Source organism: Pseudoalteromonas sp. PAST1, assembly GCF_021532515.1.
Taxonomy (GTDB): domain Bacteria; phylum Pseudomonadota; class Gammaproteobacteria; order Enterobacterales; family Alteromonadaceae; genus Pseudoalteromonas; species Pseudoalteromonas simplex.
In genome coordinates, this window is record NZ_JAKGBH010000032.1 from 1 (window position 1) to 47,585 (window position 47,585).

General features: G+C 41.5%; 44 protein-coding genes, 1 tRNA gene and 2 pseudogenes. 12 read left to right on the forward strand and 35 right to left on the reverse strand.

Annotated features, from left to right (window positions below; all coding sequences use genetic code 11):
- Positions 1 to 188 (reverse strand): EamA family transporter (locus L1272_RS15405; protein ID WP_235373799.1); only part of this gene is annotated, 188 nt, incomplete at its 3' end.
- 137 nt (positions 189 to 325) lie between these two features.
- Positions 326 to 1,705, reverse strand: coding sequence for a cysteine--tRNA ligase (gene cysS / locus L1272_RS15410; protein ID WP_054553153.1), 1,380 nt, complete (start codon positions 1,703 to 1,705; stop codon positions 326 to 328).
- 177 nt (positions 1,706 to 1,882) lie between these two features.
- Here cysS and L1272_RS15415 point away from each other — a divergent pair, with 177 nt between their 5' ends.
- The 3 genes from L1272_RS15415 to L1272_RS15425 are packed head-to-tail and all read left to right on the forward strand — an operon-like array spanning position 1,883 to position 4,007.
- Entirely contained in the window at positions 1,883 to 2,374 is a 492-nt protein-coding gene (locus L1272_RS15415; RefSeq protein WP_054553154.1) for a peptidylprolyl isomerase, read from the forward strand.
- 55 nt (positions 2,375 to 2,429) lie between these two features.
- Positions 2,430 to 3,164: a UDP-2,3-diacylglucosamine diphosphatase gene (locus tag L1272_RS15420; RefSeq protein WP_235373800.1), complete on the forward strand. Its 735-nt coding sequence runs from the start codon at positions 2,430 to 2,432 to the stop codon at positions 3,162 to 3,164.
- 51 nt (positions 3,165 to 3,215) lie between these two features.
- A complete protein-coding gene (locus L1272_RS15425) occupies positions 3,216 to 4,007 on the forward strand; it encodes a transporter substrate-binding domain-containing protein (protein WP_235373801.1) in 792 nt (263 codons plus the stop codon).
- 72 nt (positions 4,008 to 4,079) lie between these two features.
- Here L1272_RS15425 and miaE read toward each other — a convergent pair whose 3' ends face one another.
- A complete protein-coding gene (gene miaE, locus L1272_RS15430; RefSeq protein ID WP_055021736.1) occupies positions 4,080 to 4,838 on the reverse strand; it encodes a tRNA isopentenyl-2-thiomethyl-A-37 hydroxylase MiaE in 759 nt (252 codons plus the stop codon).
- A gap of 230 nt (positions 4,839 to 5,068) precedes the next feature.
- Between miaE and L1272_RS15435 the strand changes: the two genes are divergently transcribed.
- Positions 5,069 to 5,668, forward strand: a complete 600-nt coding sequence (locus L1272_RS15435; RefSeq protein WP_054553157.1) for a Yip1 family protein — start codon at positions 5,069 to 5,071, stop codon at positions 5,666 to 5,668.
- 82 nt (positions 5,669 to 5,750) lie between these two features.
- On the opposite strand, the gene purF is transcribed toward L1272_RS15435, so the two are convergent.
- From purF to L1272_RS15545, 22 genes are all read right to left on the reverse strand, one after another.
- Positions 5,751 to 7,277 (reverse strand): amidophosphoribosyltransferase, encoded by a 1,527-nt coding sequence (purF, locus tag L1272_RS15440; protein ID WP_054553158.1) that lies wholly within the window; start codon positions 7,275 to 7,277, stop codon positions 5,751 to 5,753.
- An 18-nt stretch (positions 7,278 to 7,295) separates the two neighbouring features.
- Positions 7,296 to 7,790 carry a CvpA family protein gene (locus tag L1272_RS15445; RefSeq protein WP_036969851.1) on the reverse strand — a complete coding sequence of 165 codons (495 nt, stop codon included), beginning with the start codon at positions 7,788 to 7,790 and terminating at the stop codon, positions 7,296 to 7,298.
- A 61-nt stretch (positions 7,791 to 7,851) separates the two neighbouring features.
- Positions 7,852 to 8,505, reverse strand: a complete 654-nt coding sequence (locus L1272_RS15450; protein ID WP_187490795.1) for an SPOR domain-containing protein — start codon at positions 8,503 to 8,505, stop codon at positions 7,852 to 7,854.
- A gap of 11 nt (positions 8,506 to 8,516) precedes the next feature.
- The gene (gene folC, locus L1272_RS15455; protein WP_235373802.1) at positions 8,517 to 9,782 is read right to left on the reverse strand and encodes a bifunctional tetrahydrofolate synthase/dihydrofolate synthase; all 1,266 of its coding nucleotides are present in this window, start codon (positions 9,780 to 9,782) and stop codon (positions 8,517 to 8,519) included.
- A 25-nt stretch (positions 9,783 to 9,807) separates the two neighbouring features.
- Positions 9,808 to 10,683: an acetyl-CoA carboxylase, carboxyltransferase subunit beta gene (accD, locus tag L1272_RS15460; protein WP_058586313.1), complete on the reverse strand. Its 876-nt coding sequence runs from the start codon at positions 10,681 to 10,683 to the stop codon at positions 9,808 to 9,810.
- A gap of 158 nt (positions 10,684 to 10,841) precedes the next feature.
- On the reverse strand, positions 10,842 to 11,636 hold the full coding sequence (gene truA / locus L1272_RS15465; RefSeq protein WP_235373803.1) for a tRNA pseudouridine(38-40) synthase TruA: 795 nt from the start codon (positions 11,634 to 11,636) through the stop codon (positions 10,842 to 10,844).
- Positions 11,637 to 11,777: 141 nt separating this feature from the next.
- Positions 11,778 to 12,110 (reverse strand): Na+/H+ antiporter subunit G, encoded by a 333-nt coding sequence (locus L1272_RS15470; protein WP_054553163.1) that lies wholly within the window; start codon positions 12,108 to 12,110, stop codon positions 11,778 to 11,780.
- Between the two features lie 8 nt (positions 12,111 to 12,118).
- Positions 12,119 to 12,388: a K+/H+ antiporter subunit F gene (locus L1272_RS15475; RefSeq protein WP_054553164.1), complete on the reverse strand. Its 270-nt coding sequence runs from the start codon at positions 12,386 to 12,388 to the stop codon at positions 12,119 to 12,121.
- Entirely contained in the window at positions 12,382 to 12,918 is a 537-nt protein-coding gene (locus L1272_RS15480) for a Na+/H+ antiporter subunit E (RefSeq protein WP_054553165.1), read from the reverse strand. The genes L1272_RS15475 and L1272_RS15480 overlap by 7 nt, the downstream gene beginning before the upstream one ends.
- A complete protein-coding gene (locus L1272_RS15485) occupies positions 12,918 to 14,435 on the reverse strand; it encodes a monovalent cation/H+ antiporter subunit D (protein ID WP_199529208.1) in 1,518 nt (505 codons plus the stop codon). The genes L1272_RS15480 and L1272_RS15485 overlap by 1 nt, the downstream gene beginning before the upstream one ends.
- Positions 14,432 to 14,776, reverse strand: a complete 345-nt coding sequence (locus L1272_RS15490; RefSeq protein WP_054553167.1) for a Na+/H+ antiporter subunit C — start codon at positions 14,774 to 14,776, stop codon at positions 14,432 to 14,434. Before L1272_RS15490 ends, L1272_RS15485 begins: the two co-directional genes overlap by 4 nt.
- A complete protein-coding gene (locus L1272_RS15495) occupies positions 14,776 to 17,568 on the reverse strand; it encodes a monovalent cation/H+ antiporter subunit A (protein ID WP_054553168.1) in 2,793 nt (930 codons plus the stop codon). Before L1272_RS15495 ends, L1272_RS15490 begins: the two co-directional genes overlap by 1 nt.
- A gap of 210 nt (positions 17,569 to 17,778) precedes the next feature.
- Positions 17,779 to 18,981, reverse strand: a complete 1,203-nt coding sequence (locus tag L1272_RS15500; protein ID WP_235373804.1) for a hypothetical protein — start codon at positions 18,979 to 18,981, stop codon at positions 17,779 to 17,781.
- Positions 18,965 to 19,843 (reverse strand): lipoprotein NlpI, encoded by an 879-nt coding sequence (gene nlpI / locus L1272_RS15505; protein ID WP_235373805.1) that lies wholly within the window; start codon positions 19,841 to 19,843, stop codon positions 18,965 to 18,967. The genes L1272_RS15500 and nlpI overlap by 17 nt, the downstream gene beginning before the upstream one ends.
- Before the next feature lie 128 nt (positions 19,844 to 19,971).
- Complete coding sequence (gene pnp, locus L1272_RS15510; protein ID WP_054562096.1) at positions 19,972 to 22,101, reverse strand: polyribonucleotide nucleotidyltransferase; 2,130 nt, start codon at positions 22,099 to 22,101, stop codon at positions 19,972 to 19,974.
- Between the two features lie 242 nt (positions 22,102 to 22,343).
- Positions 22,344 to 22,613 (reverse strand): 30S ribosomal protein S15, encoded by a 270-nt coding sequence (gene rpsO / locus L1272_RS15515; RefSeq protein WP_054553172.1) that lies wholly within the window; start codon positions 22,611 to 22,613, stop codon positions 22,344 to 22,346.
- A 110-nt stretch (positions 22,614 to 22,723) separates the two neighbouring features.
- Positions 22,724 to 23,668, reverse strand: a complete 945-nt coding sequence (gene truB, locus L1272_RS15520) for a tRNA pseudouridine(55) synthase TruB (RefSeq protein WP_054553173.1) — start codon at positions 23,666 to 23,668, stop codon at positions 22,724 to 22,726.
- Complete coding sequence (gene rbfA, locus L1272_RS15525; protein ID WP_054553174.1) at positions 23,668 to 24,072, reverse strand: 30S ribosome-binding factor RbfA; 405 nt, start codon at positions 24,070 to 24,072, stop codon at positions 23,668 to 23,670. The genes truB and rbfA overlap by 1 nt, the downstream gene beginning before the upstream one ends.
- A gap of 110 nt (positions 24,073 to 24,182) precedes the next feature.
- Positions 24,183 to 26,840, reverse strand: a complete 2,658-nt coding sequence (infB, locus tag L1272_RS15530) for a translation initiation factor IF-2 (RefSeq protein WP_054553175.1) — start codon at positions 26,838 to 26,840, stop codon at positions 24,183 to 24,185.
- Positions 26,841 to 26,865: 25 nt separating this feature from the next.
- Positions 26,866 to 28,365, reverse strand: a complete 1,500-nt coding sequence (gene nusA / locus L1272_RS15535; protein ID WP_054553176.1) for a transcription termination factor NusA — start codon at positions 28,363 to 28,365, stop codon at positions 26,866 to 26,868.
- Positions 28,366 to 28,403: 38 nt separating this feature from the next.
- Positions 28,404 to 28,859: a ribosome maturation factor RimP gene (rimP, locus tag L1272_RS15540; RefSeq protein WP_054553177.1), complete on the reverse strand. Its 456-nt coding sequence runs from the start codon at positions 28,857 to 28,859 to the stop codon at positions 28,404 to 28,406.
- 289 nt (positions 28,860 to 29,148) lie between these two features.
- Positions 29,149 to 29,225, reverse strand: a tRNA-Met gene (locus L1272_RS15545).
- A gap of 243 nt (positions 29,226 to 29,468) precedes the next feature.
- Here L1272_RS15545 and L1272_RS15550 point away from each other — a divergent pair.
- Positions 29,469 to 29,933: a globin gene (locus tag L1272_RS15550; RefSeq protein WP_166341606.1), complete on the forward strand. Its 465-nt coding sequence runs from the start codon at positions 29,469 to 29,471 to the stop codon at positions 29,931 to 29,933.
- Here L1272_RS15550 and L1272_RS15555 read toward each other — a convergent pair.
- On the reverse strand, positions 29,924 to 30,715 hold the full coding sequence (locus tag L1272_RS15555; protein ID WP_199529210.1) for a DUF4124 domain-containing protein: 792 nt from the start codon (positions 30,713 to 30,715) through the stop codon (positions 29,924 to 29,926). The two genes, L1272_RS15550 and L1272_RS15555, sit on opposite strands and share 10 nt — an antisense overlap.
- A 105-nt stretch (positions 30,716 to 30,820) precedes the next feature.
- On the opposite strand from L1272_RS15555, the gene L1272_RS15560 reads away from it, so the two are divergent.
- The 4 genes from L1272_RS15560 to L1272_RS15575 all read left to right on the forward strand — a co-directional run bounded on the left by L1272_RS15560 (position 30,821) and on the right by L1272_RS15575 (position 35,207).
- A complete protein-coding gene (locus L1272_RS15560; RefSeq protein ID WP_138598990.1) occupies positions 30,821 to 32,371 on the forward strand; it encodes a cryptochrome/photolyase family protein in 1,551 nt (516 codons plus the stop codon).
- Between the two features lie 117 nt (positions 32,372 to 32,488).
- A complete protein-coding gene (locus L1272_RS15565; RefSeq protein WP_235373806.1) occupies positions 32,489 to 33,502 on the forward strand; it encodes a phospholipase in 1,014 nt (337 codons plus the stop codon).
- Positions 33,502 to 34,686 (forward strand): peptidyl-prolyl cis-trans isomerase, encoded by a 1,185-nt coding sequence (locus L1272_RS15570; protein ID WP_235373807.1) that lies wholly within the window; start codon positions 33,502 to 33,504, stop codon positions 34,684 to 34,686. The genes L1272_RS15565 and L1272_RS15570 overlap by 1 nt, the downstream gene beginning before the upstream one ends.
- Positions 34,683 to 35,207, forward strand: coding sequence for a hypothetical protein (locus L1272_RS15575; RefSeq protein ID WP_138598991.1), 525 nt, complete (start codon positions 34,683 to 34,685; stop codon positions 35,205 to 35,207). Before L1272_RS15570 ends, L1272_RS15575 begins: the two co-directional genes overlap by 4 nt.
- 39 nt (positions 35,208 to 35,246) lie before the next feature.
- Here L1272_RS15575 and L1272_RS15580 read toward each other — a convergent pair whose 3' ends face one another.
- The gene (locus tag L1272_RS15580) at positions 35,247 to 35,693 is read right to left on the reverse strand and encodes an Hsp20 family protein (RefSeq protein WP_054562102.1); all 447 of its coding nucleotides are present in this window, start codon (positions 35,691 to 35,693) and stop codon (positions 35,247 to 35,249) included.
- A gap of 330 nt (positions 35,694 to 36,023) precedes the next feature.
- On the opposite strand from L1272_RS15580, the gene L1272_RS15585 reads away from it, so the two are divergent.
- From L1272_RS15585 to L1272_RS15595, 3 genes are all read left to right on the forward strand, one after another.
- Positions 36,024 to 36,482, forward strand: a complete 459-nt coding sequence (locus L1272_RS15585) for a TlpA family protein disulfide reductase (RefSeq protein ID WP_235373808.1) — start codon at positions 36,024 to 36,026, stop codon at positions 36,480 to 36,482.
- Positions 36,483 to 36,593: 111 nt separating this feature from the next.
- Positions 36,594 to 36,857, forward strand: coding sequence for a GrxA family glutaredoxin (locus tag L1272_RS15590; RefSeq protein ID WP_235373809.1), 264 nt, complete (start codon positions 36,594 to 36,596; stop codon positions 36,855 to 36,857).
- A gap of 147 nt (positions 36,858 to 37,004) precedes the next feature.
- Positions 37,005 to 38,810, forward strand: a complete 1,806-nt coding sequence (locus tag L1272_RS15595; protein ID WP_138619858.1) for a DEAD/DEAH box helicase — start codon at positions 37,005 to 37,007, stop codon at positions 38,808 to 38,810.
- 129 nt (positions 38,811 to 38,939) lie between these two features.
- On the opposite strand, the gene L1272_RS15600 is transcribed toward L1272_RS15595, so the two are convergent.
- From L1272_RS15600 to L1272_RS15635, 8 genes and pseudogenes are all read right to left on the reverse strand, one after another.
- Positions 38,940 to 39,497 carry a hypothetical protein gene (locus tag L1272_RS15600; protein ID WP_235373810.1) on the reverse strand — a complete coding sequence of 186 codons (558 nt, stop codon included), beginning with the start codon at positions 39,495 to 39,497 and terminating at the stop codon, positions 38,940 to 38,942.
- An 82-nt stretch (positions 39,498 to 39,579) separates the two neighbouring features.
- A complete protein-coding gene (locus L1272_RS15605) occupies positions 39,580 to 41,139 on the reverse strand; it encodes an AbgT family transporter (RefSeq protein WP_054553187.1) in 1,560 nt (519 codons plus the stop codon).
- 148 nt (positions 41,140 to 41,287) lie between these two features.
- Complete coding sequence (locus L1272_RS15610) at positions 41,288 to 41,566, reverse strand: YfcL family protein (RefSeq protein WP_054553188.1); 279 nt, start codon at positions 41,564 to 41,566, stop codon at positions 41,288 to 41,290.
- Positions 41,567 to 41,568: 2 nt separating this feature from the next.
- The gene (locus tag L1272_RS15615) at positions 41,569 to 42,711 is read right to left on the reverse strand and encodes an ATP-NAD kinase family protein (RefSeq protein ID WP_138598994.1); all 1,143 of its coding nucleotides are present in this window, start codon (positions 42,709 to 42,711) and stop codon (positions 41,569 to 41,571) included.
- Complete coding sequence (locus L1272_RS15620; RefSeq protein ID WP_138598995.1) at positions 42,701 to 43,270, reverse strand: elongation factor P hydroxylase; 570 nt, start codon at positions 43,268 to 43,270, stop codon at positions 42,701 to 42,703. The genes L1272_RS15615 and L1272_RS15620 overlap by 11 nt, the downstream gene beginning before the upstream one ends.
- Before the next feature lie 90 nt (positions 43,271 to 43,360).
- Positions 43,361 to 44,968 (reverse strand): annotated as a pseudogene (locus L1272_RS15625) (HD-GYP domain-containing protein); the annotation flags it as partial.
- Positions 44,969 to 45,895: 927 nt separating this feature from the next.
- Positions 45,896 to 47,059, reverse strand: coding sequence for a GGDEF domain-containing protein (locus L1272_RS15630; RefSeq protein ID WP_054553192.1), 1,164 nt, complete (start codon positions 47,057 to 47,059; stop codon positions 45,896 to 45,898).
- Positions 47,060 to 47,233: 174 nt separating this feature from the next.
- A pseudogene (locus tag L1272_RS15635) lies at positions 47,234 to 47,452 on the reverse strand (glutathione S-transferase); the annotation flags it as partial.
- Positions 47,453 to 47,585: the final 133 nt, after the last annotated feature.

Genomic DNA, 47,585 nt, shown 5'->3' on the forward strand with positions numbered 1-47,585 from the left:
AGCGTTAACAAACTTGGCCACTGCGAACGGGTTGGCAAACTAGGTTTAAGTAATAAAAGTAACAACCCTGCAGGTAGTGCACGCAATGCGCCTAATAAAAGTGGCGGCCAATCAGGTGTGGCATATTTGGTCAAGGCATAGGTGGTGCCCCATAAAAAGGCGGGGATCATGGCAAATAAAATATTCAATGTCTGTCCTTGTTAATACGAAGAGATGACAAGGTAAAACCTCAAGTAAAGTTGAGGTCAATAGCTGTATCGAGTTAAAAACAAAAAAGGTTGCCTCGTTGGCAACCTTTTTTAATGAGTTATCTTTCGATGGATACTTAGGCTTTACGCCACGTTGTTTTACCAGCAGAATCTTCGAGTACCACACCAAGTGCATTCAATGCATCGCGGGCTTCATCAGCTGCCGCCCAATCTTTGTTTGCGCGGGCTTCATTACGTTTTGCTATTAACGCTTCGATGTGTGCTACTTCATCATCAGCTTGGCCACCTTGTAAAAAGGCTTCTGGATCTTGTTGTGCTACCCCTAATACCTCTGCAACACTGCGTAGTACATAAGCGAGCTTACCAGCTTGCTCTGCATCACTGTCTTTAACACGGTTTAGCTCTTTTGCTAGTTCAAATAACACGGGTAGTGCTTCTGGTGTGTTGAAGTCATCATCCATCGCTTTTCTGAATTTAGCCACATATTCATTGCTAGCTAAATCGCATTCGATTGGCGTTACCCCGCGCAGTGCAGTGTAAATACGTTCAAGTGACGAACGTGCTTGCTCAAGGTTTTCTTGCGAATAGTTAAGCTGGCTACGGTAATGACCTGATATTAAGAAATAACGAACTGATTCAGCATCGTACTCTTTTAATACGTCACGTACGGTAAAGAAGTTGTTTAATGACTTAGACATCTTCTCTTTATTAACCTGTACCATCCCTGTGTGGATCCACGTATTCACGTACTTGCCGTTATTTGCACAGCATGACTGAGCAATTTCGTTTTCATGGTGCGGGAACTGTAAATCTGAACCACCACCGTGAATATCAAAATGTTCGCCTAAGTGCTTAGAGCTCATTGCTGAACATTCGATATGCCAACCAGGACGACCCTCACCCCATGGTGAAGACCATGACGGCTCTTCTGGCTTGGCTTTTTTCCAAAGCACGAAATCAAGTGGATCTTGCTTATCTTGTGCAACTTCAACACGTGAACCAGCCTGTAGCATGGTTAAGTCTTGTTGTGATAAAGCACCATATTGCTCAAAAGTTGATACGTCAAACAATACATCACCATCTGCAGCAACATACGCATGGCCTTTGGCAATTAGACGCTCAACCATCGCGATGATTTCATCCATATGGTTTGTTACTGTAGGCTCAACATCTGGACGCAGCATATTTAAGCTGTCGAAATCTTCATGCATGGCTTTAGTCATACGAGTCGTTAAGTCATTAATTGACTCACCATTTTCGTTAGCACGCTTAATGATTTTGTCATCAACATCTGTGATGTTACGAACATATTTTAAATCGTAACCGATGTGGCGTAGGTAACGCACAATCACGTCAAAACCAACGAAAGTACGAGCATGACCGATGTGACAGTAATCATAAATGGTGATACCACACACGTACATGTCGATTTTGCCATCAACAAGGGGTTTAAACTGCTCTTTTTGTCGCGTAAGTGTGTTGTAAATTTGTACCATTTATAAAATGTCCTTAACGGTGTTTTGAGATTCTCTATGGTAACACTTGCAAAGCCGCTGCTCTAGCGCTTTATCAATTGAATAAGCAGTTTGTTAATCGTTTTAAACAAGCTCTTTGTTAATCAAACACAACTACTATAAAATAGCCCCATTATTAAACCTGATATAGGAAACCTCATGGTTGTACTACACACAAACTTTGGTGACATCACTATCAAGATGCACGAAAGCGATGCACCAAACACAGTTAAAAACTTCTTAGAGTATGCCAGCGCTGGCTTTTACAACGGTACTATCTTCCACCGTGTAATCGATGGTTTTATGGTACAAGGCGGTGGTTTTGAGCCGGGTATGGTTCAAAAAGAAGTAAACAACCCTATCGAAAATGAAGCAAACAACGGCCTTGCAAATAAAGTGGGCACATTAGCAATGGCACGTACGCCGGATCCACATTCAGCGACTGCGCAGTTCTTCATTAACGTTAACGACAATGACTTCTTAAACTTCAGCAGTGAAACATCACAAGGCTGGGGCTACTGCGTGTTCGCAGAAGTTGTTGAAGGTATGGACGTGGTAAACAAAATCAAAGGTGTTGCTACTGGCAGCGCTGGTTTCCACCAAGACGTACCTCTTGAAGATGTCATCATCGAAAAAGTAACGGTTAGCTAATTTAATCGTTTAGTCTTTTTAAGCGGGCCTGTTGCCCGCTTTTTTGCGAGTAACCATGAAACAAAGTTATTTTATTGCCGACCTCCATTTAACAGAAAACCGCCCAGACATCACCGCGGCATTTTTTGGTTTTCTTGATAACAAGATTATTAATGATGACGTTGATGCGCTGTATATTTTGGGTGATTTTTTTGAAGTATGGGTCGGTGATGACTATCAAACTGACCTTTCAAAGAGTGTTGCCGCACGTTTAAGCCAAGTCAGTGAAAGTGGTACTGAGGTGTTTTTTATCCATGGTAATCGCGATTTCATTATGCGAGAAGACTATGCTAAAAGCGCAAGTATGACTTTACTACCTGAACAAGTTGTTATTGATTTATACGGAACTCCTACAGTTATCTTGCACGGTGATGAAATGTGCACTCAAGATATTGAATACCAAAAGTTTCGTAAAAAAAGCCGTGGTTGGTGGTGGCCAAAACTAATGCTTGCTATGCCGCTTTGGTATCGTAAGAAAATTGCCCGCAACGCCCGCGAAAAATCAAAACAAAGCCAAGCTGGCAAAGCATTAGAGATTTTAGATGTAACTGAAGATGCGGTTTTAGCCATGTTTGAAAAGCATCAGGTTGCTAATATGATCCACGGTCATACCCACCGCCCCAATGTGCATCACTATAATATAAATGGTAAAACGCTAACCCGCACTGTACTGGGTGACTGGTATGAACAAGGTTCATACTTAAGAGCTACTCCTGAAAAACAAAAACTAGTCCATACGCCCTTTAAATAAGCGTATTTTTAACTATGCTGTAAACAGTAATGTTAAATACCTTCTCTGTTTATGAACCGATTAAGCCTTTTCTGTTGCTGTTTACTGTTCAGCTTTTCAGTCCACTGCCAAACTTGGCAATTGGTCACTGAACCATTCCCACCCTATTTTATTGGTGAACAACACAAGCCTGGCTGGCTTCATGAAGTGATCATCGCAGCACTGAAAACACAAAATCAAAAAGCCTCTATCGAATATACTCAATGGGCTCGAGCATTAAAACTGGCAAAACGACATAGACGTGTGGCAGTACTCGGAGCTTATTATACTGAGTTAAGAACGCGAAGCTTTATTTATTCACAACCTCTTGCGACAGCTCACACAGTACTTTTTAAACGCGCAGGCAGCGAGATAACTTTTACTGGCTCACTATATTCACTAAAACCCTATACGATTAGTAAAGGAGAAGACTATGCAGTTAGCCCAGAGTTTGAACAACACCCAGAGCTTACTGTAACAACCACTGATAGCTTAATTGATAGCTTATTACTACTAAAACATGGCCGCGTTGATTTAGTTGCAGGCACAAAAGAAGTCGCTTTGTATTGGCTCAGCAACAGCGAGCGGTTACAACAAGCAAAGCAAGTAGAAGTTGAATATATTACCCCGACTTTAGCTACGCAAAATTTACACGTGATCAGCGACAAACATCATCCCCAAGCAAAGCAATTTCAACGTAGCTTACATTTAGGTCTAAAAGCGATTGTGGCTTCAGGTGAACTAGAAGAAATTCTTCAAAGCTATGAGTTTACTGACGAGCAAACTCGTCAATTAACTCAATTATTAAGCAGAAACCCGCGCTAGTTGCGGTAATAAGAATTCAAATTTTAAGGAACTGAGCTTACTTGTAATACATAGGTACTCAAAAAAGCTTACCTAAGCTGGCACACCACTATGAAATTTAAAGTCTTCGTCAGGAGTTGATATAAGCTCAGCTTCAAGCTGACCAAAAAATTCCACACGCTCCGTGATATCAAACTCACTGATTTCTTGTGCAAGAGTTAAATAGTCTTGGTAATGACGCGCTTCAGAGCGCAGTAGTGAAATATAAAAGTCACCTAAGCGCTTATCAACATGCGGGGCTAATTTAGCAAAACGCTCGCATGAGCGGGCTTCGATGTAAGCACCGATAATTAATTTATCTACCAAAGCATCAGGCTCGTAAGTTTTTACATGGCGCAGCATTCCTTTGGCATAACGACATGGGGTAATGCTTTTATATTCAATGCCGTATTCATCCATGATCTCAAGCACTTGATAAAAGTGATGGAGCTCTTCTTTTATAAGCATCACCATTTTATCGATAAGGTCTTGCCCATAAGGTGAATTCGATTTTGGGATCATTGATTTAGTCAGCTTGTTTTTATCTGCAAGCTCTCGCCAATCCCCTTCACGCTTATAAACAAGCGTTTCAAAGGGTTTTAACCACTCAAGCAACGCATCACTACTTTCTTTATCAACTGCATACTTACGAATTAAAAACATCGCAGACTGAGCTGCTTTTAATTCACAAATTAGGTGATCAATTAAAACCACATCTAAGTTTTCTTTTTTGGTTGCCGCAGCAATCCACTCATCAGGCGTTTCGCACTTTAAAAAAGAATGAATGGGCGCTAATAAATCAGAATAAGGCACTGAATAACTTCTCATCAAAAATCTTAATTCGATTTTATCACATAAATTAGCCCGCATTCCATGACCCACATCAGTGCAAAGTAATTTTCTATATGCACTAAAGAGTTACATTTAATCGGCTATATCGATTATTTCAGCTTCTTGACAAGATTTAATTACTGAACCATAACTTAATCAAAGCTGTACAAAAATAAAACAGCTCATATTCCTTTTTTACAGGGGCAATGATTATGATTCTAAACCACTTATGGGGCTTATACGCTCACCCACTCGAAGAATGGCAGACAATTGATAACCGTCACGAAAGCTTGCGCTATAGCTTATCGCACATTTTATTAATTGCTTGTATCCCTTCACTCATGGGCTACTATTCATCAGTTTATTTGGGCTGGAGTATTGGCGCAGGTGAAGCAGTATATCTAACCCATGATAGTGCATTACTTATCGCGGTTGCGATGTACTTTGCACTAATTGCGGGCGTGTTTGCACTTGCATACTTAGCTCATTGGATGGCAGTGACCTTTGGTGCAAAACCCACCTTTACACAAACCCTAGAACTTGCTGCGTATACAGCCACGCCAGTATTTATGTCTTCATTTGCGGCATTCTTACCTGAGCTATGGTTTGTGGTGTGTGTAGGTCTTGTAGCACTGGCCTACTCAGTTTACTTGCTCTATACAGGAGTGCCAATTTTAATGCATATTCCTGAAGAGCGAGGTTTTATCTATGCCAGTTCAGTAGTCACCTGTGGGCTGATCTTACTGGTAATTATTTTGGCTGCCACAGCTATTTTATGGACTAACGGAATTGTCCACCCTATGTTTACTTAAGTTCATTGTTATTTTCCTTTCTTTCCATAAACAAAAAAGGAGCTGTAAAGCTCCTTTTTTATACCAATCAAATCAAGGCTGATTAATCAGCACTGTTCTCTTCTTGATTGTGCAACTCTAAACTCGCTGACATGGCGTTTTCACGGGTTGATTTCGCTGAATCATTACGTAAACGGTCAATGTGGTTTAGGTAATCTTGGTCGATATCACCGGTGATGTATTGACCATCGAATACTGATGTTTCAAAACGGGTGATTTCTGGGTTTTCTTGGCTTACTGCTGAGATTAAGTCATCTAGCGATTGATAGATAAGACCATCTGCACCAATGCTGGCGTTGATATCTTCAACTTCACGGCCATGAGCAATTAGCTCAGCTGCCGATGGCATGTCGATACCATATACGTTCGGGAAGCGAATCTCTGGCGCTGCTGATGCGAAGTAAACGTTCTTCGCACCTGACTCTCGGGCCATTTCAACGATTTGCGCTGACGTTGTACCACGAACAATTGAGTCATCAACAAGTAATACGTTTTTACCTTTGAACTCACGGTCAATGGCATTCAGTTTTTGACGAACTGACTTCTTACGCATTTCTTGACCTGGCATGATAAACGTACGGCCAATGTAGCGGTTTTTAACAAAACCTTGGCGGTATGGCAGGTTAAGAGCTGATGCAATCTCTAGTGCTACGTCACATGATGTTTCTGGGATTGGAATAACCACGTCGATGTCTTTGTCAGCCCATTCACGTGCGATTTTCTCACCTAACTTAGTACCCATGTTTACACGTGTTGCATAAACAGACATACGGTCAATTGTTGAATCTGGGCGCGCAAAGTAAACAAACTCAAAGATACACGGCGAGTAAGTTGCTTTTTCAGCACACGCTTGCGAGAAAAGTTGACCATCTTCAGTTACGTAAATTGCTTCACCTGGTGCAACGTCACGAACAAACTCAAAACCATCTGTTTTTAAAGCAACGCTTTCTGATGCAAACATGTACTCAGTACCATTTGCAGTTTCACGCTTACCAAATACTAATGGGCGAATACCGTTCGGATCACGAAACGCAACAATACCGTGACCGATGATCATTGCAATCGTTGCATAACCACCGGTTACTTTATTATTCACTTCAGTAATCGCAGTGAAGATATCTTCAGCATCAAGTTTTAGCTTATTAGATTTGCTTAACTCATGCGCCACGATGTTAAGTAAAATTTCAGAGTCAGATGTTGTATTAACATGACGGCGAGCTTCTGAAAATAATTGCTGCTTTAATGCTTCTGCGTTTGTTAAGTTACCATTGTGCGCAAGTGCGATACCAAATGGCGAGTTAACATAGAAAGGTTGCGCTTCAGACGAGCTAGAAGAACCAGCTGTCGGGTAGCGAACATGGCCAATACCAATTGTACCTTGCAGACGTTTCATATGACGTGTATGAAATACATCTTTTACAAGGCCATTGGCTTTACGTAAGCTAAACGTGTTGTTTTCAATGGTAATGATGCCAGCTGCATCTTGACCGCGGTGTTGCAAAACAGTTAAGCCGTCATATAACGCCTGATTAACAGGAGAAGTTCCGACTATGCCAACGATACCACACATTAAATTTATCCTCGCCGATTAACGGTTTACAGAATTTAAAAAGCTCGAGTTGTTTTCGAGGTACGAGAAGAACCACTCAACAACAAAGCCAAATTCTGGAATCAAAATAGAGTTGCCCCACCAATGCGTATTAGGTGCACCGGTAAAAGCATCAAGAAAGAAGAGTAACGCGCTTACGACCAACACGCCACGAAGAGCACCAAACACTATGCCGAAAACACGGTCTGTGCCAGATAAACCAGTACGTTGTACAAGTTCACCTAAAATATAGTTTAGTAACCCACCCAACAGGAGTGTCGCAAAGAATAATATGGCTATTGCGGCTGCATTTCTTAAAAGGGGTTCTGAAATACTTGTTAGGAAGGATGCTAAATATTGGTAAAACAAACTAGAGATGATAAATGCGCCAGCCCATACAGCTAATGACATTGCTTCTTTTACAAAGCCACGTATTAAGCCGATGATAGTGGATAGTGCAATAATGCCAAGTATGGCGTAATCAACCCAGATCATAAGAACCAACTAGTCGTTAATTTGGGGCGCATTCTATAAGAGGTATACTCAAAATGCCAGATCATTTTGTAATTTCAAACTGAGTAACTTTGCCGTTTAACTTGGTTAACTGCTTTAACTCAGGAAGCTTACTTTCTAACTCTTTCTTGCTAAGTGAAGGACCTACAAAGACTTTTGTCAGTGTGCCGTTCGGGGTTTTGATTGGACGCGTAAAGGTTTTGAAACCATTCGCTTTTAATTTTTCTTGCAGTGATTTCACATTAGGTGCGTGAGAAAAACTACCCAGTTGAATAACATAAGCCATTTGTGTGAGGTTTTCTTCTGGCTTACGGGTTGGTTCAGGGGCTTTAGCGACTGGCTTGGCAGGCTCTTGCACTGCAACTTTTGGCTCAGCTTTGTTAATTACCGGCTCATCGATAGAAGCTTCAACCATTTGCGGCGCAGTATCAATTTGCTGGGTTTCATTTGCGACAAGATCAGCGTCGTTTGCTTGCGTATCTTCAACCGGAATTTGCGAAGGTTGCTCGGCAGAGGCGACTTTATTATCAATCACCTCTTGCAAGTCTATCGTAGTGAACTCAGGGCGTTCAGGAATAGCTTTAAAGCCTTCTTTATAATGAACCTTCTCACCATCCAAAATGTTTGGAATGAAGACAATAGCCGCCACAACCACAATCGTGGTGCCTACTAAGCGATTAATAAACCCTGCGTTCACCGATTTCCTCTCTATTTTTTAAAGTAATTGATGGCTGCAGCCACAGTTATAAACGAACCGAACACTATCACTAACGTGTTTTCATCAACATTTGGTAATAATGTATCTAGCGCAGTTTCAACACTCTCATAGTGCGTACTAGGCGCTGTTGATGTGGTTTCGGCTAGTGCTTTAGCAAGATTCTCAACTTTGTCGCCGCGAAAACAATCTAAGCTTGCTAACGACCACTGGTCAACAACATTTGCCACGGCCGACATTGCAGCCACTTTATCTTTATCTGCAAGCATAGCGACTAATGCATGAATTTTAAACCCTTGATCTTTATACACGCTTAATTTGCGTGCCAAATATCGAGCTGACTCAGGATTATGTGCAACATCGGTAAAAACAAACGGCTGCTGACTTAACTGCTGAAAGCGCCCTTCTACAGTTAGATTCGCCAAGCAATCACGCACTTGTTGCTCACTTGGCAATAGCTCAAGTTTTGCAAGTAGGGTCAACGCAGTTGCTGCATTTTGACAAGGGATAGCAGGCTTAGCTAAGCGCCAATCGTTACCTTGGTACTGCCAGTTAAAGCCTTCATTATCTTCTGTGAATATGAAGTCTTGGCCTGATAGCACCATATCAGCGTTAATTTCATTACCATAATCAGTCACTGTATGCGGAATAGCTAAATCGCCAACAATAGCCGGTGTATTGGTACGGAAAATACCGGCTTTATCGTAACCAACAAGTTCTCGAGTATCGCCTAGGTATTCTTTATGGTCTAAATCTATGGTGGTGATCACACAAGCATGTGGGTTCACTATATTAGTCGCATCAAAACGGCCACCCAGCCCCACTTCTAGCAGCACATAATCAACGGCGTGACGTTTGAAAATAGCCAGTGCGCCTAAAGTACCGTACTCAAAATAAGTAAGCTGCGTGTCACCACGGCCTTTTTCAAGCATATCGAAAGCATCAACGTGGAATTGATCGTCAAGCTCTTGGCCATTAATACGTACGCGCTCGTTATAACGAATAAGATGCGGCGAAGCATAAGTACCCACACTGTAACCCTGTGCAAGTAATAAACTTTCTAGGCAACGGGCTGTAGTCCCTTTACCGTTGGTGCCTGCAATTAAGATTATTTTGCTTGATGTATCGAGTAAGCCGACTTGGTTTGCCACACGTTCTACGCGCTCTAAACCCATTTCGATATTAGCAGGGTGGACACTTTCTAAATAACAAAGCCAATCATCAAGGCTTGATGATTGGCTAGGAAGGATTTCTTTCATAGCGTTTAATCAGTTAAGCTGAAATTTACGCTACTCTATGCTCTTGTTCAGTAGAAGGCAAGTTCATAAATTTCGCTAAGATACGTGCAAGGGTGTCACGCATTTCACGACGGTCAACAATCATGTCGATTGCACCATGCTCTAGCAAGAATTCACTGCGTTGGAAACCTTCAGGAAGCGTTTCACGTACTGTTTGCTCAATTACGCGAGGACCCGCAAAACCGATAAGCGCTTTAGGTTCAGCAACGTTTACATCACCAAGCATTGCCAGTGATGCAGATACACCACCCATTGTTGGATCAGTTAATACTGAAATAAACGGTAAGCCTTTTTCGCTCATTTTTGCAAGTGCAGCACTTGTTTTAGCCATTTGCATTAATGACATAAGAGCTTCTTGCATACGTGCGCCGCCTGATGCAGAGAAACAAATAAGTGGCATGTCGTGCTCTAAACATTGATCTACAGCTTCAACAAAACGAGCACCTACTACTGACGCCATTGAACCACCCATAAACGAGAACTCAAAAGCAACAGCAGCAACAGGAATGCCTTTTAGGCGGCCTTTCATTGCTACAAGTGCGTCTTTCTCACCGCTTACTTTTTGTGCTTGGGTAATACGGTCAGAGTATTTTTTAGAATCTTTAAACTTTAATACGTCTTTTGGTTCGTGCTCTGCACCAATTTCTTGGCGGTCAGCATCATCTAAAAAGTTTTCAAGACGTTTACGGCCACTTAAACGCATGTGGTGATCACACTTAGGACACACGTTGAGTGCTTTTTCTAATTCTGCTTTATATAAAATTGAATCACAGTCTGTACACTTAGCCCAAACCCCTTCAGGGATTTCTTTACGACCTGACGATTTAGTCGTTTTAGGTAAGATTTTTTCTAACCAACTCATTTGCAACTCTCTTAATGCTGTTCTGTGTCGCAGTCTGTTTAATTGGAAACACTCGCTTGTGTTTCTGATAACAAATAAACAGACAGATTTTTTCAATTAAAACATGAATTACCCGCAGACGATATAAAAAACTGGTCTTAGTAGTAGTCTACTAAAGTCTAACTGTCTGAATCAGGTAAGAACAAAGGCCCTAATGGTGTTTTAGGAATGCCAAAATGTTCTGGGTAATCCACGTCAACTAAGTAAAGGCCAGCGGCTTTTGCTGTTGCACTTGCCTTAGCGCGCTCTTTTAAATCAAGTAATTCTTTTAACCACACAGGTTCATGCTTATGAAGACCAATGTCCATCAAACACCCGGTGATGTTTCGTACCATGTGATGTAAAAACGCATTGGCTTTAATATCAATGATCACATAATAACCTTGGCGTTTTACCGATAAATGGTGAATAGTACGATTTGCTGTATTTGCTTGGCAGTGTAGTGCTCTAAACGAAGTAAAATCATGCTCACCTATTAAATACTGACAGGCTTCTTGCATTTTAGTTTCGTCTAATGGGTGATGAAAATGGGTCACCCCTTCACTCATGATAGCGCCGCGATAGGTGTAATTATAAATCACATAGCGATAACGACGCGCTGTGGCACTAAAACGAGCGTGAAAGTCTTCGCTTACAGGCTTGGCAAAGCGAATAGCAATATCTTTTGGCAGTAAGGTATTCATACCCATCGTAAACGCGACCATTTCACGCTCAGCGTGAGTATCAAAATGGATCACCTGCCCAGTGCCATGTACACCCGCATCGGTGCGGCCTGCACAAACAATTTCGACTGGATGATTACAAATACGCGACAACGCCGTTTCTACTTCTTGTTGTACGCTATTGACGTGTGATTGACGTTGCCAACCACTGTAACGCGCGCCGTTGTACTCTACTCCAAGTGCTACTCGCATAATGCTCTATTTACCTACTGTACTAAATGACGGGGCATTTTATGCGATCTACGAGCGCAATAAAAGCCACTGTCGTAGATCACATTGTTCTGGTTACTCAGATATCACACCAACTCGCTTAACTATTGTTGCGAGCTAGTATTAATCTTCTTCGATGTTATCGAGGCCCTTGGTGCCATCTTTAGCACGAAGCTTATGGTGGATGGCTGATTTGATCAGCATATAGCCGCTAATAGGTGCGGTGATCAGTAAGAAAATTGAAATCAAAATTTCTTTCACACTGATGCCATCGTGGGTGTAGCTAAAATACACCATGGCAGCAATTAGCAGTGATGCCATGCCAAGCGTTGTTGCTTTAGTTGGACCGTGCAGGCGCATAAAAAAGTCAGGCATTTTCACAAGTCCGATTGAACCTATAAGAATAAAGCAACCACCAATTAATAATAAGATTGATACAATCCATTCACTCATCATTTGCTACCTTATTCAATAATATCGCCACGCAGCAGGTATTTACATACAGCTACAGTGCTCACAAAGCCAAGCATGGCGATTAATAATGCGGCTTCAAAATATAAATCGGTGCCCATGCTCATGCCATAAAGAATAATTAAAGCAATGGTATTTATGAACATAGTATCTAAAGCCAATATACGATCAGGTACCGACGGCCCAACAATTAAACGCCATAGGTTTAACAATAAAGATATGGCTATCATTGCAAAAACAATTAGAAAAACGGTATCTAGCATCGAAAAATCTCCTTAAGCGGTGCTTCGTAGCGCTGCTTAATAGTATTAATTAACGCTTGTTCATCAGCTAAATCGAGTACATGAATCAATAAGTAGCGCTGCTGAATTTCTTCGCCCTCTTCGAGTGACTCAGGAATAGGATAAACCTCTGCGCTCACTGTACCTGGTGTTAAAGATACTGTGCTGGCCAAAATAGTGATTGGCATTTCATGGCTTAAATCCAACGGTACTTTGATAAAACCTGGGCGTAACTTTTTCGTTGGCCCAAGGATCAACAGGGCTACTTGTAAGTTAGCAGTCACAATATCGTACAGCACTAACAATAAGTGCCTAAACGCAAGACCCGGCCTTACAATAAGAGGCTGAGGATCACGAAATGGGAAAGTGATCCACGGAATAGTAATAGCAAAAAATGCAGCTAAAAACAGGTGTCCTGGCGACACACTGTTATTTAACAACAGCCATACAATGAATAATAAAACACTGCGAAATGGTGTTGGCAACCAACGAAAGCGAGCTTCTAAACGCATTATTGGCCTCCTTGTAATACAGCGTTGATGCTAGTGTTGATATCAAACAACTGCTCTGATGTTGCTAACATATAGTCTGAAATCGGGCCTGCAAATACAACCATTAATGGTGAACACGCAAGTAATGCAACTACAGCTATCACTTTAACAGGGTGTGCTTTGGTGCCTTCAATTGCTTCACTGTCTTTGTGAGTGTGATCCCAAAATAAGCTGGTACCAGCTCGTGAAACCGCCACTAATAACGCTAAACTAGACACTAGGTAGATTGGCCAAAACAACATGGCTTTTTCGCTATCTAGCGTGCTCTTTAAAATCCATACCTTGCCTACAAAGCCAGATAACGGTGGCATACCAACAACAGCAAGCGCAGCCACGACAAAACAAGTACCAAGTAAATATGGCTGTGCAACGGCGCGCCCTGCGACTAACCGGTCAGCAACTTTACCGCGCTGTTGAGCAATTAAATCAGCAATTAAGAATAGTGCTGCGCAAATAATGGTTGAATGCACTAAGTAGTATAGTAATGCCGCGGTCGCAGCAACATTTTGAATCGCAACCAATGCCACTAAAGTACCTACAGATACAACCACCAGATTCGCAATGAGCTTTCTAAAATCTTGACTTGCCAACACACCAATACCACCCATTACGATGGTCGCTAGTGCTAAGCCCCATAACCAAGGCTGTGCCATGTGAGCAAGCTCACCAGCATTATCACCAAATATTACGGTATACACGCGCAGCATGGCATACACACCGACTTTGGTCATAATCGCGAATAATGCAGCAACTAATGGCATTGCACTGGCGTAGGTATTCGGTAGCCATAAATGTAACGGTAATAACGCGCCTTTTAACGCAAATACCACAATTAACAGCAAGCCGCCTATTTTAGCAAGGTAAACATCGTCACCCGTCAGCTGTGGTACTTTTTGCGCTAAATCAGCAATGTTCAATGTGCCTAGCACACCATAAAGTACACCCAGCGCAATTAAGAATACGCTTGAACCAATCAGGTTTAAAATGACGTATTGCAGTGCAGCTCGGGTGCTATGTTTATTGCCGGCATGCATCAATAATGAATACGAAGCAATCAACAGCACTTCAAAAAATACGAACAGGTTAAATACATCGCCCGTTAAAAAGGCGCCATTTACACCTAACACTAAAAAGTGCACTAACGGATGGAAAAAGCTCCCTTTTTTATCATCGCCAGCACAGCTGTAAAGCACTACGACCGCACCAAGGAAACTGGTAAGTAGCACCAATAGCGTTGCTAGTCTATCGGCAACCAGCACGATACCAAATGGTGCAGACCAATCACCGATTGCGTAAACAAGCGGTGCGGTATTATTAACGTGGAATAATAAATAAGCACTTACCAAGAGTGTGACAATCGACAAAATAACCGACGAAACACGGCGGATATGTAAGTTTTTTCCACATGGCGGCATGAGTAAAATAACGCCTGCCAACATCGGAATTAAAATCGGTAAAGAAGCTAAATGCTGAATCATTTTTGCTCCTTCGATGATTTAACAAGATGGCCATCAACATGGTCATTACCCAAGTCAGCACGGCCACGAATCGCTAAAATAACCACAAAAGCGGTCATCGCAAAGCCAATTACAATGGCGGTTAAAACCAGTGCTTGAGGGAGTGGATCGGCATACTCACTACCTGTACCAAGTACAGCGGCTTTGTTAATAGTTAAGCGACCTGAAGAGAATAAAAACAGGTTAACTGCATACGACAACATAGTCAGGCCGAGTACCACCGGGAAGGTACGAGCCCGCAATATTAAGTAAATTCCGCATGCAACCAGCACGCCGACGCATGATGCGTACAATACTTCCATTAAATATTTACCTCTTGCTTGGGTGTATCAGCAGTTAATTTACCTAAACTTGCTAAAATCATCAGCGTTGCACCTACAACAGTTAAATACACACCTAAATCAAATACGATAGCACTAGCAAGTTCTGTCTTGCCGACTAGCGGAATATCAAAATAATCAAACCAGGTTGTTAGGAATGGACGTTCGAAGAACCAACTTCCAATACCTGTAAACAATGCAATAGCAATACCTGACGCAATAATCTTACGATAATTCACGTCAAATCTGTCTGCAATCCAATGCGAACCATTAGCCATATATTGCAAAATAAATGCAATCGCGGTAACCAGTCCTGCAATAAAGCCTCCACCTGGTAAGTTATGACCACGTAAGAAAATATACGCAGACACAAGTAATGCAAGTGGTAACAAGCTTTGTGAAATACTCGACAGTAGAATTGGGTAACGCTCTCTTGCCCATGGGCGCCCTTCACTATCACTTGCTGGCATAAACAGCGGCAAGTTAATAAGAAGCTTATAAATACCTAACGCAGCAATACCCAATACGGTAATCTCACCTAGGGTATCAAAACCCCTAAAGTCAACGAGGATAACGTTTACAACGTTAGTACCACCACCGCCAGTTTTTGCATTAGCAACAAAGAAGTCAGAAATTGACTCAAGTGGTCTTGTCAGCAGTGCATAACAAATACTCGCCACGACCACACCAATTGCCGATGAAATACCTAAATCACGCAGAATACGCAGTGAGCTTGACTCTTTCGGAGTACGCTGTGGTAAAAAGAACAGTGCAAGCATCAGTAGCATTACGGTAACAACTTCAACCGTTAACTGAGTCAGCGCTAAATCTGGCGCAGAGAATCGAGTAAATGCAACAGACACCATCAGGCCTACGATTGAAATCATAATCAAAGATATCATTCGTGAGCGGTGCCAAATAACCGTTGCCAGCGCACCAATTATTAGTAAGCCGGCACCAATAGCATTGTGGAAATCAATTGGGGTTAACTCACTTGCTCCCGCTAACTGGCGCATTTCAAATAAAGGCCAGCCCGCACACATGAGCACCACCGCAATCATTACAAAGGCATAGCGCTGTAACGAGCCATTTTCGATACGTTTAATCTTTTCTTGTGACCACTTAATTAAGCTATATAAGCCACGCTCAAAGCCTTTTTTAGCATTCAAAGTTGGCAATGAAGCTTGGAAATGGAACAGATGCTTACGCTGCACATAAATCATCACGCCCACGCTTGTAGCAATAAAGCTCATTAACAGTGGTAAGTTAAAGCCATGCCATACTGATAGCTTATAATCAGGGGCTGCATCACCAAGCACAGCATAAGACGCCGCAGCTAAAATATCGCTTACTGCAAAGTGTGGGAACATACCAACGAGTAAACATAGCACAACCAAAATTTCGATTGGTACACGCATATAGCGCGGTGGCTCATGAGGCTGTTTTGGCAAATCGATTGGGTCGCCATTGAAAAACACGTCATGAATAAAGCGTGCTGAATACGCGACAGAGAGTGCACCAGCAATCGTCGCTAACACTGGTATTAACCACGACATAGAGCCAAGCACTTGCTGGTGTAGTGTTTCGGCAAAGAACATTTCTTTCGACAAGAAACCATTTAACAGTGGCACGCCCGCCATGGCTGCCGCTGCTACCATAGCAAGTGTGGCGGTATACGGCATAAATCGCCACATACCATTAAGTTTACGCATATCACGGGTGCCAGTTTCATGGTCAATGATACCCGTTGCCATAAATAACGACGCTTTAAAGGTTGCGTGGTTAATGATGTGGAAGATAGCAGCCACTGTAGCAAGCTCAGTGTCTAAACCTAAGAGTAATGTAATTAAACCGAGATGGCTGATTGTTGAATAAGCCAGCAAGCCTTTTAAATCATGCTTAAATAACGCGATGTAAGCGCCAACCAATAAAGTCGCCAGACCCGTCATTGCCACTAAGATAAACCAAGTATCTGTGCCTGATAGCGCTGGATAAAAACGCGCTAATAAAAAGATACCTGCTTTAACCATGGTTGCAGAGTGCAAGTAGGCACTGACTGGTGTCGGTGCCGCCATCGCATGGGGTAACCAAAAATGAAATGGAAATTGTGCAGATTTAGTAAATGCACCCAAAAGCACTAATACCAGCGCAGCTTCATAAAGTGCATGAGATTGAATAAGTGCTTTGCTTGCTAAGATAACATCAAGATTATAGCTACCAACAATATCACCAATCAGTAATAAACCTGCTAGTAACGCAAGACCACCGGCACCGGTAATAGCAAGTGCCATGCGTGCGCCTTTGCGAGCTTCTGACTTATGCCACCAATAGCTAATCAATAAGAACGAGCTAATACTGGTGAGCTCCCAGAAAAACCACAGCTGGATCACATTATTCGACATCACGATGCCGACCATTGCGGTCATAAATAGCATTAAATAGCAGTATAGCTTTGGCATTGAGTCGCTACTACTCAAGTAATAACGCGCATAAAAAATCACCAGGGTACCGATACCCAAGATCATATATAGAAAGAGTAAAGTTAAACCATCAAGTCGAAACGAGACTTGCATGTTTAAAAGAGGGATCCACTCAGCAGTGTAGCGAATTGTTTCGCCAGAAAAGACTGCAGGGGTATACGAAAATACAATTCCAAGGGCAATCAAAGGCGCTAACATGGTCAAAGCAGTGCTTTGGTTACGTGTTAGTTTTGAAGTGCAGGATGAAATAACACTGCCGATTAAGGATAACAGGGGTATCCAGAGCAAAGTCATAATTAGGAGCCTTTTAGTGTCATAAGAATATCAATACCGCTCTAGTTTTAATTAGTTGCGTACTGTTCATTTGGATGGTCAAAAGTTGGCTTAAAAAAAGCTTACAATGCGTATAGTTATACTGATCAGGTGCTATTTTGTCTATAGGAGACACACCTATTCGCACAATATTTAACCACTTTGCATACTAAAATAGCAATAAATAGACGATTAGTCAGAAAATTTATGCTCTTTGGAAGCTGTTGTAAACACTGGCTTTAAGCCTAAAAAGGCAAAATATTCAGAAAACCGAATCGGCTTTGTTAAGGGCTGGTTAATTTGTTTTTGCCAAAGCTCTCGGTATTGCTCAGACAGGCTCATAGTTTGGTATTGCATTATTGACCAATTAGGGCTTGGTTTATAGGCTTTTTTGTTGCTACAAGCGATACTTTTTTGCCACCCTTTTGGCGGAGAAACCTCATTTGCAATAAATAGATTTGGCGCAACTAGCCCCTGTTGATTACACAGCCACTGTTGTTTTTGCTCTGCTAAAACATATTCATCTTCAAAACCATTAAAATGCATTAGCTCATGTAGAAATACCGCGTAAGATTGCGATGAATTAATATGCATAATCCCGCCAAGCACATTAGCAGCCCCTTGCTTTGACATCATCACAATAAAGTCAAAACCTTCAGGCCATGAATACTCAGCCGCATTTTGCCAGTTACATTCAAGCGCCCCATCGTTGCCATCACAGCTAAACTTATCGGCAACATAAACAACCTCAGTAAAACAAAAGCTGCCTTTTGCAGGCTCAGGCGCTTTACTATATTGCTGCTTATACTGCTTTAAAGTATCAATGCCTTTGTAATGATCTGTCATCATTAAAACATTAAATTGGCACTGACTGCTTGCCTGTACACTTGATGTTGATAAGGCTAATTGCTGTTGCTGCGCATAAGCTGGGTCAATTTGAGCTGGCGGCATTTGTTGCTGCAACAGCCACGCTTGCTTGGCATCTCCGTCAGGTAACTTGCCAGCTTTACCTAGGTAACTTATATCGAGCCACTGGTTTGCTCTGACTAGCTGCTCCGCTAAGGTTTGTTGCTGAGCTGAATTGAATTTAGCAAAGTAAGGCTGCCACCATAATTTTGCTGCGGTGTAATCATGTTGCTGCAAAAATCTGAGCGCAAGCTGATACGCCGCATTACTATCATTAAGCCTTGCTAACTGACGAAGCTGTGAGTTACTCAGCACTAAATGCTGCAAATTAATGGCGCTGGGCGCCAAGTGATAGATAGCCGTTGCTTGTGAAGGAGTGGTATTTGCGTAAAAAGCGTAAGCGGGAATAAAACGAGACACTGAGCTTGAAACAAAACCCAAGCTCAGTAATAGAATAGCAGTAAAAGAAACCTTAGCTTGCGTTTTCACCAGCCATTAACTCAAGCTCTAAGCGGGCATATTTGTATTCAACAAACTCATGCACATTGGTGGCAAGGGCAAGTCTAAAGTAATCGGCAGCAAGATAGTTATCACCCGCCGCTTGATGCATCTTCGCTAGGTAGAAATAAGCTTCGCATAAGCGGTGCGCATACTCTTGCTCTGAAGTCACACCTTCAATAATGCCAGATAAAAACTCAAACTCACTAATGTCACCTAAATAAAGTGCCAATAGTTGGTAACCCCATTGCGACTCATCAACACCCTGCGAGTTAGCTTTTAAATCAACTAAGGCCTGCGCTTTATCAGCTTCTGATTGAGCTAAATAAAGCCATAGCACACGGTAAGGGTCGCTTGGTGAACGATTTAAAAACTGCTGTAAATCATCTTGTGCAAGTGATGGGCGGTCACCATAGTAAAGGGCAATACCACGATTTAAATAGGCATACTCATGCTGCTCGTTAAGCTCAAGTGCCGAATCAAAAAACTCATAAGCTTGTTCATACTGCTGCATTAGTGTGTGATGAATGCCTAAGAAGTTATACACCTCAGCTAGGTCTGGTTTGAGCTTAATCGCACGGTTAAAGTCAATACGCGCCAAGGTCGACATACCTAAGCTGTCAAATAATACACCGCGATCATAATAAAGTTTGGCTTGTTGCTCGGCACTTAAATCAGCACGGTTTAGTAATTCAGAATAGCGAGCAATCGTAATTTCGTTACGAAAATCAGGCGCTAATGGTGCGGTAAAAGGCACATTAACAATAGCGACTGACTCAGGTTGTGAAGTTGTTTGACATGCACTTAAAGAAAAAATAGCCACAGCGGTCAATGCTAAGTGTTTAAAAATCATTAAATTCCTTAATACCTGAATTCTCTGTAGACAAAGGCGAAGCGGATAGGTTTCATTAAAGCATAAAAAAAGGGGCTAAACAGCCCCTTTTTCTTATATCCAGTAAATAACTGGTTATGTAATCATCATTAAGCGTCTTTAGACTCTTCTGCTTTCTCTTCAGCAGCTGGTTCCATAGCTTCTTTGATGCTTAGACGTACACGACCTTGGCGATCTACTTCAAGAACTTTAACTTTAACTTCTTGGCCTTCACTTAGGTGGTCAGTTACGTTGTTAACACGCTCTGTGCTGATTTGTGAAATGTGCACTAGACCGTCTTTACCCGGAAGGATATTAACGAACGCACCAAAATCAACGATACGTACAACTTTACCAGTGTAGATAGTACCTACTTCTAGCTCAGCAGTTAATTGCTCGATACGCTTGATTGCATCGTTTGCGCTGATGCCGTCAGTTGCAGCGATCTTGATTGTACCGTCATCTTCGATTTCAATCGTTGTGCCCGTTTCTTCAGTAAGTTGACGGATAGTTGCGCCACCTTTACCGATAACTTCAGCAATTTTCTTCGCAGGGATTTGCATTGTGTAGATGCGAGGTGCGAATTGAGATAACTCTTCAGAAGGTGCTGCAATCGCTTCGTCCATAACACCTAAGATGTGTAGACGTGCTGCTTTCGCTTGTTTAAGGGCGATTTGCATGATTTCTTTAGTGATACCTTCGATCTTGATATCCATTTGTAGTGCAGTGATACCGTTTGAAGTACCTGCTACTTTAAAGTCCATGTCACCTAAGTGATCTTCATCACCTAAGATATCTGAAAGAACAACGAAATCGTCGCCTTCTTTAACTAGACCCATCGCGATACCAGCAACAGATGCTTTAATTGGTACACCTGCATTCATAAGTGCTAGTGATGTACCACATACTGATGCCATAGACGATGAACCGTTTGATTCAGTGATTTCTGAAACAACACGGATTGAGTATGGGAAGTCAGTAAGTGTAGGTAGTACCGCAGCGATACCACGCTTAGCTAGGTTACCGTGACCAATTTCACGACGCTTAGGAGAGCCTACAAAACCTGTTTCACCTACGCAGAACGGAGGGAAGTTGTAGTGAAGCATGAAGTGATGCTTGTTAGTACCTGTTAAGTCGTCGATTAACTGTGAATCACGCTCAGTACCAAGCGTTGCAGTTACAAGTGCTTGCGTCTCACCACGCGTGAAGATTGCAGAACCGTGAGTACGTGGTAAAACACCCGTCATTACATCTAGTGCACGAACCATATCTGGTTCACGACCATCGATACGTTTTTCACCAGCGATGATACGGCCACGAACGATTTCTTTTTCTAAAGAACCGAATAGTTTACCAACTTCTTGCGTATCTAGCTCTTCGCCTTCAGCAAGTTCAGCTGTTAATGTAGCAACCACTTCTTCTTTCGCTGCACCTAGTGCTTCTTTACGCGCTACTTTGTCAGTGATGCGGTATGCTTCACCTACTTTATCAGCAGCAATTGCAGAGATTTTCTCAGCAAGTGTTACGTTTTTCTCTGGTGCAGTCCAATCCCAAGCTGGTTTACCCGCTTCAGCTTTGAACTCGTTGATTGCGTTGATGATAGCTTGAGATTGCTCATGACCATAAACAACCGCACCTAACATTACGTCTTCAGATAGTGTTTCAGCTTCTGATTCAACCATAAGTACTGCGTTATCAGTACCAGCAACTACTAGGTCTAATTGGCTTTCTTCAAGCTCAGCTAGTGTTGGGTTAAGTACGTATTCACCGTTGATGAAACCAACACGTGATGCACCGATAGGACCATTGAATGGGATACCAGAGATAGCAAGTGCTGCTGAAGTACCAATCATAGCAACCATGTCAGGTTGGATTTCTGGGTTAACAGAAACAACTGTCGCGATTACTTGTACTTCGTTTACGAAGCCGTCTGGGAAAAGTGGACGGATTGGACGGTCGATTAGACGAGCGATAAGTGTTTCGCCATCGTTAGGACGACCTTCACGCTTAAGGAAACCACCAGGGATACGACCCGCAGCGTACATACGCTCTTGGTAGTTAACTGTTAGTGGGAAGAAGTCTTGACCTGGTTGTGCATCACGCTTACCAACAACAGTAACTAATACTGAAGTATCGCCAATGCTTGCTAGTACTGCGCCGTCAGCTTGACGAGCGATAGCACCTGTTTCTAGGGTCACAGTGTGTTGACCTAGTTGAAATTCTTTAATAATTGCTTGCACTTAAAAATGTCCTTTAAATGTAAAAGCAACTCAGAGCTATGCTCCGAATTGGTAAAAAATAGTCCATCAAAGTACCAATTACAGTACTTAATTGTGCTTATGAAAACACGATTAAGTACTACAATTGGCAATGATGTTTTTTAATATCTAAGCAGTATCCACTACCTAGGTGTGCGCTAGTATACCTTTCATGCGCGCACAAAAAAAGGGGCTAAATAGCCCCTTTTCTCGTAATCTAGTTCTTAGCGACGTAGGCCAAGCTCTTGGATTAACGCAGTGTAACGTGCAATGTCTTTACCTTTAAGGTAGTCAAGCAGTTTACGGCGTTGGCTTACTTTGCGAAGAAGACCACGACGTGAGTGGAAGTCGTGCTTGTGGCTAGCAAAGTGACCTTGAAGCTTGTTGATATCGAAAGTTAGAAGTGCAACTTGTACTTCAGGTGAACCAGTGTCGCCTTCAGCGCGTGCAAATTTAGCGATGATTTCAACTTTTTCTTGATTGCTTAGTGACATAGTAACTCCAAAAATTAATTTAAATTGTGTTTTAGCCGATCACTAATTCAGCCAAAACGATTGAGCGGGGCGTATTCTACCCAGCTTTGCTCATAACTACAAGGTAATCTTTACTCAGGCAGTTGATTTGATAAGCCGCGCTTTGATTTTAAGTGGCCGTCTTTATGACGCTCACCAGTACCAATGAACACCCCATCAGCCATTACCTTTACCACACCATCTGGTACAGGCTTACCAATCACCACTGTTTGACCATGACTAAATGCCACTCCCTGCTCTTGAGTGATCTCAATCACAGGTAAATCAACCAAAGCAGTATCCATTGGCAGTAGTAGCTCATCGAGGTAGCTTGAAGGCGCAACATCGTCTGCTTTTGCCTGCTGTAGCTTTTCTTCAAGTTGCTCAAGAGTAACCATTTTTTCACTTGGATAGTGGCCAACAGCACTGCGATGTAACATGATGACATGCGCACCACAGCCAAGCTTTTCACCTAAGTCGTCAACAATAGTACGAATATAAGTGCCTTTAGACACGTGTGCCGTCATTTGTACTTCGTTATTAGCTTCATCAAACTCATCAAGCGTTAAACTAAATACATTAATTTTTCGACACTTACGCGGCACTTCGATACCTTCGCGAGCATATTTATACAAAGGCTGGCCTTGGTATTTTAGCGCAGAGTACATCGAAGGGTATTGATCCGACTCACCTAAGAAACTGGCAATTTGCTCAGCTAATTGTTCACGGGTGACCGATACGTCACGCGTTTCAACCACTTCACCATCTGAATCAGAGGTCGTGGTTCGCTCACCAAGCTTGGCGCGTACAACATAGGTTTTGTCAGTATCAAGCAAGAACTGGGTAAACTTAGTCGCTTCACCAAAACAAATAGGCAACATACCCGTCGCGAGCGGATCAAGCGCACCGGTGTGGCCTGCTTTTTGTGCAAAGTAAATTCCCTTTGCTTGCTGCAATGCTTTGTTTGATGAAATACCTTGCGGCTTATTAAGTAATAAGATGCCGTCAATAGCACGACCTTTACTGCGTCTAGCCATTAGTCTTTAGTGCCTTCTTCGCTGTCATCTTCGTCTACATGCTTGGCATTGTCTTCACGAATAACTGAGTCAACCAAGTTTGAAATACGCATACCTTCCATAAGCGAGTTATCGATCACAAAACGTAACTCAGGCATGATGCGCGCACGAATACGTTTACCTAATAAAGAACGAATATAACCCGTTGCTTCATTTAAGATTTTAGCGCTTTGCTTGGCTTTATCTTCATCATCAGTATTAAACACTGTGATAAATACTTTTGCGTAAGATAAGTCGCGAGATACCTCAACCGCAGACACTGTCACCATGCCTAAGCGTGGATCTTTGATTTCGCGTTGAAGAATAACAGCAATCTCTTTTTGAATTTGCTGTGCAACACGATCAGTGCGAGAAAATTCTCTCATTTCATTTCACTCTAAAATAATAACTTATTGATGTTAAAGAATAAGTTAATTTAATTACGAATACACAAATGGGGGCTAGGCCCCCATTTAAAGCAATAACTTAAACGAAATTAAAGTGAACGTTGTACTTCAACCGTCTCGAATACCTCGATTTGGTCGCCAACTTTAACATCGTTGTAGTTCTTAACGCCGATACCACATTCCATACCGTTACGTACTTCTTGAACGTCATCTTTAAAGCGACGTAGTGACTCAAGTTCACCTTCATAGATAACCACGTTATCACGAAGTACACGGATAGGCGCGCTACGCTTAACGATACCTTCAGTAACCATACAGCCTGCGATTGCACCAATCTTCGGTGACTTGAACACGTCACGAACTTCAGCAAGACCAATGATCTCTTGCTTGAATTCTGGTGCAAGCATACCTGACATCGCTTGTTTAACTTCTTCAATCAGGCTGTAGATTACGCTGTAGTAACGTAAGTCTAGGTTTTCTGACTCAATTACTTTACGAGCTGATGCATCAGCACGTACGTTAAAGCCAACAACGATTGCGTTTGACGCCGCTGCAAGCGTTGCATCAGTTTCAGTGATACCACCTACACCTGAACCAACAATCTTCACTTTAACTTCATCAGTAGAAAGCTTAGTTAATGAATCAGCGATTGCTTCAATTGAACCTTGTACGTCAGCTTTAAGAACGATGTTAACTTCTGATACATCGCCTTCAGCCATGTTCGTAAACATGTTTTCAAGCTTCGCTTTTTGTTGACGAGCAAGCTTCACTTCACGGAACTTACCTTGACGGTAAAGTGCTACTTCACGTGCTTTACGCTCATCTTTAACTACTGTTGCTTCATCACCAGCAGCAGGGATACCTGATAGACCTAAAATCTCAACTGGGATAGACGGACCCGCAGACTTGATATCTTTACCGTTCTCATCTTTCATCGCACGAACACGGCCATATTCAAGACCACATAGTACGATATCACCTTGGTTAAGCGTACCAGACTGAACTAGGATTGACGCAACTGGACCACGGCCTTTATCAAGACGTGATTCAATTACAACACCTGCAGCCATACCTTCAGCTGGTGCAGTTAGCTCTAGGATTTCAGCTTGCATTAGTACTGCTTCAAGTAGGTCATCAATACCTAAACCTGTTTTTGCTGAGATATGAACGAATTGCGTGTCACCACCCCACTCTTCTGGGATAACGTCTAATTGTGCTAGTTCGTTCTTAACGCGATCTGGGTCGATGCCTTCTTTATCCATCTTGTTTACTGCGATGATTAAAGGAACGCCTGCAGCACGGGCGTGCTGAACCGCTTCTTTAGTTTGTGGCATTACACCATCATCCGCAGCAACTACTAGGATTACGATATCCGTTGCTTTAGCACCACGAGCACGCATTGATGTAAACGCGGCGTGGCCCGGAGTATCTAAGAACGTGATCATGTGACCATTTGTTTCAACGTGGTATGCACCAATGTGCTGTGTAATACCACCTGCCTCACCTGAAGCAACTTTTGCTGAACGAATGTAGTCAAGTGTTGACGTTTTACCGTGGTCAACGTGACCCATTACCGTTACAACCGGCGCACGAGGAATTGCTTTACCTTCTTCGCTACGATCGCTTAGTACTTTCTCTTCTAATTCGTTTTCTTTAACGATAATAACCTTGTGACCCATTTCTTCAGCTACAAGTTGTGCTGTTTCTTGGTCGATCACTTGGTTGATGGTAACCATGTCACCCATCTTCATCATCGTTTTAACAACTTCAGCACCTTTAACAGCCATACGTGATGCAAGCTCAGCAACAGTGATTGTTTCACTGATACGAACTTCGTTTTTCACGTCTGCTGTTGGTTTTTGGAAACCATGTTGTAAAGACGTTGGTGCTTTCAGCTTACCTTTCTTGCCTTTAGGACCAGTAGGCTGTTTCTCTTTTTGAGGTCCTTTTTTCTTTTTCTTACGACGAGCGCTTTGCTCTTCACGTGCATCAGATTCATCTTCTGCTTCACGTGCGTAAGTAGAAGTCGTAAGGTGGTGATCAGCGTTTTCTTCACGCTGCTTACGCTCTTCTTCTTCCTTTTTCCAGCGAGCTTCATTTTCTTCAGCTAGCTTTCTTGCCTCTTCTGCTTGACGTTTCGCTTCTTCTTCAGCTTTTCTCAATGCGGCCTCTTCTGCTTCTTTTTGCAGACGCTCAGCTTCGGCGCGATCTTGTTCAGACTTAGCACTTTGCTCTGGGGTCATCTGCTTCTGTTTCGCTTTACGCTCAGCTTCAGCTTTACGTTTAGCCTCTTCTTTGGCTTTACGCTCAGCTTCTTCTTTCGCTTTGCGCTCTGCCTCTTGTTTCGCTTTAAGCTCTTCAGCTTCTTGCTGGGCTTTAAGCTCTGCTGCTTTACGTGCAGCTTCTTCTGCAGCTAAACGCTCTTCTTCTTGCTGTTGCTCAATGGCGCTTTTCTTAACGTAAGTACGTGTTTTACGTACTTCAACTTGCACAGACTTCGCTTTACCTGTAGAGCCAGTTACGCTTAGCGTACTTTTGCTTTTACGTTGCAAAGTCATGCGAGCTGGGCCTTCTGAGCCCGTGCCGCCGTGCTGCTTGCTCAAGTGATCTAATAACGTCGACTTTTCAGACTCAGTTACCATATCACCTGCTTTTTTAGAAATACCGGCTTGTTCTAGCTGCTGTAGTAATTTATCAACAGTTGTACCAATATCTCCGGCTAGTTTTTCAACATTTACTTCTGCCATAGTGTGTAATACCTCCGTTAATAAATTACTCGTCTGCGAACCAACAAATGTTACGCGCAGCCATAATTAGCTTGCCAGCTTCTTCTTCTGAAAGTTCAGTGATGTCTACTAACTCATCAATGCCTTGCTCAGCTAAGTCTTCAAGTGTTACTACACCTTTACTTGCCATAACAAATGCAAGGTGACGCTCTAAACCTTCAAGTGCTAGTAGGTCTTCTGCAGGTTCTGCACCTTCTAAGCTTTCTTCAGTTTTAAGCGCTTTCGTTGTTAATGCGTCTTTTGCACGTGAACGTAAGATATCAACTGTTTCTTCATCTAAACCGTCAATTTCTAAGAATTCTGATGCTGGTACGTAAGCCACTTCTTCAAGTGTCGAGAAACCTTCGTTGATAAGTAATGTTGCAAACTCATCATCGATATCTAGGTACTCAGTGAATAAGTTGATTAGCTTATCTGATTCAGCTTCGTTCTTCGCACGCATGTCATCAACGGTCATTACGTTTAATTCCCAACCAGTTAACTGGCTAGCAAGACGAACGTTTTGACCATTACGACCGATTGCTTGTGCTAGGTTATCGGCTTCAACAGCGATATCCATTGAGTGTGTATCTTCGTCCATTACGATTGACGCAACTTCTGCTGGCGCCATTGCATTGATAACGAATTGCGCTGGGTTGTCATCGTAAAGAACGATATCAACACGCTCACCACCAAGCTCAGTTGAAACTGCTTGTACACGTGCACCACGCATACCAACACACGCACCTACTGGGTCGATACGTTTGTCGTTAGATTTTACCGCGATTTTTGCACGAGAGCCTGGATCACGTGCAGCTGCACGTAGTTCAATCATCTCTTCGCCAATCTCTGGCACCTCAATGCGGAAAAGTTCCATTAGCATTTCTGGCTTAGAACGCGTTACAAATAACTGCGCGCCACGAGCTTCAGGCTTAACTTCATAAAGAAGACCACGGATACGGTCACCCGGGCGGAAGTTTTCACGCGGTAACATATCATCACGGTAGATAACCGCTTCAGCATTGTTACCTAGGTCAAGTACGATAGCATCACGGGTTGCTTTTTTAACAACACCTGTTACTAATTCGCCTTGTTGATCTTTGTATTCTTCAACCACTAATGCACGCTCAGCTTCACGTACTTTTTGTACGATAACTTGCTTAGCCATTTGTGTTGTAATACGGTCAAACTTGATTGACTCAATTTGTTCTTCAACGTAATCGCCTAATTGTAGGCTTTCGTCTTCAACCTGTGCCGCTTCAAGTGTGATTTCGCTGTAAGGGTTTTCTAAAGAACCATCTTCAAGAACTTCAGCAATCTTCCAACGACGGAATGTGTCGTAATCACCTGTTTTACGATCGATTGATACGCGAACTTCAATTTCGCCATCGTGTTTTTTCTTTGTCGCAGTCGCTAATGCGAACTCTAACGCTTCAAAAATCTTTTCTTTTGGAACCGCTTTCTCATTGGAGACGGCTTCAGCAACCAATAATATTTCTTTTGCCATGGGTTATGCCTCGCTTGCCCTATTCCTTCGCACTCGAATTAAAACTTTGCGATGATGTTCGCACGTTCAATGTTACTGATCATAATCATATGCTCAGTGCCATCTGCTGAAAGTGTGATCATATCACTGCTAACTGATACTAAATCGCCTTTAAAGTTACGACGACCATCTTGCGGAAGCTTAGTACGCACGCGTACTTCTTCTCCTTGCGCCTTCTCGTAGTGATCTTGTTTGAATAATGGACGATCAACACCAGGAGACGAAACTTCCAAATCATATTCATTTGTAATTGGGTCTTCGACGTCTAAAATTGCGCTAACTTGACGACTAACGTCGGCACAATTGTCAACCGTAATCCCTGCATCGTGATCGATATAAACACGTAATGTAGAGTGGCGACCAGCTTGCACAAACTCAAGACCATGTAACTCAAAGCCTAACATTTCAACGGCCGGTGAGAGCATGGCTACTAAATCTTGCTCAAGTTTTGTCACGAAAATCCTCCATACAAACAAAAAAAGGGCATATAGCCCTGAAATACTGAGTTTAATAATGATTTAAAATCACCGCCAAGCAGATACAACAACGCCCCGAACCAAGCGGGGCGTCACACCTAAAGCATAAAACTGTGTGGCCTAGGGCCAAGCTTGGTTGCGAGTCAGTCACCTGACTAAATTAAACTAGATAGCCTAAACGCAAAACGCGCATTACCAGAATGCGCGACTTCATACAGTAAAAATTACTGTGCATACTAAGTACACTTACAATGCCTTAGCATGTATTTGGTTGCGGGAGCCGGATTTGAACCGACGACCTTCGGGTTATGAGCCCGACGAGCTACCAGGCTGCTCCATTCCGCGCCAATAGATATTAAAAGTAACTTAATATCGTTTAATCGAGTGCTAAACACCTCAATTCAATGGCGGCTATTATAAGCATGTAGCGCTCAATTAGCAACCTTCCTACATGAATTAGTTAGACTATTTTTTGCCTAAAAATTTTATGACAACCTTGTCATAAAATTTCCCATAACTGAAAATTCTCGTCTATATTTAGTCATATAATAAGAATAACCTATAGCCTTGGCTATTAAGCGATTTACTATGAGTCTATCTTCATTTCAAAAAAGACTGTTACTACAAGATATTGAATTGCTAAAACCAGATTTCCATCAGTTTACAAGCGCATATCATCGCAGTCTTAATGCTCGTCAGTTAACCATGACAGTGCCTGAGCAAGACAGCATAACTAAGCGTAGCTATATTCTTTACTGTGCGCTCAACAAAGTAGTAAGTCACCTTGATGACTTACAGCAAGTCACGCCGTTTATTCATTATTTAGCGAATAACCTGAGCTTTTTAAACGTAGCGTCAAAAGATATTGATATTCTTTGTGAGGCTTTTATTGAGACTCGTCTACTCTTTATCAAGACCTACAATAGCCATCAGCAACAAGCTTGGGAGCTGGCTATTCGTATTTTTTCTAATATTGTGAAAAGTTACTTATTTTCACACTCTACCGTGGTTTCTATTAAAACAAGACGCTTGGTTTATAAAGCTCACAATTGACTCAGTTCATTTCGAAGTCTATCAATTTGCCTTTGCTCAACAGAGATAAGTGTATTGAAGCGGCTTGTCAACGCACTCATTTTATCAACTAAAGCTTGATCACTATTTGCGTCAGCTAAGTTATTTGGTCTATGACTAACTTGCTTTTCTAGTAGGCTAATCTGTTGGTTTAGTTGTTCGTTATAAGTATCGATCTTATTTTCATGCTCAGCGATTTGTTGCATGATTTGTTTGCTACGAATAAAGCTATCAACCTCATCGTTATTTGATAGTTCATTGAAACTATTGTTTATTCTGTTATTTTCGGCGATTAGTCTGTCAATACTACGCTGTTCATTGTCAATAAGAACAGCATAACGCTCAGATACAGCACTCATTTGCTTTGCAATAGCAGCTTGTTTTTTTGCACCAACTAAGTTTTGTAACTGCGCATCGGACTGATTATTTAATGCTGCAATTTCATTATTCATACGAAGCTTAAAGGTATCTATTTTATTATTATGCTCAGCTATTTCTGCTGCTATTTGTTTGGTCCTGATATAGCTATCAACTTGACCAGTCGTTTGAGAATATACTGACTCAGTACTTTTTCCTTGTACAGCATTGGATAGGAAAGGGTTTTGCTCTTTTATTGTTATTAATTTAGCATCTTCCCCACATGGCAACTGACTAAACTCAACCACACCATTTTTTTCGCACTGATACACTGATGCACTCGCCGCAGTGCTTATAAATAAACATGTAGCCCAAATAATATGAGTATTAATAGTGTTAGATTTCATTTTTTGCCTTCCATAGTTATACCTTATTTATACACTAACTTTATCGATCTATCTCCTAGTTTGTTTCGTAGTTAATTCAATTATGATCCACTAAGGTTTTTAGAAGTGCAATATGCCACCCTGAGATTTATCTTTGGCGATCAACTCAATGCAAGTCATAGCTGGTTTAAAAATAAATCACAACCAGACACGCTGTACGTGATTGCCGAATTGAAACAAGAAACAGACTATGTAAAGCATCATTTGCAAAAAGTGACCGCTTTTTTTGCTGCAATGGAAAACTTTGCTACAGCACTCAAAAATGCCAACTTGAACTGCCTGCATTTAACACTTGATAATACAGAAGATGATGCCACGCTACCTGAATTGCTCACCCGCTTAGCGAAGCAGTATCAATGCCAAAATATTGAGTATCAATATCCAGACGAATACCGCCTTAAAAAGCAACTTGCAGATTTTTCACAGCAGAGCGAATTTAATGTCAATGCAGTTGATTCGGAACACTTCTTGTTACCTTTTAACGATATTGACCAGCACTTTAAGCCAAATAAACCGGTAAAAATGGAGTTTTTTTATCGTGCTATGCGCAAACGTTTTAATATTTTAATGGACGATGATAACCAACCTCGTGGAGGCAAATGGAATTTTGATCAGCAAAATAGAAACAAGTTAAAACCAAGCGATCTTAAAGAAATTCCCGAACCTTTGTGCTTCGGTCACGATGTTAGCCACATCCTTAAACGGATAGAAAAGCACAAAATAAATACCTTTGGTGAGTGCAGCGATACCTTAATTTGGCCAACCACGCGCGCTGAAGCAAAGCAGTTACTTGATTTTTTTTGCGACCATTTACTGGTGCATTTTGGTCAGTTTCAAGATGCCATGACATGCCAGTCCCAGTACCAATGGTCTTTGTATCACAGCCGTTTATCGTTTGCTCTTAATACGAAAATGCTGCACCCGATGCAGGTCATCGAACAAGTGTTAACTAGCTTTGATAAGCAACCTATTGATATTGCTCAAGTTGAAGGTTTTATTCGGCAAATTCTCGGTTGGCGCGAGTATGTACGTGGTATTTATTGGCAAAATATGCCTGATTACGCCAGCAAAAATGCCTTAAATGCAAAGCGTGCCCTACCCGACTATTTTTGGCACGGCAAAACAAACATGAATTGTATGCACCATGCCATTACACAAAGCCTGCAAACGGCTTATGCACACCATATACAACGTTTGATGATCACGGGTAACTTTTGCTTATTAACCGCTATTAAGCCTAGTGAAGTAGATGAATGGTATTTAGGTATTTATATCGATGCCATAGAATGGGTAGAAATGCCCAACACTCGGGGAATGAGCCAATTTGCTGACGGGGGATTAATTGCCACTAAACCTTATGCTGCCAGTGGAAATTACATCAACAAAATGAGTGATTATTGCAAACACTGTAGCTACAACATTAAAGAAAAAACCACTGAGGATGCTTGCCCATTCAACAGCCTATATTGGCATTTTATGTTAGAACATGAACAGCAGCTATCACAAAACCCTCGTATCGGTATGATTTATAACAACTGGTATAAGCAAGATGAATCTGTTCAGCAAGCAACTCTTAAACGTGCTAATTGGTGCTTGGATAATTTAGAAAAACTGTAATGACAAAGTACCATATTGGGTAAACTTGTTAATTAAATGTTTAATTATTTTGTCACTCTAGTGTAACCACGCTCTTTTTTAATAGCGCTGCATATTAAATAACACTTTGAGGACACAATGAAAAAAACACTTATTAGCGCAGCGTTTTTAGTTGCATGCTGCAGTAACGTACATGCGTTTAGTCAAGAAACCCACAAACGTATCGTGATTGATGCCGTTAACTACATGCAACAACACCCAAGCACAACACAATACGCTGCGTTAGTCAGCTATGCTCAGCAAAATAATATGACTGTCGCTCAGCTTGGCGAGCTACTTGGGCAAGCAGCCTATGACGTCGATGATTTTGAGGACACGTTTTTTTGTGGGGCTATTACAGGTTCTTGCGTACAAGCACCAGTTTGGGGTGCTGCAGAAAGTATTGTGAAATACACCAGTTATTGGCACTTTCAAAATCACACCCAAGGTGCTGATCAACATGGCAACGACTTTGGCGGCTACAACTATCAAAAACTAACAGTATGGGGAGCTGTTGATAATCTTGCCGCAACGTGGCTCAAAGGTGATTACCTTGATGATGGTAAAGGTGGTGAAACAGGCTGGTTCAATGCTGACTCTTCAAAATATAATAGCTATGGCGTTACTGAAGCCCATTACCGTATAGATAGCCAATCAAGTTACAGCATGTATGATGATTTTGAGGAAATGCCATTCCAACCTATCGATAACTTAGGGCAATACTGGTATCAAAGTTACTTACAAAGCGGTAATCCACAGATTTTAGGTTTTGTATTTCACACCACCGATTTACTCCAACCTCATCATACTTGGACAACCTCCGATCTAAATCACTCAAGCTGGGAAAGTTGGGTGAATGACTACTACGACCAAGAAAACCTCAACGATCCAGCACTCGTTTCACAAGCCATGGCAACCTTTGCTGCATTAGATACACAATCAACTGATGTACGCCCTTTGTTAACCCAAGGCGGTGCATTTTCGTATGCACAAGGTGGGATCGTGTTAAATTCAAAAGATCATTACGACCGACTCGATACTGCAAAACAAGTGGTTCCCCATGCGATTGCAATGGTGGTTCACCTACTTAATCATGCCATGGTTGCTCGATAATGCGTGGGCTTTACATTTTGACAGCACTGCTAGGTTTGCTTTTTAGCAACCTAGCAGTTGCTGCGTTTAATCAATACACAGAATCTGAAATTGATCTCATGTGGCAGGTCTACAAAGAACAAAGCCCAGATATTAGCAAACAGCAAACACGTGAACGCCTTTACGAAAATCAATTTTTACTTAAGTACGCACAGAAAAACATGCCTGAGCTTGTAGAGCGCCAAGCGAGTGTTGGCTTTTCAACTCATTACCATGTAATGCGCTACTTAGATAATCTGTTTATTCATCAGTTAAATCTCACCGGTAAACCAGCTACAACTGGGCTTGAACCATTTGATAAACACTGGCTGAAAACCAACTTAGGGCTATATCCTCTGGATGGTCAGTACAGTGATGCCCAAATCAAACAGTTCAATGATATTAAACTCGATTTGTTTGAAAACCCAATGACGCTGTACGAATTTATTGCACCTCTTTCTATGCAGACTCGCTTTCGTTTGCATCAAGGAGATAGCGAACTGTTCAAAACCGAAGTTTTAAAACATCGACAATTTCTTTTGCATTTAAAGCAAGCTGATGCGGTCATACAAACACAGCAAATTTCGCTTCCCCATCTTTATTCTATAGCCAAGGGCGATATCCTAAGGCCTTCGATTCAAAGCTGGTTAGGGGTAAAAGGTATTATGCATGTAGAGAGCCCTGTGTTAACTCGCTTAGAGAACAAGGTTACTGACGCTGAAATCCAGCAATATTACCAACAACACAAAGAAAGATTTCATTATCTAAAATCGGTTAAGGCCCATGGCGGCGAATTTACCGATAGAGAAGCGGCTTTAGCATTTAAAAAGCAAGCTGAAACAAGCTCAATACAACACGCACTAAAGCAATTAAATCAGCCCGATATTTACGCTCAATATAATAACTACTTAACCCGAGAGCATAAACGAAATTGGGCAGTACAATTAGCATTCACACAAAAGCCTCAACAGTTAAGTGAGGTAATACGCTCACCGAATGGTTTTTGGGTGGTAGTAATGAGCTATGATCATGCGTTTGGCTACTTTGACGCAAATGACGAAACAGTACGCTATCAAGCCAAAAAGGCCATCGCAGTTGAAAAAGCCATAATTAACTACCAACAGAGTTGGTTGGCGTGGCAAAAAGCGCATGGGATTAAGTTATGAAATGGCTAGCTTTAGCACTTTGTGTACTTTTTAGTGCTGCGGTTATTATGCATGTGCAATCAAAACATATTGCTTTAGTGCCTGCTGAAAAAGCACTGGTGTCCGTTGAGGTTGAGAAAAAAGATGTTCGTAATCAACAAGCAATGACCAGTATGCACGTAAAGCCAACTTTAATTGCAAGTGAAACAATCGATGAGGCCGATACAAATGCGGCAATCACAACCCCCGATTACTTTCCACCCATTGCAAAGCAGCCCCAGCAGACGAAGCGGTTTACAGGTGATCTTAATGACCATAAAGCGTATCAGGCATACCATCAAACACAACAAACTGAATTAGAACTTCGCTTTATTGATGCCGCAGAAAGTAAAATTGCTACTCTCGAATCCCTTTTAGAACGTGGTAAGCAAGCGGGATTGTCAGAAGATAAGCTTAATGAAGCCGAAGATAAAATTGCGGCTTTAAAGACGATGCAAGCGGAATTAGTTGCTAAACATAACGAAAAAAGCCGCCTCAAATGAGGCGGCAAAACTAACTAGGGGAAACAATGCTGTTGGTAATTACTTGTTTTCGAGTAATTTACCATTACCGATTTCAATTTTACGTGGTTTTAAAGCTTCTGGAATTTCACGCTCTAAATCGATACTTAGTAAGCCATTTTCAAGGTCAGCGCCAAGCACTTTAACGTGGTCACCTAATTGGAACTTACGCTCAAAGTTACGCTCTGCAATGCCTTGGTGAATGAACTTACGTTCAGCATTATCTTGTTTATCAGCTTTAGTACCGCTGACTTTCAATGTGTTGTTTTCTGACTCGATGGTCAATTCACTGTCACTAAAACCTGCTACAGCCATAGTGATACGATATTTGTCTTTATCGAGTGCTTCGATGTTGTACGGAGGAAAACTTGGCTGCTTGTCTGTGCGAGCTGCCGCATCCATTAATGATGCTAAATGATCGAAACCGATGAATGAACGATAAAGTGGTGATAAGTCTACTGTACGCATAATTATATCCTCATATTTAAGCGATATTTTGTTAGTACTCTTCTATTGAACCAGTGCTAACAAAGTTAAATTAATACTATATATTTCAATTACTTTAGTTTGTTTGGGACCCATCAGGCGTCCTCACTAAACTATTTATGGGCGGGTAAAATCTTTTCAAGATTTTTAGCAAAAAAAAATTGCAATTTTTTTAAGTTAATTGAAATTTTAACCCCCTCAAACAGGTCTGAATAAGTTGATTTTAAAGGGCTAACAACGTACAAAATAACAATGAAAAAAAATCCAACTTTTTTAAAAAAATTTATCAGTGTGCTAAAAAATGTCGTGTTAATGGCAGTCGTTGTGTATGCCGCGACCGCATTTCAGCAACGTAATTTACTCTCAACTGATAAAACTCCTGCCCCCTATTTTAATTTAGCCACGCTAAAAGACCCAACAGAGCGGATGACCATTGCACAATTACAAGGAAAGCAAACAGTGGTGTATTTCTTTGCGCCTTGGTGCTCAATTTGTCGTTACAGTATGCCAAATTTAGAAAAGGCTCATCAGCAAGGTAAGTTAAATGCCATAGCAATTGCCCTTGATTACCAAAACATTACTGAAGTAAAACAATTTACTGATTCACTCGAATTAACAATGCCGGTGCTACTTGGCAGTAAAAGTACAGGTCAAGATTATAAAATCAGTGCCTACCCAACTTATTATGTTATTAATGAACAGTTGGCCATTACTGCGCATTCTATGGGTTACTCAACAGAACTTGGCCTTAGAATGCGCACACTTGATTAGCTCAATCGCTTTTAGTGAGAAAAAACAGAATAGTGCAATCGATTTTATGCGCTGTTTTTATTCATTTAATTCGTTAAGATGATAACCAGATAAACCATCGAGGAGAGCGATATGTTAACTGTAATTTTTGGCCGTGAAGGCTGCCCATACTGTGTTCGTGCAAAAGACGTTGCTGAAAAACTAGCAAATGAGCGTGACGATTTTAAATACCGTTATATCGACATCATTAAAGAAGGCATCAGCAAAGCAGATTTAGAACAGTCTGCAGGCAAACCTTGCCCAACCGTACCACAGATTTTTATTGACCAAGCCCACATTGGTGGCTTTACTGAATTCGAAGCATACGCTAAAGCAAATTTAGGGTTATATCAATAAATTGTAAACGTGGTTGATTTTGGTAATTTTAAACTGATTAAATTATGACCAACATCAACCACATACAAATTAGTTGTAATTTATACAAGCAATTGCCTTGTATTTCCTATACAATGCGCGCCTCTTTAAATTCGTTGAGGCGTATTAATGTCAGAACCAGTCACGTTTGAATCTCTAAATCTTTCTCCTGCAATCCTTAAAGCAGTTGAAGAGTTGGGTTACAAGACTCCATCTGAAATCCAAGCTCAATGTATACCGTTATTGCTAGAAAGAAAGGACGTACTGGGACTAGCGCAAACGGGTACAGGTAAAACAGCAGCATTTGCACTGCCGTTACTAAATAATATTGACCCGTCTGTGAAGCAGCCACAGATCCTTGTTTTAACGCCTACGCGTGAACTTGCGATCCAAGTAGCTGAGGCATTCGAACAATATGCTAAGCATACTCGTGGTGTTGAAGTTTTAGCCCTTTATGGTGGCCAAAGCTATAGCATCCAACTAAGTGCACTTCGTCGTGGCGCGCAAATCATTGTTGCAACGCCAGGTCGCTTAATTGACCACATTAACCGTGGCACAATCAAGTTTGAGAGCTTACAAGCCCTTGTTCTTGATGAAGCAGACGAAATGTTACGCATGGGCTTCATTGATGATGTAGAAAGTATCATGGAGAAAACGCCACGTGAAAAGCAAACATGTCTTTTCTCTGCGACCATGCCTAAGCAAATTCAAAATATCAGCAGCAAGTACATGAATGAGCCTGAGCAAGTTCATATCTCTGCGCGTAACTCAACTGTATCAACGGTTGAGCAAGTATTTTGGAATGCTCACGTACACAAAAACAAAGCTATCGTTCGCTTCTTAGAAGCTGAGCAATACGATGGTGCAATTGTTTTCGTACGTACACGTAACGACACGGTACAGTTAGCTGAATTACTTGAGCGCGAAGGTTTCTCTGCGGCACCACTTAATGGTGACATGAACCAACAAGCACGTGAACGCACAGTAGATCGTTTGAAAAACGGCCTAGTTGATATCGTTATTGCAACAGACGTTGCTGCACGTGGTCTTGATGTAGACCGTTTAAGCTTAGTAATTAACTACGATATTCCACAAGATTCAGAAGCCTACGTTCACCGTATTGGCCGTACTGGTCGTGCGGGTCGTCAAGGTAAAGCGATTCTTTTCGTAAAACATAACGAGCGTTATTTACTTAAAAATATCATTCGTCATACGAAATCTGATATCGCACAAGTTGATTTACCAACAGCTAAAGTTGTTGAAGAAAAGCGCATTAAAGCGCTTCAAGACAAGCTTACAATTGCGCTTGAAAACAAAGACATCACTTTCTTTAATCAAGTTGCTGCTGATATGGCAGAAAAACTTGAATTAAGTGCTGAAGACTTAGCAGGTGCATTACTTTGTTTAGCGCAGCAACAATCACCAATCAAGGTTGAAGAAGTTAAAGTTCAACCGCGTGGCGAGCGCAACGAGCGTCGTCGCAATGACCGTGGTGATCGTGGCGACCGCCAAGGACGCGAGCGTAAACCTCGTGAGCCGCGTGAGCGCAACAGCCGTAACATGGGTCCTATGGATACTTACCGTATCGAAGTAGGTCGTGAGCACGGTGTACAAGTTAAAAATATCGTTGGTGCGATTGCTAACGAAGCTGATATCTCAAGCAAGTTCATTGGTGATATTCGCTTACATGACAATCACAGTACGGTACAGTTACCACAAAACATGCCAAAAGATGTGCTTGATCACTTCCAAAAGGTATTTATCTGTAAACGTCCGATGAATATGACGCTAACGCAAGACCAAGGTCCTGCGGCTCCTCGCTCAGAGCGCCCAAGCGGTGATCGTGGTGATAAGAAGCGTAACTTCAAAGACCGTGGTGAAAAACGTGGTGGCCCTCGTAAAGAGCGTCGTCCAGTGAGCTTCACTGCGAACTAATTGAAGCTTAAGCTTTAAGCAATAAAAAACCTTGTCATGAGAGTGACAAGGTTTTTTTGTGTCTGTAGTAAAGCTGTCAGCTATCAGCTATCAGCTATCAGCTATCAGCTATCAGCTATCAGCTTTAAGTTAATAAACTCCTAGAAACTTTTGAACATCTTTAAAATAAAGTTCTTCAACATCAAAATATTGAATAAAACTATCTTTACATCCCTGCTGTTTGTATAAAAGCACTACATAACATAACAATTTTGCTGTTAACTTAATTATGTCGTCTCTATGTGATTTATTAGCACTAGGCTCGTAAGTATATCGGCTTGATTTAAAAGAAGATCTATATTTGTGAAGTATTTCAAGCTCATTTTCACTGACTAAAAACTTTGCAATATCATCAGGTAATGAATGGTATAGAGTAATTAAATCATGTGGATCAGACTTTTTAGGTAAGCTATTCCTATCAAAGATATAGGTTTCATTTGGTTGACCTATGTTATCTACTGCAAGAGCATTAAAACTCTTAAAAAGTATTTCGATTGATAAAACCGATAACACACTTTGCAGCCCCATTCTCTGATGTGATGCGGTTTTAGCTACCATATAATAATCATAAGCACATTCAATCATGTATGGTCGGAAATCAATTTGAGATAATGATTTAGTACCTATGTTAAGTTTGTTAAGTTTCAACTATTTTCCTTAAATAAAGACTAAGTAATCGCAAATCAAAAAAGCCTCATGCTAGATTGCTGAGGCTTTGTTAATCTAATCCTTATGAGCCGATGGCTGGGTATGCGTAGCTTGATTGAAGACCTAGTGGAATGCCTAAGCCCCAGTACGCGAGTAAGAAGATACTCCAACCGATTAAGAAGGCGATTGAGTACGGTAACATCATCGCGATTAAGGTGCCGATACCGGTGCCTTTAACATACTTTTGGCAGTACACAACAACCAGTGGGAAGTATGGCATTAGTGGCGTGATGATATTCGAGCTTGAGTCACCTACACGGTACGCAGCTTGCGTTAAATCAGGTGAAATACCCAGTTGCATCAGCATGGGTACAAAGATTGGCCCTAATAGCGCCCATTTTGCCGAGCTTGAGCCAACAAATAGATTCACGAACGCCGTTAAGAAGATAATACCGACCACAGTGACTGAACTTGGCAGAGCCATTGCTTTTAATAGTTGCGCCCCTTCAATTGCAAGTAATGCACCTAGGTTTGATTTACTAAATGCAGCAATAAATAACGCACAGAAGAACGCCATAACAATATAGTAAGCCATACCGCTCATCGCTTTGCTCATTGCATCGATCATATCTTTAGAGCTTTTGAAGGTACCCACGGCAAAACCGTAGACGGCACCTGGGATCCAAAACAGTAAGAAGATAAGTGGCACAATTGATTGCATTAACGGTGAACGGAAATTAGTTAATGAGCCATCACTGCTTCGCATTGCAGAGTCGGCTGGCGCTGAGACAAACCATAGTAGCGCAAGGCCTGCAATCATCACTGTACTTGCAATATAGAACGCACGTTTTTCATCACTGCGTGCTTCATCAAAGGCAGGTAGGTCTTCTGTATCACCATCAAGTGGCGTATTTTGTAAACGCGGCTCGATGATTTTATCTGTGATATACCAGCCTAATAAGATAATAAACAGGCTCGAAGCTGAGGTGAAAAACCAGTTATTAAGCGGGTTAATCGCCATATCTGGGTCAATAATTTGCGCGGCACTTTGGGTAAAGCTTTGCAGTAACGGATCAATCCCTGATGGAATAAAGTTTGCGCTAAAGCCACCACTTACCCCAGCAAACGCTGCTGCAATACCAGCAAGCGGATGACGCCCCATCGCATAGAAGATAACTCCAGCAAGAGGGATAACTAGTACGTAACCGGCATCAGTTGCGGTATGGCTGACAATCGCCACTAAAATAATAGACGGTGTTAAAAGCTGCTTAGGCGTTACTTTTAACATTAATTTAAGGCCGGTATTGATAAAGCCAGAATGCTCAGCAACACCAACACCTAACATAGCAACCAGCACCACACCAAGCGGCGCAAAGCCAGTGAAGGTTTTCACCATCGAAGATAAGAAGGTGGCAAGGGAGTCCCCTGCTAATAGGTTATTTACAACGATGGCTTCGCCAGTGCGCGGATCGATTGCATCAAATGTAGTGCCCGAGAAAAGCCAAGATAAAAACCAAATAAGTAGCATTGCGACTAAAAAGATAATCGCTGGATCAGGTAGCTTGTTACCCACCCTCTCAATGGTATTTAGAAAACGTGCGATTGCACCACTTGGTGCCTGCACATCATTATTGTTATTCATTTTCAAATTCCCTAGAAAAATATCTCGTTAACCTTAACGTATCTAACTAATAAGGTAAATTTTAAGTTAATGGAATTACCTGATAAAGGTAAAGTGATTATGTAAAAAAAGCGACACAGGTCGCTTTACAGAATTTTATTTAATTAGATTAGGCTGCAAGTGCTTTCACTTCATCCCACAGGCGCACAACAAGCTCTTTATCTTCTTCGTTTAACTCACCGTTGCGATAAGCTTTAACGAGGCTAGATTCAACTTGATTGTTTAACTCATCAATCGATAAGTTTAATTCTTCTACTTGTGCATAGCCTACAGCTAAGTCAAAGTGACCACGTAAATAGCCACCAGCAAATAGCTCGTCGTCAGTTGCTTTATCGACTAAATCATCAAAATATTGCTGCGCTGCATCAATATAACTTACTAAACTCATTGTTACTTCTCCTCTGGGTGCAGCCCATCTTGATGACCCACTGCATACATAATATGGTCATTGAAACCGGTGGTTACGCGAATATAACCACTTAATTCATCGTCTAACTCACTATCACCCGTATCGGCAATCAGTGGTCGGCCATTCAAGGCCTGTAATTTAGTTTTAGTGGCTACAACAATAATGTTGTCGCGGCCAATAGCACGAATAAGTGCAGGGCTTAATTGCTGATTACCTCGGCCGAAGATATGGCCTTGGCCACCAATTAAGGTGATCACCAATTTGGTTTCTTTACCTTGTGTGAGCTCAAGTAATTGCTGAGCAGTTAAATCCTGCGCGATAAGCTCTTGGTCTGCCACTAAGTCTACACCTAGCAAGGTATTTTCAAGACCCATTTCTTCCATAATTGCCGCGACTGTAGAACCACTGCCCATCACATATAAGCAGTCTTCATCCATTTCACTAACAACATAGGCAGCTATATCGGCAAGCACTAATTCATCGGTTTCTTTACCGCCATTTTTAACTGCCTGTACATAACGTACTTCACTAGGCACTTGCATTTCACCATAGCGCTTAGCTTTTACCGTGCCTTCGCGAAATGCTTCTTCGTCGATATCCATCACATCAGCATCGCCAAGGCTGACAAGTTCACCTTTAACTAGCATCTCAACAACACGCCCAGCTGCTTTTGGGGTAATAGCATAAACCCCAGAATGAATTTTGCAGCCTGCAGGAATACCTAATACAGGAGTGCTATCGCCAACCGCATGACAAACATTGCGGGCAGTACCATCGCCACCTGCAAATAAAATTAGGTCGACACCTTGCTCAACTAATAGCTTGGCAGCCTGCTCTGTGTCATCTGGGGTGGTGATATCGTTTGTTTGGTAAATAACGTGGCTTTGAAAGCCTAGCTGCTTTGCCGTTTGCTCGCCCATTTCACCGTTTACAGTGTAAATGGTTAAATCATCTTGATGGGCAAGCAGCACTTCAAGTGCCGCGCGGGTACGTAAGTTTGCTTTTGGCTCAGCACCAAGTTGCATTGCTTTTGCGGCGGTATCTGCGCCATCACTGCCCTTTAGTGCGACACTGCCACCTAAGCCGGCAACCGGATTTACAATCAAGCCTAATTTAAACTGCATCAGATAAAGCTCCTGGGTTGCCATGAAAATCGCGCTGCCACGTAAACTGTGCAGCCGTTAGTGGCCATGGGGTTTTATAGAAATCACTCAATGCTTTAAGCAGTGCTGTCGTGCGCTGGTTAAAACCAGATGCTAAAAAGCTCAACACTTGCTGGTGAACGCGCGCTTGAAAATCGAATCGGCAGGTTTGCTCGCCATTTAAATTATCAACCGATACATTAAAATCGAAACCTGCTGCAGTACTGAGCGCCCATTCAATAGCTTGGGGCTTTACTTCAACTGCTTCAAATTCAGCTTGCTGGTGCTTATCACGACCATCTGGGCAATACCAATAGCCATAATCTTCTTTTAACCGACGTGCCTCACCAGCCACCAGCCAATGGGCAATTTCGTGTAAGGCGCTGGCATAAAAGCCGTGGGCAAACACAATTTGGTGATAAGGCGTTTGCTCATCAGCAGGCAGGTAAATAGGTTCATCATCACCCTTTATCAAACGCGTGTTATGGCTTTGATAAAAGGTGTTTTCAAAAATAGCGATTAAGTCAGCAATCTGATGCATACGGCTTGAATTCATCTCGTTAAAAGCGTCACTAAAAACGAGGCGAATTGTACGGACTTTTCACTCCAAAGTAAAAGCAACCGCCCTCAGTTACAGGTATTTTGCGATATCAACATCATCGATTTGCTCTGGGTTTAAATAGCGTTTTGCATACTTTAGGTAAATACCTGATGTTAAGAATAATTTGAATACATCTTCATCAACATGCTGATCGGCTACCATCTTGGCTAAAATATCAATGGCAACACTGAGTGGCTTGGCTTTTTTATAAGGCCTATCGGCCGCGGTTAATGCTTCGAAGATATCAGCAAGTACTAACACACGTTCGGGTATTGATAACTGCTCAGCGGTTAATTTTCGCGGATAGCCTGTCCCTTTTAAAGTTTCGTGATGAGTAGAAGCATAGCGCGGAACTTTAGCTAATTCTTTCGGGAATGGCACACTACCTAGCATACGAATGGTGCTGATCACATGCTCATTGATCTTAAATCGGTCTTCCGCTGTTAACGTGCCTCGTGCCACAGATAAGTTATACACTTCACCAAGGTTATATTTATACTCAGGAATTGCCATGTTAATGCCTAAACTTTCTGGGTACTCAACGGCTTTTTCGTGTGGAATTAAACCACTTGGCTTATCGCTCAGGAGTGACTCTTCAACAGGTAAATGCTGATTTTTCAAATCAGCCATACGCATTTCTTCAAGGGGCGATAAACCTAAACTTGCGTCAAAATGACGCTGCCACTTGATACTAGCAACCTCATGTAAACGAGACAACTGCGCTTCATCCATAAACTCACCACCAACATTACAGGCGGCAATGAAGCTAAAGTCTGCGTGTAACTTCTCTGTTTGTTGCTCAAGCTTTTGTTTAAGCACAGATTGCTGCTCTGGATGCGCTAATAGTTGCTCATAGTAGGTAATTTTTGCATCACGTAGTAGCACTTCAAATCGGGTGCGTACCTCATGAATACGGTTATAAATAGTTTCGAGCTTAGTGCCTTTATCAACAATATGCTCTGGTGTAGTGATTTTACCGCAGTCATGTAGCCACGCCGCTAAGCGGAATTCTCGTCGCTCATCCGGGGTTTTAAAACTGAACTCAGAAAACGCCTCATCTGTTGAACCTGATGCTGCATCAGCAAGCCAAATACCCAACTCAGGCACACGCTCACAATGCCCTGCCGTATATGGCGATTTATCATCAATGGCTTGCGCTATAAGCTCTACAAACGACTCCATCAACGCTTTTTGTGAGTTTTCATGTTGCTCAATCGAGCGACTCATATCAACCATCGAACTAGCTAAATAATGAATTTCTAAAATATGACTCGAAAGCGTTGAAACCTCATTGTAGTCACGCTGTTGAATTTTTTTATTCTCACCCACTAATTTAAGTATTGGGTTAACGATTGAAGAGGCAAAAAACCAAGAGACAGGCAGCAACAAAAGCAAACATAACCCTGTAACTAATATTGAGATCTGAATCTTTTCTTTAATAATTGCTAGCACATCGTTTTTAGCCACAAGAACCGCAAAATAATCAATTTCATCAGATTGCATTTCACTACTGAGTGGCAGTTGCAATACAAACATATATTTCTCAACACCATCCTCATTCACACTTAGCATTTTGCCAAATTGATGTTGTCCATTAGCGAGTCCTATGGTTTGCTCATTTGTTTTGATTATCTTGGATAAGTCATCAAACGAGTGATGATGACCTTGTGTTTTACTTTTAGCGATTATTTCTCCATCTCCACGATAAACGTACATTTCGGAAGAAACTAGAAACTGCATTTTTTGCTGTTGTTTAATTAAAAATGCACTCAAGCTAGAACTTGCAACATCAATAGCGAGCACCCCTCCCGTTTGTTCAGATTTTATTGTGTACGTATAACCAGGTATCTTTAGTAGATTAAAAATATACTGTCGAGTTTTGGTAACTGTGCCAACTTTTGCATCGTTAAACCATAACCGCTTTCGAGGGTCGTAATCTGGAGTTTGTTTGTATTTCCTATTTAATGATAGGTTTTCATCTAAATAATATGTAGTTTGATGACGAGACTCACCCTGCCCTAACACCTTAAAAATAAGCCATCTATCTTCAGCTCTAAGATCGTTAGGTTTTGGTAATTGAGCATGACCACGTAAATTCACAACTTCGATGAAGTCACCATTAGCATACCCTAACAATAATGAATGAAAGTCTGGGTGTTTGTTTAATACTTCTATTAGAATATTTCGCAAAGAATTATTTTCATCAAAGTTCCCTGAAAACAGTCTGTTATCGTGGATCATAACACTTAATGTATTATCTACCCGCTGATTAATTCGAGTGATGTGGTCAGCTATTTGTTGGCTGGTTGATTTGAATTGTTCGGTTTTGGTTTGAAGGACTAATTTTTCACTGAAATAATAGTGCAGACTGATCGCCACAATTCCAGTTAGCAAGCTCGCTAGTGCAAATATTAATAACACACTTACGCGTATTGAAATTTTAAATCTTCTTTCATTCTGTGAAAACAATGTGCGACTCCCTGCTAGCTCTAAATAATTATCCAGATATAAATAAATCTAATACATTTTGCTAAACTTACACATAAACCAAATAATCTAGACTCGTTAAATTTTTACTACTAACTGATTTCTACCACTACCTTTTGCTTCGTAGAGTGCAGCATCAGCTCTAGCTATCACTGATTTTTGCTGCTCCTCTCGCATTACTGTTAAACCAAAGCTAGCTCTAATTAATAATGAAAGCTCTCCAACTTCAAATGGTTCAGTATTAAGCTTGGTGATCATATTTTCGATTATTTTTGCAGCATCAGACACCGAACAAAGCGGTAAAACAATAACAAACTCTTCACCACCAAAACGATAAACATCATCGGAAGTGCGTAATGACTGAGTTAAGAAAGTAGAAAAAAGCTCAAGTATACCATCGCCAACTTCATGACCATGGTTATCATTGACCTGTTTAAAATAATCTATATCAGCCAAAATAACGCACACTTGCTTCATTTTTTGCTGCTGTTGCTTAGTTATCCGTTGATAGTCTTCATAACTATTATCAAAGGCTCTTCTATTCGGTAATTGAGTCAGTGCATCTTTAAATGCTTGGCTCTGCATTTCTTGCGCTAATTGACCTAGTTGCGTATTTCGAACAAAAAGTTCGCGGCGCATTAGGTGCTGATGGGCTGACATAATCATACCCGTTAAGTTCGCTGCAACATGTGCCAAAATAACCATATACGAGGTATGGCTATTAATTTCTTTTGTAAAAAAGATCACAGATAAAGCTATTAAGCTGTAAGCCCACCCGAAAAATGCCGACAATTTGAAAGGCAGTAACGCCGAAAAGTAAAACGTAATAAGAATAATGACGTCAAAAAACAGATGTAAAACATAGGCGCGGTCAAAAGTATAAGCCATTGATTGCATGCTGATTGATAAAAAAACCATAAACAAAGAAATTGCAAGCTTAAACTGCCTTAGAGTTTGAATGTAAGCAAGAACAACAGCACTAAAGATACAAACTGAGACAATGATGCTACGACCAGTCAAAGCAATATTTGGCCAAAAAAATGATTGGATGATCATTTTATCAAAAAAGGTTATAAAAATAGTGAGAAGCGCGATGGTGTAACACAAAAATTGGGCAATTTTTTTATCCTGTTTAAATTTGCTTTGCAAAAATATTTGCTCGACCTGCAATGAATTAAACTGGCAAGCAAAGCGCTTTATTGTCAGATCTTTGTTTAATAACTTTGCAGCAAATGCGCCCATAAATACGTGCCTAATGAAATGAGTAACAGAGGAATGTTCAAATAAAGAGCTATTCCCCTATTATAGAATGATAGTTCATTAATTAAACTAGTCATTTTGTATAGAAATACCTCATATTAGCCATTAAAAAGCAGGAATTGGTTACAAAGTATTAATAAAATACTCTTTATTTTTTTACCAAGCATTCTCGCCGGCCTCATCAGACTTGACTATATCGGTTTCTTTTAACGCTTCTCGAATCCAGGTTTGCATGACTGGACACGCAAATACATGCTGACAATAAGCTTGTGCAGCACGCGAAAGCGTAACCTGATACGTTTTAAAGCGCAGTACCACAGGTGCAAACATCGCATCAACAATAGAGAACTCACCAAATAACCATGCATTAGGATACCTTTGCACGGCTAGCGCATTTTAATCCCAGACTCTAACAGGGTTGAGCGGTAATCATCGTCTAGCCCTGCCATTTTCTTTTTCCTCGCCATACTAGCTGACTTAGATGTATCTTGTTTAAAAAGCGCCATGG

What these genes read in the sequence shown, in the direction of transcription:
- purF (WP_054553158.1), bottom strand. Translation starts at nt 7,277, where the DNA reads ATGTGTGGTATCGTTGGCATAGTCGGAACTTCTCCTGTTAATCAGGCG.
- L1272_RS15620 (WP_138598995.1), bottom strand. Translation starts at nt 43,270, where the DNA reads ATGCATCAGATTGCTGACTTAATCGCTATTTTTGAAAACACCTTTTAT.
- nusA (WP_054553176.1), bottom strand. Translation starts at nt 28,365, where the DNA reads ATGGCAAAAGAAATATTATTGGTTGCTGAAGCCGTCTCCAATGAGAAA.
- rbfA (WP_054553174.1), bottom strand. Translation starts at nt 24,072, where the DNA reads ATGAGAGAATTTTCTCGCACTGATCGTGTTGCACAGCAAATTCAAAAA.
- folC (WP_235373802.1), bottom strand. Translation starts at nt 9,782, where the DNA reads ATGAAAGAAATCCTTCCTAGCCAATCATCAAGCCTTGATGATTGGCTT.
- L1272_RS15585 (WP_235373808.1), top strand. Translation starts at nt 36,024, where the DNA reads ATGGCAGTCGTTGTGTATGCCGCGACCGCATTTCAGCAACGTAATTTA.
- L1272_RS15485 (WP_199529208.1), bottom strand. Translation starts at nt 14,435, where the DNA reads ATGATTCAGCATTTAGCTTCTTTACCGATTTTAATTCCGATGTTGGCA.
- L1272_RS15490 (WP_054553167.1), bottom strand. Translation starts at nt 14,776, where the DNA reads ATGGAAGTATTGTACGCATCATGCGTCGGCGTGCTGGTTGCATGCGGA.
- L1272_RS15420 (WP_235373800.1), top strand. Translation starts at nt 2,430, where the DNA reads ATGAAACAAAGTTATTTTATTGCCGACCTCCATTTAACAGAAAACCGC.
- infB (WP_054553175.1), bottom strand. Translation starts at nt 26,840, where the DNA reads ATGGCAGAAGTAAATGTTGAAAAACTAGCCGGAGATATTGGTACAACT.
- L1272_RS15415 (WP_054553154.1), top strand. Translation starts at nt 1,883, where the DNA reads ATGGTTGTACTACACACAAACTTTGGTGACATCACTATCAAGATGCAC.
- L1272_RS15615 (WP_138598994.1), bottom strand. Translation starts at nt 42,711, where the DNA reads ATGCAGTTTAAATTAGGCTTGATTGTAAATCCGGTTGCCGGCTTAGGT.
- rpsO (WP_054553172.1), bottom strand. Translation starts at nt 22,613, where the DNA reads ATGTCACTAAGCAATCAAGAAAAAGTTGAAATCATCGCTAAATTTGCA.
- L1272_RS15575 (WP_138598991.1), top strand. Translation starts at nt 34,683, where the DNA reads ATGAAATGGCTAGCTTTAGCACTTTGTGTACTTTTTAGTGCTGCGGTT.
- L1272_RS15435 (WP_054553157.1), top strand. Translation starts at nt 5,069, where the DNA reads ATGATTCTAAACCACTTATGGGGCTTATACGCTCACCCACTCGAAGAA.
- L1272_RS15475 (WP_054553164.1), bottom strand. Translation starts at nt 12,388, where the DNA reads ATGCTAGATACCGTTTTTCTAATTGTTTTTGCAATGATAGCCATATCT.
- L1272_RS15550 (WP_166341606.1), top strand. Translation starts at nt 29,469, where the DNA reads ATGAGTCTATCTTCATTTCAAAAAAGACTGTTACTACAAGATATTGAA.
- truA (WP_235373803.1), bottom strand. Translation starts at nt 11,636, where the DNA reads ATGCGAGTAGCACTTGGAGTAGAGTACAACGGCGCGCGTTACAGTGGT.
- L1272_RS15445 (WP_036969851.1), bottom strand. Translation starts at nt 7,790, where the DNA reads ATGATCTGGGTTGATTACGCCATACTTGGCATTATTGCACTATCCACT.
- L1272_RS15425 (WP_235373801.1), top strand. Translation starts at nt 3,216, where the DNA reads ATGAACCGATTAAGCCTTTTCTGTTGCTGTTTACTGTTCAGCTTTTCA.
- truB (WP_054553173.1), bottom strand. Translation starts at nt 23,668, where the DNA reads ATGGCTAGACGCAGTAAAGGTCGTGCTATTGACGGCATCTTATTACTT.
- L1272_RS15590 (WP_235373809.1), top strand. Translation starts at nt 36,594, where the DNA reads ATGTTAACTGTAATTTTTGGCCGTGAAGGCTGCCCATACTGTGTTCGT.
- accD (WP_058586313.1), bottom strand. Translation starts at nt 10,683, where the DNA reads ATGAGTTGGTTAGAAAAAATCTTACCTAAAACGACTAAATCGTCAGGT.
- L1272_RS15495 (WP_054553168.1), bottom strand. Translation starts at nt 17,568, where the DNA reads ATGACTTTGCTCTGGATACCCCTGTTATCCTTAATCGGCAGTGTTATT.
- L1272_RS15610 (WP_054553188.1), bottom strand. Translation starts at nt 41,566, where the DNA reads ATGAGTTTAGTAAGTTATATTGATGCAGCGCAGCAATATTTTGATGAT.
- L1272_RS15605 (WP_054553187.1), bottom strand. Translation starts at nt 41,139, where the DNA reads ATGAATAACAATAATGATGTGCAGGCACCAAGTGGTGCAATCGCACGT.
- L1272_RS15480 (WP_054553165.1), bottom strand. Translation starts at nt 12,918, where the DNA reads ATGCGTTTAGAAGCTCGCTTTCGTTGGTTGCCAACACCATTTCGCAGT.
- L1272_RS15630 (WP_054553192.1), bottom strand. Translation starts at nt 47,059, where the DNA reads ATGGGCGCATTTGCTGCAAAGTTATTAAACAAAGATCTGACAATAAAG.
- L1272_RS15580 (WP_054562102.1), bottom strand. Translation starts at nt 35,693, where the DNA reads ATGCGTACAGTAGACTTATCACCACTTTATCGTTCATTCATCGGTTTC.
- cysS (WP_054553153.1), bottom strand. Translation starts at nt 1,705, where the DNA reads ATGGTACAAATTTACAACACACTTACGCGACAAAAAGAGCAGTTTAAA.
- nlpI (WP_235373805.1), bottom strand. Translation starts at nt 19,843, where the DNA reads ATGATTTTTAAACACTTAGCATTGACCGCTGTGGCTATTTTTTCTTTA.
- L1272_RS15470 (WP_054553163.1), bottom strand. Translation starts at nt 12,110, where the DNA reads ATGATGAGTGAATGGATTGTATCAATCTTATTATTAATTGGTGGTTGC.
- L1272_RS15555 (WP_199529210.1), bottom strand. Translation starts at nt 30,715, where the DNA reads ATGAAATCTAACACTATTAATACTCATATTATTTGGGCTACATGTTTA.
- L1272_RS15595 (WP_138619858.1), top strand. Translation starts at nt 37,005, where the DNA reads ATGTCAGAACCAGTCACGTTTGAATCTCTAAATCTTTCTCCTGCAATC.
- L1272_RS15565 (WP_235373806.1), top strand. Translation starts at nt 32,489, where the DNA reads ATGAAAAAAACACTTATTAGCGCAGCGTTTTTAGTTGCATGCTGCAGT.
- L1272_RS15570 (WP_235373807.1), top strand. Translation starts at nt 33,502, where the DNA reads ATGCGTGGGCTTTACATTTTGACAGCACTGCTAGGTTTGCTTTTTAGC.